The sequence below is a fragment of the Rhizobium sp. 007 genome (genome assembly GCF_015353075.1).
Taxonomy (GTDB): domain Bacteria; phylum Pseudomonadota; class Alphaproteobacteria; order Rhizobiales; family Rhizobiaceae; genus Rhizobium.
Window position 1 is genome coordinate 1 of the sequence record NZ_CP064187.1, and the last position, 55,913, is coordinate 55,913.

General features: G+C 60.2%; 55 protein-coding genes (1 of these 55 running past the window's edge). 17 read left to right on the forward strand and 38 right to left on the reverse strand.

Annotated elements, in window-relative coordinates; all coding sequences use genetic code 11:
* Window positions 1-436 precede the first annotated feature (436 nt).
* Entirely contained in the window at window positions 437-1,990 is a 1,554-nt protein-coding gene (gene dnaA / locus ISN39_RS00005; RefSeq protein ID WP_194730056.1) for a chromosomal replication initiator protein DnaA, read from the forward strand.
* A gap of 123 nt (window positions 1,991-2,113) precedes the next feature.
* Window positions 2,114-3,196 (forward strand): saccharopine dehydrogenase C-terminal domain-containing protein, encoded by a 1,083-nt coding sequence (locus ISN39_RS00010; RefSeq protein ID WP_194728750.1) that lies wholly within the window; start codon window positions 2,114-2,116, stop codon window positions 3,194-3,196.
* On the opposite strand, the gene ISN39_RS00015 is transcribed toward ISN39_RS00010, so the two are convergent.
* The 4 genes from ISN39_RS00015 to gcvA form a co-directional block, all read right to left on the reverse strand.
* Window positions 3,193-4,314: an ABC transporter substrate-binding protein gene (locus ISN39_RS00015; RefSeq protein WP_194728751.1), complete on the reverse strand. Its 1,122-nt coding sequence runs from the start codon at window positions 4,312-4,314 to the stop codon at window positions 3,193-3,195. The genes ISN39_RS00010 and ISN39_RS00015 overlap by 4 nt on opposite strands.
* On the reverse strand, window positions 4,311-5,042 hold the full coding sequence (gene fhuF, locus ISN39_RS00020; RefSeq protein ID WP_194730057.1) for a siderophore-iron reductase FhuF: 732 nt from the start codon (window positions 5,040-5,042) through the stop codon (window positions 4,311-4,313). The genes ISN39_RS00015 and fhuF overlap by 4 nt, the downstream gene beginning before the upstream one ends.
* 28 nt (window positions 5,043-5,070) lie before the next feature.
* Window positions 5,071-7,257 (reverse strand): TonB-dependent siderophore receptor, encoded by a 2,187-nt coding sequence (locus ISN39_RS00025; RefSeq protein ID WP_194728752.1) that lies wholly within the window; start codon window positions 7,255-7,257, stop codon window positions 5,071-5,073.
* Between the two features lie 130 nt (window positions 7,258-7,387).
* Window positions 7,388-8,272: a transcriptional regulator GcvA gene (gene gcvA, locus ISN39_RS00030; protein ID WP_074066412.1), complete on the reverse strand. Its 885-nt coding sequence runs from the start codon at window positions 8,270-8,272 to the stop codon at window positions 7,388-7,390.
* Window positions 8,273-8,483: 211 nt separating this feature from the next.
* Here gcvA and ISN39_RS00035 point away from each other — a divergent pair, with 211 nt between their 5' ends.
* Window positions 8,484-9,398 (forward strand): DMT family transporter, encoded by a 915-nt coding sequence (locus tag ISN39_RS00035; RefSeq protein ID WP_194728753.1) that lies wholly within the window; start codon window positions 8,484-8,486, stop codon window positions 9,396-9,398.
* Between the two features lie 3 nt (window positions 9,399-9,401).
* Here the strand turns inward: ISN39_RS00035 and hemW are convergent, their stop codons facing one another.
* The 4 genes from hemW to rph are packed head-to-tail and all read right to left on the reverse strand — an operon-like array spanning window position 9,402 to window position 12,399.
* The gene (gene hemW, locus ISN39_RS00040; protein WP_194728754.1) at window positions 9,402-10,604 is read right to left on the reverse strand and encodes a radical SAM family heme chaperone HemW; all 1,203 of its coding nucleotides are present in this window, start codon (window positions 10,602-10,604) and stop codon (window positions 9,402-9,404) included.
* Window positions 10,605-10,613: 9 nt separating this feature from the next.
* Window positions 10,614-11,258 carry an RdgB/HAM1 family non-canonical purine NTP pyrophosphatase gene (gene rdgB / locus ISN39_RS00045; RefSeq protein ID WP_194728755.1) on the reverse strand — a complete coding sequence of 215 codons (645 nt, stop codon included), beginning with the start codon at window positions 11,256-11,258 and terminating at the stop codon, window positions 10,614-10,616.
* An 8-nt stretch (window positions 11,259-11,266) separates the two neighbouring features.
* Window positions 11,267-11,683, reverse strand: a complete 417-nt coding sequence (locus ISN39_RS00050) for a VOC family protein (protein ID WP_039843705.1) — start codon at window positions 11,681-11,683, stop codon at window positions 11,267-11,269.
* A complete protein-coding gene (gene rph / locus ISN39_RS00055) occupies window positions 11,680-12,399 on the reverse strand; it encodes a ribonuclease PH (protein ID WP_028739408.1) in 720 nt (239 codons plus the stop codon). The genes ISN39_RS00050 and rph overlap by 4 nt, the downstream gene beginning before the upstream one ends.
* Window positions 12,400-12,583: 184 nt before the next feature.
* On the opposite strand from rph, the gene hrcA reads away from it, so the two are divergent.
* Window positions 12,584-13,672, forward strand: coding sequence for a heat-inducible transcriptional repressor HrcA (gene hrcA, locus ISN39_RS00060; RefSeq protein WP_028739409.1), 1,089 nt, complete (start codon window positions 12,584-12,586; stop codon window positions 13,670-13,672).
* Between the two features lie 100 nt (window positions 13,673-13,772).
* Window positions 13,773-14,405 carry a nucleotide exchange factor GrpE gene (grpE, locus tag ISN39_RS00065; protein ID WP_194728756.1) on the forward strand — a complete coding sequence of 211 codons (633 nt, stop codon included), beginning with the start codon at window positions 13,773-13,775 and terminating at the stop codon, window positions 14,403-14,405.
* Window positions 14,406-14,442: 37 nt separating this feature from the next.
* Here grpE and ISN39_RS00070 read toward each other — a convergent pair whose 3' ends face one another.
* On the reverse strand, window positions 14,443-15,387 hold the full coding sequence (locus ISN39_RS00070) for a nucleoside hydrolase (protein ID WP_194728757.1): 945 nt from the start codon (window positions 15,385-15,387) through the stop codon (window positions 14,443-14,445).
* Between the two features lie 269 nt (window positions 15,388-15,656).
* Between ISN39_RS00070 and ISN39_RS00075 the strand changes: the two genes are divergently transcribed.
* Both ISN39_RS00075 and ISN39_RS00080 read left to right on the forward strand, forming a co-directional pair.
* Complete coding sequence (locus tag ISN39_RS00075; protein ID WP_022713463.1) at window positions 15,657-16,082, forward strand: Hsp20 family protein; 426 nt, start codon at window positions 15,657-15,659, stop codon at window positions 16,080-16,082.
* Window positions 16,083-16,129: 47 nt separating this feature from the next.
* Window positions 16,130-16,387 carry a DUF1150 family protein gene (locus ISN39_RS00080; protein WP_074066418.1) on the forward strand — a complete coding sequence of 86 codons (258 nt, stop codon included), beginning with the start codon at window positions 16,130-16,132 and terminating at the stop codon, window positions 16,385-16,387.
* Window positions 16,388-16,397: 10 nt separating this feature from the next.
* Here the strand turns inward: ISN39_RS00080 and ISN39_RS00085 are convergent, their stop codons facing one another.
* The 16 genes from ISN39_RS00085 to ISN39_RS00160 form a co-directional block, all read right to left on the reverse strand.
* The gene (locus ISN39_RS00085; RefSeq protein WP_194728758.1) at window positions 16,398-17,099 is read right to left on the reverse strand and encodes a tRNA (guanosine(46)-N(7))-methyltransferase TrmB; all 702 of its coding nucleotides are present in this window, start codon (window positions 17,097-17,099) and stop codon (window positions 16,398-16,400) included.
* Complete coding sequence (gene metK, locus ISN39_RS00090) at window positions 17,096-18,349, reverse strand: methionine adenosyltransferase (protein WP_194728759.1); 1,254 nt, start codon at window positions 18,347-18,349, stop codon at window positions 17,096-17,098. Before metK ends, ISN39_RS00085 begins: the two co-directional genes overlap by 4 nt.
* Window positions 18,350-18,528: 179 nt before the next feature.
* Window positions 18,529-18,948, reverse strand: a complete 420-nt coding sequence (locus ISN39_RS00095; RefSeq protein WP_022713467.1) for a helix-turn-helix domain-containing protein — start codon at window positions 18,946-18,948, stop codon at window positions 18,529-18,531.
* Window positions 18,949-19,098: 150 nt separating this feature from the next.
* Window positions 19,099-20,703 (reverse strand): apolipoprotein N-acyltransferase, encoded by a 1,605-nt coding sequence (gene lnt / locus ISN39_RS00100; protein ID WP_194728760.1) that lies wholly within the window; start codon window positions 20,701-20,703, stop codon window positions 19,099-19,101.
* A 78-nt stretch (window positions 20,704-20,781) separates the two neighbouring features.
* A complete protein-coding gene (locus ISN39_RS00105) occupies window positions 20,782-21,915 on the reverse strand; it encodes a hemolysin family protein (protein WP_074066422.1) in 1,134 nt (377 codons plus the stop codon).
* Window positions 21,912-22,427 (reverse strand): rRNA maturation RNase YbeY, encoded by a 516-nt coding sequence (gene ybeY, locus ISN39_RS00110; protein WP_194728761.1) that lies wholly within the window; start codon window positions 22,425-22,427, stop codon window positions 21,912-21,914. Before ybeY ends, ISN39_RS00105 begins: the two co-directional genes overlap by 4 nt.
* The gene (locus ISN39_RS00115) at window positions 22,427-23,479 is read right to left on the reverse strand and encodes a PhoH family protein (RefSeq protein WP_194728762.1); all 1,053 of its coding nucleotides are present in this window, start codon (window positions 23,477-23,479) and stop codon (window positions 22,427-22,429) included. Before ISN39_RS00115 ends, ybeY begins: the two co-directional genes overlap by 1 nt.
* Before the next feature lie 18 nt (window positions 23,480-23,497).
* Window positions 23,498-24,919 (reverse strand): tRNA (N6-isopentenyl adenosine(37)-C2)-methylthiotransferase MiaB, encoded by a 1,422-nt coding sequence (gene miaB, locus ISN39_RS00120; protein ID WP_194728763.1) that lies wholly within the window; start codon window positions 24,917-24,919, stop codon window positions 23,498-23,500.
* A 48-nt stretch (window positions 24,920-24,967) separates the two neighbouring features.
* Complete coding sequence (locus ISN39_RS00125; protein ID WP_194728764.1) at window positions 24,968-25,765, reverse strand: lysophospholipid acyltransferase family protein; 798 nt, start codon at window positions 25,763-25,765, stop codon at window positions 24,968-24,970.
* 30 nt (window positions 25,766-25,795) lie between these two features.
* A complete protein-coding gene (locus ISN39_RS00130) occupies window positions 25,796-26,224 on the reverse strand; it encodes a Fur family transcriptional regulator (RefSeq protein ID WP_074066426.1) in 429 nt (142 codons plus the stop codon).
* A gap of 37 nt (window positions 26,225-26,261) precedes the next feature.
* The gene (locus ISN39_RS00135) at window positions 26,262-26,756 is read right to left on the reverse strand and encodes an N-acetyltransferase (RefSeq protein WP_194728765.1); all 495 of its coding nucleotides are present in this window, start codon (window positions 26,754-26,756) and stop codon (window positions 26,262-26,264) included.
* 2 nt (window positions 26,757-26,758) lie between these two features.
* Window positions 26,759-27,418, reverse strand: a complete 660-nt coding sequence (tsaB, locus tag ISN39_RS00140; protein WP_194728766.1) for a tRNA (adenosine(37)-N6)-threonylcarbamoyltransferase complex dimerization subunit type 1 TsaB — start codon at window positions 27,416-27,418, stop codon at window positions 26,759-26,761.
* Between the two features lie 77 nt (window positions 27,419-27,495).
* The gene (locus ISN39_RS00145) at window positions 27,496-28,062 is read right to left on the reverse strand and encodes a NifU family protein (RefSeq protein ID WP_194728767.1); all 567 of its coding nucleotides are present in this window, start codon (window positions 28,060-28,062) and stop codon (window positions 27,496-27,498) included.
* Between the two features lie 127 nt (window positions 28,063-28,189).
* A complete protein-coding gene (locus ISN39_RS00150) occupies window positions 28,190-28,681 on the reverse strand; it encodes a universal stress protein (RefSeq protein WP_092583852.1) in 492 nt (163 codons plus the stop codon).
* Between the two features lie 77 nt (window positions 28,682-28,758).
* The gene (trpS, locus tag ISN39_RS00155) at window positions 28,759-29,823 is read right to left on the reverse strand and encodes a tryptophan--tRNA ligase (RefSeq protein ID WP_074070138.1); all 1,065 of its coding nucleotides are present in this window, start codon (window positions 29,821-29,823) and stop codon (window positions 28,759-28,761) included.
* 89 nt (window positions 29,824-29,912) lie between these two features.
* Window positions 29,913-30,317, reverse strand: a complete 405-nt coding sequence (locus ISN39_RS00160) for a VOC family protein (protein ID WP_074066429.1) — start codon at window positions 30,315-30,317, stop codon at window positions 29,913-29,915.
* Between the two features lie 382 nt (window positions 30,318-30,699).
* Here ISN39_RS00160 and ISN39_RS00165 point away from each other — a divergent pair, with 382 nt between their 5' ends.
* Window positions 30,700-31,125 carry a D-Ala-D-Ala carboxypeptidase family metallohydrolase gene (locus ISN39_RS00165; RefSeq protein ID WP_074066430.1) on the forward strand — a complete coding sequence of 142 codons (426 nt, stop codon included), beginning with the start codon at window positions 30,700-30,702 and terminating at the stop codon, window positions 31,123-31,125.
* Between the two features lie 16 nt (window positions 31,126-31,141).
* Here the strand turns inward: ISN39_RS00165 and murJ are convergent, their stop codons facing one another.
* The 4 genes from murJ to mutS form a co-directional block, all read right to left on the reverse strand.
* Window positions 31,142-32,722, reverse strand: coding sequence for a murein biosynthesis integral membrane protein MurJ (gene murJ / locus ISN39_RS00170; RefSeq protein ID WP_194728768.1), 1,581 nt, complete (start codon window positions 32,720-32,722; stop codon window positions 31,142-31,144).
* Window positions 32,719-35,616 carry a [protein-PII] uridylyltransferase gene (locus ISN39_RS00175; protein ID WP_194728769.1) on the reverse strand — a complete coding sequence of 966 codons (2,898 nt, stop codon included), beginning with the start codon at window positions 35,614-35,616 and terminating at the stop codon, window positions 32,719-32,721. The genes murJ and ISN39_RS00175 overlap by 4 nt, the downstream gene beginning before the upstream one ends.
* Window positions 35,617-35,727: 111 nt before the next feature.
* Window positions 35,728-36,003 (reverse strand): hypothetical protein, encoded by a 276-nt coding sequence (locus tag ISN39_RS00180; RefSeq protein ID WP_194728770.1) that lies wholly within the window; start codon window positions 36,001-36,003, stop codon window positions 35,728-35,730.
* A gap of 9 nt (window positions 36,004-36,012) precedes the next feature.
* Entirely contained in the window at window positions 36,013-38,739 is a 2,727-nt protein-coding gene (gene mutS / locus ISN39_RS00185) for a DNA mismatch repair protein MutS (RefSeq protein WP_194728771.1), read from the reverse strand.
* A 111-nt stretch (window positions 38,740-38,850) separates the two neighbouring features.
* On the opposite strand from mutS, the gene ISN39_RS00190 reads away from it, so the two are divergent.
* Window positions 38,851-41,133 carry an NADP-dependent malic enzyme gene (locus ISN39_RS00190; RefSeq protein WP_194728772.1) on the forward strand — a complete coding sequence of 761 codons (2,283 nt, stop codon included), beginning with the start codon at window positions 38,851-38,853 and terminating at the stop codon, window positions 41,131-41,133.
* A 269-nt stretch (window positions 41,134-41,402) separates the two neighbouring features.
* On the opposite strand, the gene ISN39_RS00195 is transcribed toward ISN39_RS00190, so the two are convergent.
* The 5 genes from ISN39_RS00195 to ISN39_RS00215 form a co-directional block, all read right to left on the reverse strand.
* Entirely contained in the window at window positions 41,403-42,281 is an 879-nt protein-coding gene (locus ISN39_RS00195; protein ID WP_194730058.1) for a GNAT family N-acetyltransferase, read from the reverse strand.
* A gap of 99 nt (window positions 42,282-42,380) precedes the next feature.
* Window positions 42,381-44,618, reverse strand: a complete 2,238-nt coding sequence (locus ISN39_RS00200) for an ATP-binding protein (protein WP_194728773.1) — start codon at window positions 44,616-44,618, stop codon at window positions 42,381-42,383.
* A gap of 55 nt (window positions 44,619-44,673) precedes the next feature.
* The gene (gene lspA / locus ISN39_RS00205) at window positions 44,674-45,177 is read right to left on the reverse strand and encodes a signal peptidase II (protein WP_074066438.1); all 504 of its coding nucleotides are present in this window, start codon (window positions 45,175-45,177) and stop codon (window positions 44,674-44,676) included.
* On the reverse strand, window positions 45,174-46,034 hold the full coding sequence (locus tag ISN39_RS00210; protein WP_074066439.1) for an RNA methyltransferase: 861 nt from the start codon (window positions 46,032-46,034) through the stop codon (window positions 45,174-45,176). The genes lspA and ISN39_RS00210 overlap by 4 nt, the downstream gene beginning before the upstream one ends.
* Window positions 46,031-47,128, reverse strand: coding sequence for a class I SAM-dependent methyltransferase (locus tag ISN39_RS00215; RefSeq protein ID WP_194728774.1), 1,098 nt, complete (start codon window positions 47,126-47,128; stop codon window positions 46,031-46,033). The genes ISN39_RS00210 and ISN39_RS00215 overlap by 4 nt, the downstream gene beginning before the upstream one ends.
* Window positions 47,129-47,244: 116 nt before the next feature.
* Between ISN39_RS00215 and ISN39_RS00220 the strand changes: the two genes are divergently transcribed.
* Window positions 47,245-47,697 carry a carbon monoxide dehydrogenase subunit G gene (locus ISN39_RS00220; protein ID WP_194728775.1) on the forward strand — a complete coding sequence of 151 codons (453 nt, stop codon included), beginning with the start codon at window positions 47,245-47,247 and terminating at the stop codon, window positions 47,695-47,697.
* Window positions 47,698-47,743: 46 nt separating this feature from the next.
* Window positions 47,744-48,178, forward strand: a complete 435-nt coding sequence (locus tag ISN39_RS00225) for a GNAT family N-acetyltransferase (RefSeq protein WP_194728776.1) — start codon at window positions 47,744-47,746, stop codon at window positions 48,176-48,178.
* 7 nt (window positions 48,179-48,185) lie between these two features.
* Here the strand turns inward: ISN39_RS00225 and ISN39_RS00230 are convergent, their stop codons facing one another.
* The 3 genes from ISN39_RS00230 to sppA form a co-directional block, all read right to left on the reverse strand.
* Window positions 48,186-48,518, reverse strand: a complete 333-nt coding sequence (locus tag ISN39_RS00230; protein ID WP_194728777.1) for a LapA family protein — start codon at window positions 48,516-48,518, stop codon at window positions 48,186-48,188.
* A 111-nt stretch (window positions 48,519-48,629) separates the two neighbouring features.
* Window positions 48,630-48,929, reverse strand: a complete 300-nt coding sequence (locus tag ISN39_RS00235) for an integration host factor subunit beta (RefSeq protein ID WP_039843736.1) — start codon at window positions 48,927-48,929, stop codon at window positions 48,630-48,632.
* Between the two features lie 29 nt (window positions 48,930-48,958).
* On the reverse strand, window positions 48,959-49,909 hold the full coding sequence (gene sppA / locus ISN39_RS00240; protein ID WP_194728778.1) for a signal peptide peptidase SppA: 951 nt from the start codon (window positions 49,907-49,909) through the stop codon (window positions 48,959-48,961).
* Between the two features lie 219 nt (window positions 49,910-50,128).
* On the opposite strand from sppA, the gene lptC reads away from it, so the two are divergent.
* The 6 genes from lptC to ptsN all read left to right on the forward strand — a co-directional run bounded on the left by lptC (window position 50,129) and on the right by ptsN (window position 55,300).
* Entirely contained in the window at window positions 50,129-50,794 is a 666-nt protein-coding gene (gene lptC / locus ISN39_RS00245) for an LPS export ABC transporter periplasmic protein LptC (protein ID WP_194728779.1), read from the forward strand.
* Window positions 50,795-50,808: 14 nt separating this feature from the next.
* On the forward strand, window positions 50,809-51,414 hold the full coding sequence (locus ISN39_RS00250) for an LptA/OstA family protein (RefSeq protein ID WP_074066445.1): 606 nt from the start codon (window positions 50,809-50,811) through the stop codon (window positions 51,412-51,414).
* A gap of 39 nt (window positions 51,415-51,453) precedes the next feature.
* Window positions 51,454-52,242 carry an LPS export ABC transporter ATP-binding protein gene (lptB, locus tag ISN39_RS00255; RefSeq protein WP_028739414.1) on the forward strand — a complete coding sequence of 263 codons (789 nt, stop codon included), beginning with the start codon at window positions 51,454-51,456 and terminating at the stop codon, window positions 52,240-52,242.
* A gap of 156 nt (window positions 52,243-52,398) precedes the next feature.
* Complete coding sequence (rpoN, locus tag ISN39_RS00260; RefSeq protein WP_194728780.1) at window positions 52,399-53,937, forward strand: RNA polymerase factor sigma-54; 1,539 nt, start codon at window positions 52,399-52,401, stop codon at window positions 53,935-53,937.
* A gap of 255 nt (window positions 53,938-54,192) precedes the next feature.
* Window positions 54,193-54,765, forward strand: coding sequence for a ribosome-associated translation inhibitor RaiA (raiA, locus tag ISN39_RS00265; protein WP_022713501.1), 573 nt, complete (start codon window positions 54,193-54,195; stop codon window positions 54,763-54,765).
* Between the two features lie 70 nt (window positions 54,766-54,835).
* Window positions 54,836-55,300 carry a PTS IIA-like nitrogen regulatory protein PtsN gene (gene ptsN, locus ISN39_RS00270; RefSeq protein ID WP_022713502.1) on the forward strand — a complete coding sequence of 155 codons (465 nt, stop codon included), beginning with the start codon at window positions 54,836-54,838 and terminating at the stop codon, window positions 55,298-55,300.
* 75 nt (window positions 55,301-55,375) lie between these two features.
* On the opposite strand, the gene ISN39_RS00275 is transcribed toward ptsN, so the two are convergent.
* Window positions 55,376-55,913: the final stretch of a methyl-accepting chemotaxis protein gene (locus tag ISN39_RS00275; RefSeq protein ID WP_194728781.1), read on the reverse strand. 1,796 nt of this gene lie beyond the right edge of the window; 538 of the gene's 2,334 nt are visible here — the last part of the coding sequence; its start codon lies off the right edge, out of view; its stop codon occupies window positions 55,376-55,378.

Below are 55,913 nucleotides of genomic sequence, written 5' to 3' on the forward strand. Positions count from 1 at the left end.
GTCTAAACTGCCACACCGGCAGGGCGATGAGTTTGTGTCATTTGTCACGGAGTAGCTATCTCTCCGTTTTTTCAAGCACTTGAGCTATTTGCGCCGGGACCGTGGCTGGTCACGGAACGAAGATGCTTTGTGCGCTCGGCGGCTCCATGTTCAAGGGAGCTGAAGGGGATGGGGACAGTAATATTTGCGTTCGGGCAGGCTGGTCGGGAAACGAGGTCCGGTAGCCGGCTTGGCGCGGCGAGCATGACGGAGGCCGCATGAAGGCGGTATCCGCCACGGTTCTCTGCGTCGGTCTCGCTTTGCGGGACAGTGTTTGTGTGAACCGGCATGCATGATGGTCCATGAAAGGACCGCCGGCATGCCACAACGGGGAAAATTGATCGGGCGGCTGTTTGACTGATGTCCGCCCGGTGAAATGAATTTGGAAGGCGGCATGATGCAAATGAATTCATTGACGACGGGTGCTCTTGAAAATGGGGATAAGGCACCACAGGCGTTTGGCTCTATTTGCCCGGATGCGGCGGGGGAAAAAGGAGACATGAAGCATGGCATACTTTTCGAGCGTGTTGGTGCGCGTCTGAAGGCCCAGGTCGGTCCGGACGTTTATGCAAGCTGGTTCGCACGTCTGAAGCTGCATTCGGTTTCAAAGAGCGTCGTGCGTCTTTCGGTTCCCACTACATTTCTCAAGTCGTGGATCAACAATCGTTATCTTGATCTCATCACCAGCCTTTTCCGGCAGGAAGATGCTGAAATCCTGAAGGTGGAAATTCTCGTCCGTACAGCAACGCGCCAAGGCATGAAGCCGATGGATGAGGCAGCTTCCCAAGAGCCGGTCTCACCGGTCACGCCAATGCGTCGCCCTCTTGCTGCTCAGCCTGCTGGTCAGGCGGTTCAACAGGCCGTTTCGGCCGCCGCTGCCGCCCGTCCCTCGACGGTCGGCCAGCCGCTGTTCGGTTCGCCGCTCGACTCGCGCTTCACCTTCGACACCTTCGTTGAAGGCAGCTCGAACCGCGTTGCGCTTGCTGCGGCAAAAACAATTGCGGAAGCAGGGCAGGGCGCAGTGCGCTTCAACCCGCTCTTCATTCATTCGAATGTCGGCCTCGGCAAGTCCCACCTTCTGCAGGCGATCGCCAACGCAGCGGTTCAAAATCCGCGGGCGCTGCGTGTCGTTTATCTGACGGCCGAGTATTTCATGTGGCGTTTTGCAACCGCGATCCGGGACAACGATGCGCTGACGCTGAAGGACTCGCTCCGCAATATCGACCTTCTGATCATCGATGACATGCAGTTCCTGCAGGGCAAGATGATCCAGCACGAGTTCTGCCATCTGCTGAACATGCTGCTCGACAGCGCCAAGCAGGTGGTGGTTGCCGCCGACCGTGCGCCTTGGGAGTTGGAATCGCTCGATCCGCGGGTACGGTCCCGTCTGCAGGGCGGTGTGGCGATCGAGCTTGATGCGCCGGACTACGAGATGCGCCTCGAGATCCTGAAGCGCCGCCTGGCTGCGGCCCGTCTGGAAGATCCATCTTTGGAAATCCCGGCCGAACTGCTCTCGCACGTTGCCCGCAGCGTGACGGCAAGCGGCCGCGAACTCGAGGGCGCCTTCAATCAGCTGATCTTCCGGCGCTCCTTCGAGCCGAATCTGTCGATCGAGCGGGTCGACGAACTGCTTGCCCATCTGGTCGGCTCCGGCGAGCCGCGCCGCGTGCGCATCGAAGATATCCAGCGCATCGTCGCACGCCACTACAATGTGTCCCGCCAGGAGCTGGTTTCGAACCGCCGAACACGCGTCATCGTCAAGCCGCGGCAGATCGCCATGTATCTGTCGAAAACGCTGACGCCGCGCTCATTCCCGGAAATCGGCCGCCGCTTCGGTGGGCGCGACCATACGACCGTGCTGCACGCGGTGCGCAAGATCGAGGAGCTGATTGCGGGAGACACCAAGCTTTCGCACGAGATCGAGCTTCTGAAGCGCCTGATCAACGAATAATCGGCGACCCTCCACCTCAAATTTGCGGCCGGAAGCAATTCCGGCCGTTTTCTTTTATGAGTTTTTTTCTATACAGCCTCAAGAAGCGAGCGCCGCGGCTTCGACGGCGCTGGGAGGGTAAACATGAGTTTCAAGAGGATCGCCGTGCTCGGACTTGGTAAGGTCGGACGGCTTGCGGCAACGCTTTTGCATGAGGGCGGCTTCGAAGTGACGGGCGTCGATGCGCAATTGCCGCAGGCCGAAGTGCCGTTCGCGTGCCGCGTCGGCGATGTTTCCAACCCGGCCTTCGTGACTGAGCTGCTATCCGGTGTGGAAGCAGTGCTTTCCTGCCTGCCATACCATCTCAATATCGAGCTTGCGCGGGCTGCCCACGTGGCAGGCATCCATTATTTCGACCTGACGGAAGACGTTCCGACCACCAGTTTGATCATCCAACTCTCGAAGACGTCGCGTGGCCTGATGGCGCCGCAATGCGGCCTGGCGCCGGGTTTCGTCGGCATCGTTGGTGCAAGCCTTGCCGATGGGTTCGACCGCTGCCGCTCGATCCGCATGCGTGTCGGTGCTTTGCCGCAGAACCCGACGGGCTTGTTGGGCTATGCCTTCAACTGGTCGCCAGAAGGCGTCGTCAACGAATATCTGAACGATTGCGAGGTCATCGAAGGCGGTGTGCGCAAGTTCGTCTCACCGATGGAATGGCATGAAACGATCTATGTCGAGGGCGTCAAGCTTGAAGCCTTCACCACGTCGGGCGGGCTCGGCACGATGTGCGATACGCTGCACGGTAAGGTCGACAATCTCGACTACAAGACGATGCGCTATCCGGGCCATATGGACCTGATGAATTTCTTCTTCCATGAGCTGCTGATGCGGGAGCAGCGAAAACTCGCCGGCGAAATCCTGACCAATGCCAAGCCGCCCGTCGACGACGACGTGGTCTATGTCCATGTCGCGGCCGAAGGCACGCAAGCAGGAAGCCTCCGCCGCAAGGAGTTCGTGCGCGCTTATTATCCGATCGAGATTGCCGGCGCGCGCCGCACGGCGATCGCCTGGACGACCTCGGCATCCGTCGTCGCCGTCATCGAAATGGTCCGCGACGGCCTGCTGCCGGCAACGGGCTTCCTGCATCAGGAGCACATCCCGCTCGATGTGTTCCTGCAGACGCCAACCGGAAGCCTGTTCAAGGCGAGCGCCTCAAGTCGCCATTAGCTCTTGAGGCTCGTCCAATAGGCGCCTTCGAAAGGCACCGCGGCAAAACGCTCGTTGATCTCGGCAAGACTTTTTGCCGGATCGACGTCGTCGAGAAGTTCGGGCCTGACCCAGGTTGCCACCGCTTCGGCTGCCAGAATGTTCAGCGGCACGGCATTGAAGAAATTCCACATACCGTGCACTTTGCCTTCGCGAACCGCCTTCAGCGGCGCAAGATTTGGCATCTTCACCGTTTCGCCGAGCGAACGCTGGGCTTCTGATGGATCGACGCCGGGACCGATGGAAAAGGCCGTATAGGTGCCGCCGGGTGATCCGGTAGCAATGTAGACGTCTGGATCGGCTGCGAGGATATATTCCGCAGTCACCGGTCCGCCCTGGGGTGGAAGGTTCTTGTCGGCGGCGTTGCGGCCGCCTGAAAGCGTTATCAGTTCTCCGAGCCCGGTGCGGCCGATTGCCCAGCTTCCGCGGACATCGCTTGGAAAGGCATCCATCAGTACGAGAGGGCCGCTGTGCATCGCCGCCTTGGCTTTGATGCGCTCAAGCCGCGTCTCGAAGAACCTGGCGAAATCTTCGGCTTGCTCATTGCGCTCGAAAATCCGGCCCAGAAGGCGCATGTCGCGCGGCGTAGTCCTCAGCGGGTCGCGATTGAAATCGACAACAACGACCGGCACACCGACGGAGTCGAGATACTGTATCGCACGCTGGCCAAGTTCGCTGTCGGCCTGCCACATGGCCATGATCGCAAGGTCGGCATTGAGCGAGAGCGCCGCCTCGAAGGACAGCCCATCCGCCTGGCCGTTGCCGACGAAAGGCACGTTCTCGATTGCCGGAAATTTCTTTCGGAAGGCCTCATAGATAAAGGGATTGTCCCCCTTCATGTCGTTTGCCCAGCCGGCGAGCAGGCTGACGGGATCGGGAAGGATCAGCGACAGGGCGACAAGGTTGAATCCCGTCCCAAGGATTACGGCTTCCGGCTTTTTCCTGATCGTCACCTTGCGGCCGATCGCATCCGTGATGGTGAGCGGCCACGCAGATTGCGCTTTTGCAACGTGCGGAGCACAAAGAACGACGGAAGCCACAGCGAGCAGATTTCGCCGTGTCGTGAGAAGCTCGGTCATTGCGGGTTCCTCTGGCTTGGCAATGCGCACAGTTTGCCGCAGCTTGGAATTCCGGGAAGCATGTATCGAAGGCAGCAGACCTTGCGCCGTGCGACCTGCTCACCCTCTTCATCCAGATAGCTGACGCAGCCGCAAAACGGGTTTACGCCGCCATCCGGCAGGTAGCCGCGCACAAAGAGCGGAAGGTCGGGGCCGTCTGATGGCTCTCCTCCAGTCAGCCGCAATGCATAATCGATATAGACGGCAGCGTTGTTCCAGCAGAGCTTCGCCGAGATGCCGCAGGCCTTGAGCCGCATGACGGCCTCGCCAAGGTGGGTTTCAAGCAAGGGACCTACGGCCGTGAAACTTTCGGTCTCGACCTCGCTTTCGATCGTGCCGGCATGCGGGACGCCGAAGGCGCGCGGCAGGCCGTTATCCTCCAATGCGATCGTCATCTCTTCGAATCCGACCGGAAGGGCCTGGCCGCCCAGGCGCCGGGCAAGCAAGTAGGGGATCGAAAGCCCGGAAAAATAATAGAGCGACCACATGGAAACGACGGCGCGCCGGTCGCTGCCGCCGGATATTTCCGCATAGCGATCAATCGCGCGCTGAAAGCCTCCGTCCCGGAAAAAAGCAGGCAATGGCACGCCGCCGGCAAGCTCCTTGCTCATCATCATCTTGTCCCGGCACCAGGCATGCTCGCCGGAAAAGGCGGGCGATAGGCCAAGCAGCCCGTCCTCCATTGTCATCTCCCGATGCGAAGCGCTTGCCATCGGCCTACCAAGTGTAGCGCAGGGTGCCGATCACCGAGCGGCCCTGGTCGCGGTAGCAGAAGCCTGCCGAGCAGACGGGCTCGCGGCGGTCGAGTAAATTGGTGGCGTTCACCTGCAGGCTCAGACCGTCGTACTTCTTGTCGAGCGCAGCAAAGTCGTAGCTGACTGCTGCATCGAAAAGCACGCGAGCGCCGTTTTCCGTCGTGTTTTCGTCATTGCCGTAGCTCTTGCCGATGTAGCGGGCGCCGAAGCCGAAGCCCATTCCATAGACGGGGCTGCTTTCCTGGAATTTGTAGTTGGCCCAGAGCGATGCCATATGCTTCGGCACGGAGGAAACATAGTTGCCGACGGTGCCCGTCGGGCCTTCGAGGATCTTGGCGTCTGTAAAGGTATAGGACGCGACCAGCGACAGGCCGTTGTCGAGGCTCGTGTTGGCCTCGATCTCGAGGCCACGGGAACGAATCTTGCCACGCTGGACCTGAATGTTTTCTGGGCCGCTCGGCAGATTCACAACCTCGTAGTAAAGACTGTTTTTCTGATCGATATTGAATAGGGCGGCAGAAAGCATCGTATTGCTGTCCGGCAAAAGATATTTGACGCCAATCTCTTCCTGTTCACTCTCGGTCGGTTTGAAGGGGGCGTTGGTCTCCCTGTTGATACCGGCATTCGGCGCAAAGGCGGTCGAGTAGCTGATATAGGGCACGAGGCCGAAGTCGGTCTCGTAGCTCAGACCGATTCGGCCGGAAAATTCCTTGTCCTTCTGAGAGATGGTGTCCACGGTGTCGGCAACGAGATCGGTATTTTCAGTATCAGTCCAAACCCAGTCGTAGCGCCCGCCGAGCGTCAGCAGCCAGGCGTCATAGCGCATCTGGTCCTGCAGGTAGGTGCCGGCCTGCCACTGGTCCTGAACGGTGCGGGTCTGGAAGTCGATGTGCGGGACTGAAGCGCCTGCGTTCGGATTGTTGGTATCAAGCGGCGGCGAGACGCCGCGGCCGTCGAGCGAACGCCAACGAAGCCGGGTCAAGTCGAGGCCGGCAAGCAGCGTATGGTCGATGTCGCCCGTCTCGAATTTCGCCTCGAGCTGGTTGTCGATAACAAAGGCGGTCAGGCGTTCGTCAAACGTGCCGGCGCTGCGATCCAGCAGTGTTGGATCGACGGCATTTGGTGCGTAGGCAAAGGCCCAATCGGTGTCGATGTTCAATGTCGAGAAGCGTGCATTCTGGCGGAAGACGAAGGTGTCGTTGAGCCTGTGTTCGAACTCATAGCCGATGCGGCCCTGGTTCTGAACAGAATCGTTGAATGCAGGGTTACCCGCGAAGTAATCCGTTACTTCGCCGGTGACCGGGTCGTTGTAATAAGCGGCCGTGCCACCCGTCTTCGTGCGCGAATATTCGCCGAGGATGGTAAGCTTTGTGTCCTCGTCCGGCTTCCATGTGAAAGCCGGCGCGATATAGACGCGGTCGTCCGGAACGCTGATCTGCTCGGTATTGGCGTCACGATAGAGGCCGGTGAGGCGATAATAGAAGGGATCGCGGTCGTTGACAGGCCCGGAGAAATCAAATTGGCTCTGGTAGCGCTGCTGCGTGCCGTATTGCAACTGGAGTTCATGATAGGGGTCCTCCGTCGGGCGCTTGGTGATCAGGTTGTAGAGACCACCGGCGCCGGAGGCGCCATAGAGAGCCGACGAGGGGCCGCGCAGGATCGAAACACCCTCAAGGCCGTAGGGTTCGGTCTTGAAGAGCGAAGAGCCGGCGCCGGGCTGGCGCAGGTTGTCGCGACAAACACCCGTATAGGTGACGTCGAAGCCGCGCACCGTGAAGCTGTCGAAGCGTGGATCGAAACCATAAGCACCCACGCGCGTGCCTGGCGTGTAGGCGAGCGTATCGAGCAGCGTTTGGGGGTTGCGGTCCTTGAGTTGCTGTTCCGTCACGGACGAGATCGACTGCGGCGCCTCGATGAAAGGCGTGTCGGTCTTGGCGCCTGTCGCGCTGCTCTTGCCGACATAGCCGTCCGCCTGGATGACACCGCCGCTGCCGCCCTTGACGACGATCTCCTGGAGCACTGTCGCGCCATCGTCCGGCTGGTTTTCGGCGGCGGTGTCTTGCGCAGCGGCGGGAAGGAGGAGATGGGCGATGGCAGCGCCCGTCAATGCGGACGCCCGCAGCGATCTGGCTAAAACGTGTATTTTCATCAGCTTGCAACTCTCGGCGGTCTACCACGTAATACATGAGCCTAATAGTCAACAATAAGCCGGATGAAAACCTTTTTATGAGTAAATCTCTCCACTTTTTTTGGGGAAGAGCGAAGCGACCGCGAGGTCGTCAGCTCTTTACTTCCGAAAGCAGCCAACGCCGGAAGGCGGCGACGGCCGGGCGTTCGAGTGCGGCGCCGGGATAGACGAGATGAAAGGCGAGGCGGCTCGCAACGCCAAGCGGGAAGGGGGCGACCACGGCGCCTTCGGCGAGTTCCTTCTCCAGAAATGACCGCCGCATCAATGCAAAACCGAGACCAGCCTTCATAGCTTCGTAGGCGCCATTGCCATGCATGAAGATCGGGCCGCGCGAGGCGTCCACCTTCGTCGTCCCTGCTGCCTCCAGCCAGAGCTTCCAGTCGTGCCGGTAAACATCATGGATCAACTGGAAGCCGGCGAGCGTGTCTGGCGAGGGATGGTCTCCAAGCTGCGCTGCCAGCGGCGGGGTGCAGACCGGCACCAGCTCATCATCCACGAGCCGCTCGCTGACAAGGCCGTCATAGCCGCCGAGCCCGTGCCGTATGGCCAGATCGATGCCGTCGCGTTGAAAGTCGAGGACACGATGCGAGGCACTGATGCGCACGTCGATCTCCGGATGGATCTCCTCGAAACGCCCGAGCCGCGGAACCAGCCAATAGGTCGCGAAGCCTGCCGTGCAGGTGACGTTCAGCACAGAGCCGCGTGCCCGCGCTGCAATCGCAGCCGTCGCCTCTCTCATCAGCCGGAAGGCGGTCTGCAGCGTGGCGAAGTAATCGGCGCCCTCGACTGTGAGGGCGAGCGCCCGCGCTTTCCGCTCAAAAAGCCGTACGCCGAGTGCGGCTTCCAGATCGCGGATCTGCAGGCTGACGGCGCCGGGCGTCACATGCAGCTCCTTGGCGGCCAGCGTCATGCTCAGGTGCCGCGCCGCAGCTTCGAAAGCCCGCAGGGCCGAAAGGGATGGCAGAAATTCGCTCATGATTTAGTTCAGCTAAAGCATATGCCGAGAAAGACTCGTTTGCCGGAATGAAATTATAGAAATAATATCAGAATGAAAGCGATCACCAACCAAAATCGTGAAGCGACATTCATCGAGCATAAATCGTAGCTGGCAGGAACTGGTGCGCATGAAACGGGTGGCGAAATCACCCGCCGTATCGTAAGCCCGCGAACAATGAAGGGAGACAGACATGCAGAAACAAATGGGCTTGGCCGAATGGAGTATGCTTTTGGTCCTCTCCCTCCTTTGGGGCGGCTCCTTCCTCTTCAACGGCATTCTCGTCAAGGCACTGCCGCCGTTTACGATCGTCACGGGCCGCGTGCTGCTGGCGGCGCTCGCGCTCAATATCATCGTGCGGCTCATGGGTCATACGATGCCGCGCGACGGCAAGAGCTGGGTCGCCTTCTTCGGAATGGGTGTGCTGAACAATATGATCCCCTTCTGCCTCATCGTCTGGGGCCAGACTCACATTGCAAGCGGCCTTGCCTCGATCCTGAATGCCACGACGCCGCTCTTTACCGTCGTTGTTGCCCATATCCTGACCACCGACGAGAAGATGAGCGGTCATCGCCTGATCGGCGTGCTCATCGGCTTTGCCGGCGTGGCTTATATGATCGGCTTCGATGTGCTTCACGATCTCGGCTCGAATGTGCTGGCGCAGCTCGCGGTCCTCGGAGCTGCGATCTCCTATTCCTTCGCCGGCATCTGGGGCCGCCGTTTCCGGGCGATGAGCATGCCGCCGCTGCTGCCGGCCGCGGGCCAGGTCACGGCCTCCACCATCTTGATGCTGCCGATTGCGCTGATTGCCGACCGTCCATGGGCATTGCCCGCTCCTGGTATCGAAATCTGGCTGGCGCTGCTCGGCCTCGCACTGCTTTCGACCGCCATCGCCTATGTGCTTTTCTTCCGGGTTCTCGCAACGGCGGGCGCGACGAACCTGGCGCTGGTGACCTTCCTCATTCCTGTCAGCGCCATTCTGTTGGGTACGATCATCCTTGGCGAGCAGCTGCAGGCAAAACATCTGATCGGCATGGCGACGATCGCCGTCGGCCTTGCGGCGATCGACGGGCGGTTGATGTCGCTTGGGAAAAGCCGGGCAGCCTGAGGCTCAGCAGGCGAGATCGGCGACGACCGAATCGAGGATCAGCATGCCCGACGGCGTGCAGCGGAGGCGGGAATTGCCGATCCGCTCGATGAAGCCGTGCTCCAGCAGAAATTCTTCGCGCTTCGGATCCGGATCCCGGCCGGAAAGCTGCTGCCAGCGGGCAAGATCGACGCCTTCCGTCAGCCGCAGCCCCATGAGCAGCAATTCGTCCGCCTGCTCGTCATAGCCGAGCCGTTCCTGCTCCAGAATGCCATGCCCGTCGCGCTCGACAAGCTCGAGCCAGGTCTCCGGCTTGCGCTCGGTCGCCGTTGCGATCTTCTCAGGCCCGCGCGTCAGGCGGCCATGTGCGCCGGGGCCGATCCCGGCATAGTCGCCGTAGCGCCAGTAGGTGAGGTTATGGCGGCTCTCGGCGCCGGGCCGCGCATGGTTGGAAACCTCATAGGCCGGCATGCCCTCGCGCGCCATGATCTCCTGAGTCGCCTCGTAGAGGATCGCCGATTGGTCCCCATCCGGCACGATCAGTTTGCCGGCCTTGTGCAGGCCGTAGAAAGGTGTGCCCTCCTCGATCGTCAGCTGGTAGAGCGATAGGTGATCGACCGCGTATGAGATCGCTTCCTTCAGCTCCTCCTCCCATTCTTCGACGGTCTGGTCGGGGCGGGCATAGATCAGGTCGAAAGACATGCGCGGGAAGATGTCGCGCGCCAGCTTGATGGCTTTCAGTGCATCGGCGACGTCATGCAGGCGGCCGAGGAATTTCAGATCCCGGTCGTTCAGTGCCTGAACGCCGAGCGACACGCGATTGACGCCTGCGGCGCGATAGCCGCGGAAGCGCTCGGCCTCCACGCTCGAAGGATTGGCCTCCATCGTGATCTCGATGCCGTTCGGCACATGCCAGTGCTTGGAGATACCGTCGAGAATGGCCGAAACCGTTGCTGGATGCATGAGCGACGGCGTGCCGCCGCCAAGGAAGATGCTCGTCACCGTCTTCGGTCCGCTCATCCGGCGAACGGCAGCCATCTCCTTCACGAACGCAGCGGCGAACCGCTCCTGGTCGACCGGCTGATGACGGACATGGCTGTTGAAGTCGCAATAGGGGCACTTCGCCGCGCAGAAGGGCCAATGCACATAGACGCCGAAACCGGGCTCGCCGGTATCGGGCAGAAGCATCGCATCGCGCGTCAAGCTTGGTGTATCGAGAATCTCCACGAACCGACCTTACGCTTCCAGGCAGGTTTCGACAAAGCGTTTGAATGCGCGCGCCCGATGCGACAGGGCCTGCGGCTTGCCAATGTTCCAGCCGTGCTTTTCCTCGGCACTCATCTCGCCGAAGGTGATGTCGTAACCTTCCGGTTGGAAGACCGGATCGTAACCGAAACCCTGGGTGCCGCGCGGCGGCCAGACGACGGTACCTTCCACCTCGCCGCGGAAAAGCTCCGTATGCCCGTCTGGCCAGGCGAGGCAGAGCACGCTGACGAAGCGCGCGCGCCGTTGTTCCGGCTTGGTGGCTCCGGCTTTCTCCAGCGCCTGTTGCACCTTTTCCATCCCCATCGCAAAGTCGCGCGTGCCGTCTGCGGTCTCGGCCCAGTCGGCCGTATAGACGCCCGGATCGCCACCAAGCACATCGATCACCAGTCCAGAATCGTCGGAAAGCGCCGGCATCCCTGCTGCTTTGGCAGAGGCGAGAGCCTTGATCGTCGCGTTTTCCTCGAAGGTTGTGCCGGTTTCGTCAGGCTCGATGAAGTTGAGGTCGGCTGCCGATTTGGCGGTAAAGCCGAGCGGTCCGATCAGTTCCTGGATCTCGCGGATCTTGCCGGCGTTGTGGCTGGCGACGACGATCGTCTTCGTTTCAAGCGTGCGCATGGTCGGTCCTATTCAATGCCCCAGATTCTGGCTTCGGCGCATTCGAGGCTGTTTCCCGCGGGATCGCGGAAATAGATCGAGCGGCCGCCGTTCGGCCAGTGGACTTCGGATTCGATTTCGATGCCCGCGGCTTTGAGCTTCACCGCCATGGCATCGATGTTTTTACCAGACACGCGGAAACATGCGTGGCCCTGACCTTTCGTGCCGTGGGGCGGCACCTGCAGGGCATCGGCCGCTGGCGGTTTCACCGTTTCATCGGGGTTGAAGATCAACAGCACGCCTTGCCCGCAGCGGAAGAATACATGCCGGTTTGCGGCGCGCGTGATCTTGGCAAGGCCGAGCACGCCTTCGTAGAAAGCCTCGGCCTTGTCGAGATCCTTGGCATAAAGCGCCGTCTCCAGCATGCCTTCCAGCAGGGCAGTCATCCGGCGATGGCCTGTTTCTGCATGTCGACGAGCTCCACGATGCCGGTTTTCGCCAGTGTCATCAGCGCCGCAAATTCCCCGTCCGTGAACGGCGTGCCTTCGGCGGTCCCCTGAATTTCAACGATGCCGCCCGCGCCCGTCATGACGAAATTCGCATCGGTTTCGGCCGAGGAATCTTCGAGATAATCGAGGTCGATCACCGGCTGGCTGGCGAAGATGCCGCAGGAAATCGCCGCGACATGATCCTTGAGCACGCGCTCGACCTTGATCATGTTGCGGGTTTCCATCCACTTCAGGCAGTCGTAGAGCGCAATCCAGGCGCCCGTAATGGAGGCCGTGCGCGTACCGCCGTCTGCCTGAATGACGTCGCAGTCGAGCGTGATCTGGCGCTCGCCGAGTTCCTTGAGATCGACGACGGCACGAAGAGAGCGGCCGATCAGGCGCTGGATTTCCTGTGTGCGCCCGCCCTGCTTGCCGGCCGCGGCCTCGCGTTTCATGCGCTCGCCGGTTGCCCGCGGCAGCATGCCATATTCGGCCGTGACCCAGCCCTTTCCAGTGTTGCGCAGCCACGGTGGCGTCTTGTCTTCCAGGCTTGCGGTACAGAGCACATGCGTATCGCCGAATTTGACGAGGCAGGAACCTTCCGCATGCTTTGAAAAATTGCGCTCGAAAGTGACTTTGCGCATCTGGTCGGTTTTTCTGCCTGAAGGCCGCATTGTGATCTCCTGAAGCACGATGCCGAAAACCGTAAGGCGGTTCTCGCAAAACATCATGCATGCTTGAATGGTGTCGACCGCTTCTACGATTGGCCGCAGCCATTTGCAAATTCCCTTTTGCTACGAGGGCGAGAACGGCTATATTTTAAGGATCGTCATCAGCAGCGCAGGTCTAAGGAAGTTCATGGGGTTCAGGTCGACGTCGGTTTCGGATGCCGTTGCTGCGCTGGATGAACGCTCCAAGGAAATCTTCCGCCGGATCGTTGAAGGCTATCTTGAAAGTGGCGAGCCGCTCGGCTCGCGCAATCTCTCCCGCATTCTGCCCATGTCGCTATCGCCCGCGTCGGTGCGCAACGTGATGAGCGACCTGGAGGAGTTGGGCCTGATCTACTCGCCGCATGTCAGCGCCGGACGCCTGCCGACGCAGGGCGGCCTTCGCTTCTTCGTCGATGCCTTCATGCAGGTCGGCGACCTTTCCGCCGAGGACCGTGCGAATATCGACCGCCAGGTTCGCCCCGAAAGCCGCGACAATCCGGTTGAATCGATGATGAACGAGGCAAGCCGGATGTTGTCCGGCATTTCTCGCGGCGCAGGGCTCGTCATCACCTCAAAGAGCGATCCGGTTCTCAAACACGTCGAATTCATCCGCCTGGAGCCCACCAAGGCGTTGGCAGTGCTCGTCGGCGATCACGATCAGGTCGAAAACCGCATTATCGAATTGCCGGCAGGCGTTACGTCGTCGCAGCTGACGGAGGCCGCGAATTTCCTCAATGCCCATATGTCCGGCCAGACATTGCCGGAATTGCGCAAGCAGCTCAGCCGCTTAAAGGAGAACGTCCGCCACGAGCTCGACGCGTTGTCCCGGGATCTCGTCGAGCGCGGTATCGCGGTGTGGTCTGGCGATGCGGACGAAGGCAAACCGCCGCAGCTTATTATTCGAGGCCGATCCAATCTGCTCGAGGGCCTGGCAGGCGCGGAGGACCTCGATCGTCTCCGCATGCTCTTCGACGATCTCGAAAAGAAGGACAGCCTGATCGAGCTGCTGAACCTTGCCGAAACCGGTCCGGGCGTGCGCATCTTCATCGGTTCTGAGAACAAGCTCTTTTCGCTCTCCGGCTCCTCGCTGATTGTTGCGCCCTATCGCGACGATGACGACCGCATTGTCGGCGCCGTCGGCGTCATCGGGCCGACACGGCTCAATTATTCACGCATCGTGCCGATGGTGGATTACACCGCCCAGCTGATTTCCCGGCTTGCGCGCGGCACGCTGTAAAAAACCGGAATTTTTTCTTCTTTGTCACGCAGACTTGATTTTTTGCGGTCAAAGCTCGATATCGGGCGCATCCCAAGAGAACCCACGACCGGAGACCGTCATGACTGACGAAACGACGAAAAACGGATCTGACGCTGCCGCGGCTGAAGCCGCAGACGACGTTGCCGCAAACGTCGAGAACGAAACCACGGTGGAAGCGCCGCGCCAGCCGGATCCGCTTGAAGTGCTCAAGGCTGAAAATGCCGAGCTGCGCGACCGCTATCTGCGTCTTGCCGCCGAAATGGACAATCTGCGCCGCCGCACGGAGCGCGACGTGAAGGATGCAAAGTCCTACTCGGTCGCGGGCTTTGCGCGCGAGATGCTTGCCGTTTCGGACAATCTGCGCCGCGCGCTCGATGCCATCCCGGCAGAGGCGAAGGAAGCGGGCGAGACAGGCCTCAACACTTTGATCGAAGGTGTCGAGATGACGGAGCGCTCCATGCTCTCAGCGCTGGAGCGCCACGGCGTCCGCAAGTTGGATCCGATCGGCCAGAAGTTCGATCCGAACTTCCACCAGGCGATGTTCGAGGTTCCGAATGCCGAAGTGGCGAATAACACGGTCGTCCAGGTCGTTCAGGCAGGCTTCACGATCGGCGAGCGTGTTCTTCGTCCCGCAATGGTCGGCGTGGCCAAAGGCGGCCCGAAGGAAGCGGATGCAGACCTCAACACGGCCTTCACCGAAAAGGACGCCTGATCTTCTTCTCACGCGCCTTTCATAATCAGTCGGAATATCAGATGCGGGCGAAGCGCTCGATCAGCAGATCGAAGAAGCCGTCCGCATCCACATAGCGCATCACCTTGGCATTGCGCTTGCGCTCGGTCACATGCCACCAGTCGACCACCGTCATGCCCACGGTCAGCTCCGACTTCACCTCGATCTCGACATTGCAGTCACGGCCCTCGAAGAGCTCAGGCTTCAGTAGGTAGGCGACGACCGCCGGATCGTGCAGAGGCCCACCGTCCGAACCATACTTCTCGACATCGAAGCGCTCGAAGAATTCCAGCATTTCGACCATTGCTTTGGCCGGTGCCGTGCCGAGATCGGCCATGCGCTTGACGCGATCCTTCCGTGTCAGCAGCTGATGTGTCACGTCGAGCGGCATCATCACGATCGCTATGCCGGAACGAAAGACGATGTCGGCTGCTTCCGGATCGACATATATGTTGAATTCCGCGGCGGGCGTTATGTTGCCGCCCTCGAAGAAGCCGCCGCCCATCATCACCAGTTCACCGATGCGCGGAATGATGTCCGGCGCCTTTTGCAAGGCCATGCCGATATTGGTGAGCGGTCCCAGCGTGCAGAGCGTCACCGTGCCTTCCGGCTCGCGGCGAAGCGTCTCGATGATGAAGTCGACCGCGTGCTGTGCCTGCAGCGGCATCGTCGGCTCATCGAGCTCCGGTCCATCGAGGCCGGTCTTTCCGTGCACGTGCTCGGCCGTGACCAGCTTGCGCGCGATTGGCGCGTCGGCGCCTGCGAAAACCTTCGTGCCGGTCCGTGCGCAGAGCTCGCAGACGATGCGCGCGTTGCGGCTCGTGTAGGAGAGCGGCACATTGCCTGCGACGGTCGTGATGCCGAGCACCTCCAGCTCTTCGGGGCTGCCGAAGGCAAGCATGATGGCCGCTGCATCGTCCTGGCCGGGGTCGGTGTCGATGATGATCTTTCTGGGGTTCGCCATTGCGTTGCTCCGTCTCAAGGTGCACGTCGTCGTGGCAGGCACCATTCGTTTTTTTTCCGTCGCAGATCGGCGCAGCCGCTGCGGTCGACGATGTGATGCGAGCCGCCATGATCTTTGTCAAGCAACGGTCTCAGTCCAACCGTCTTAAATTCATGTGACCGCGATGCGCCGCATATGTCTTGCGCGAAAGGCACACACTTCCCATATTAACGGCGTCCGGATGCTACGCTTAGGTCCGGGAAGGTCGCTTGCATCAAGGACTTTGAAAGATGAGCCGCATGACACCTTTCGCCAGCCCGCTGCTTCTGGGCTTCGACGCCATGGAAAAGACGCTTGAACGCATTTCCAAGGCAAGCGACGGTTACCCACCCTACAATATCGAACGTATCGCCCCCGGCCAGGGAGCGCCTGAGCGCCTGCGCATCACGGTTGCCGTCGCCGGTTTCAGCGAAGACGAGCTGGACGTTACGACGGAAGAGAATCAATTGTTGATCCGCGGCCGCCAGGTCGAGCATGGCGAGCATGAATATCTCTATCGCGGCATTGCTGCGCGCCAGTTCCAGCGAACCTTCGTGTTGGCAGACGGCATGCAGGTTCTGGGCGCCAGCCTCAAGAACGGACTGCTTGCCGTCGATCTCGTTCGTCCGGAACCGGCGCGCATGGTGAAGAAAATTAACATTTCGGTCTCACAGTAGGACAACGGCCCATTCGGCTGTTGGTCCCTTCTCCCGGAGGTACAGGAATGTTGATGAAAGAAGCGAATTCTCACCTGACCAAGTCCGAACTTGCCGGTATCGGCAACGGCGAGGTCGCCTATATCCGCAAAATGCGCAACGACGAGGTATTGAAGTGCTTCCCCGAAGCACCGGATATCGATCCGAGCGTGGACCTTTGGGCCCTTTTCGGCGCAGACGGAACGCCGATCCTGCTCACGGACAATCGCTCCAGCACCTTCTTCAAGGCGGCTGAAGACGAATTGAAGACGGTCAGCCTGCACTAAAGATGCAGGCTTAGACCCTTTTGAATGTCAGATAGGCGGAGGACCTGCCCTCGCGCCGGGCCTTGGCCTCGTAGCGTGTGCTCGGCCAGCCTTCATAGGGCGTCAGCCAGTCGGCAGCGTTTTCCGCAAGCCAGTCGAAGCCGCCGTGATCGCGGCACTTCAGCAGCGTCCAATTCACGTAGGTATCGATGTCGGAGGCGAAGCAGAAGAGCCCGCCCGGCTTCAGCACGCGATGGAAACGGTCGAGATTGGTCTTGGAAACGAAACGCCGTTTCCAATGCTTCCGTTTCGGCCAGGGATCGGGATAGAGCAGATCGATGTGATCCAGGCAGCCGTTCGGTAACCAGTCGAGCAGCTGCGTTGCATCGTCATCATAGACGCGGATATTCTTTGCACCCTTCGTCTCGATGCTTGCCAGCAGTTTCTGCATGGAATTGATGAAGGGTTCGACACCGATGAAGCCGGTCGAGGGCATTTCCAGCGCACGGTGGATCAGATGTTCGCCGCCGCCGAAGCCGATTTCCAGGCGCAGCCGTTCAGCCGGAACCGGAAAGAGGCTTTTCAGCGGCTCTGGTGGAGCCGCCGAAAGGTCGATGAGGAATGCCGGGAGCAGCGTGTTCAGTCTTTCCGCCTGATGTTCGCGGAGAGCCTTCCCCTTGCGGCGACCGAAGAATGCCTCGGTCGCGCGCCCCCGACGCTCCATATCCGTCATGCTGCTTCCCGGAGCTTCACGGCTTCCTTCAGCGCCTTGACGAGGTCGGTGCGCTCCCATGAGAACGAACCGTCACGGCCCGCCTTCCGGCCGAAGTGGCCGTAGGCCGAGGTCTTGGCGTAGATCGGCTTGTTGAGGTCGAGGTGACGGCGGATGCCGGTCGGCGACAGATCCATGTTCTTGCGGATCGCCGCCTCGACTTGGTCTTCCGTCACGCCCTTGCCGGTGCCGTGCAGGTCGACATAGATCGACAGCGGCTGAGCAACGCCGATCGCATAGGAAAGCTGGATCGTGCAGCGGTCGGCGAGGCCTGCGGCAACGACGTTCTTCGCAAGATAGCGGGCAGCATAGGCCGCCGAGCGGTCGACCTTGGTCGTGTCCTTGCCGGAAAACGCACCGCCGCCGTGCGGAGCTGCACCGCCGTAGGTATCGACGATGATCTTGCGGCCCGTGAGACCAGCATCGCCGTCCGGACCGCCGATGACGAACTTGCCGGTCGGGTTGATGTACCAGTTGCAATCCTTGGCGATCGGCAGATCGCCTAGCGCTTCGCGGATGTAGGGCTCGACGACGGCGCGAACCTTCTTGGAATCCCAGCTCTCATCGAGATGCTGGGTCGACAAAACGATCGAGGTCACCTCGGCAGGCTTGCCGTCGATGTAGCGCACGGTCACCTGGCTCTTGGCGTCCGGACCGAGCTTGGCAACATCGCCGTCGCCCTTCTTGCGGGCTGCGGCAAGCAGCTGCAGGATCTTGTGGGAATAGTAGATCGGCGCCGGCATGAGGTCCGGCGTTTCCTTGCAGGCGTAGCCGAACATGATGCCCTGGTCACCGGCGCCTTCGTCACCTTGCTGGTCGGCGGCGTTGTCGACGCCCTGAGCGATATCGGCAGACTGCGAGTGCAGCAACACGTCGATCTTCGCCGTCTTCCAGTGGAAGCCGTCCTGCTCGTAGCCGATGTCCTTGATAGCGCGGCGGGCGGCAGCCTTGAATTTCGACGGGTTGATGACGTCCTTGCCGTCCTTGCCCTTTTTCATCAGGCTTGGCGGCAGGCGGACTTCACCGGCGATGACGACGCGGTTCGTCGTTGCCAGGGTTTCGCAGGCAATGCGCACGCCCCAGGGGTTGACGCCGGTCTTGGCCGCTTCACGATAGACCAGATCCACGATCTCGTCCGAGATGCGGTCACACACCTTGTCCGGGTGACCTTCGGCGACTGACTCACTGGTGAAAAGATAATTCGCGCGCATTTCGGGATTCCCCTCAAAGAACAAAAGCCGTTAGTTGGTACTCATTCCGCGTTCGAAAAACAAGCACAGAAGGACATAAATATATCTTTATATCTACCACGAAATGATAAATTTTGCCCTTAAAACGCAAAAAAGGTGGCCTTTCGACCACCTTTTAAAAACTGGAAGCATCAAGGGGTTCAGTCCGTGTCGGCCTCGGCGGCCAGTGCTTTGACAAGCTCCACGACCTTGCGGCGAACCTTTGGGTCGGAAATCTTCACGAACGCCCGGTTGAGCTGAAGCCCCTCCGAGGAAGAGAGGAAATCAACGACATAATTTGAGCTCGACGCTTCCGCCATGCCGGTCAATCCACCGGTGTGATCGCCGGGGGCGTCCTCGAAGAAAAAGGAAACCGGGACGTTGAGAATACTCGAGATGTTCTGCAGGCGGCTCGCACCGACGCGGTTCGTGCCCTTTTCATATTTCTGGATCTGCTGGAAGGTAATGCCGAGGCTCTCGCCCAGCTTCTCCTGGCTCATACCAAGCATTGTACGGCGAAGCCGAATGCGGCTGCCAACGTGTATGTCGATCGGGTTAGGCTTCTTCTTGTTTTCAATCATGGTCGTGCCCTAGCAAAGAATTTCAACCTGGTTAAACCGGCAGTGCCCAGACCCATCCGTAACGCCACGTTGTAAGCGGCGCAAACCCTATCATCAAGCATACGTTAACAACGCCGATCGCCACCACTATGCAATTTTAGGGGTTTTCGGTCAATTCGGCTTGAAAATAAAACCAAAGCGGGAAATCGACGCAATCAAAATCAATAACGTTTCAGTCAACCAGAAGTAAGCTTGCTGTGAAAACAAGTTCCCGGATGCGCTGCCGAATCCCTCAAGGGTTGCGTCGATGAACCCTCTCTCATTGAGGCTGAGCCCTGCAACAATCTGCCCGTGCGCATTCACGATCGCTGAGATGCCGTTGTTGGCGTCACGAATCAGCGGCAAACCGGTCTCCACGGCGCGCACCCGCGCTTGCTGGAAGTGCTGATAAGGACCGGGCGTATTGCCGAACCACGCGTCGTTGGTGATGTTCAAGATTGCACCGGCGTCGGCGATGTTGCCGGTCATCTCGTCGGCGAAGATGATCTCGTAACAGACCAGAGGATAGAGCTTCAGCCCCGTCGGCAGTTCCAGGAGATGGCGCGTTGCCGCGGCAGAGAATCCGCCCGGCATCTCAACGATATTCCGGATGCCGAAATCGTCGAGGATATTCTCGAACGGCACGTATTCGCCGAATGGAACGAGATGCACCTTGTCGGAAGCCGCGACGATCTGGCCGCGTCCATCGAACGCGTAGATCGAATTGTAGTAGCGCACCGGGTTTCCCGGCCCCATCTCTTCGGCTCGCACGGCGCCTGCAATCAGAATCTGATTGTCGTCCAGCGTATCGCCGATCCGGGTAAGAGCATCCTGGTTGTCGGTGAGGATGAAAGGGATCGAGGTCTCCGGCCAGACGATGATGTCCGGCTTCTTTCCGCCGTCCCGCGGCGCTTCGGCGGAGAGCTTCAAATGCATCTCGAAGATGGCCGAGCGGTCGGCGTTGCTGTCGAGCTTGGCCGCCTGATCGATCATCGGCTGCACGAGCCGGATCACTGGCCGTTTCTCCTGCGGCAGCGTGGGAGCTTCCGGCGCGAGATACAGCACATAACCGCCGTAGCCGACATGAGCTGCAAAAAGCAGCGCGGCCAGCCCCACACCCGCCGTCGCACCCTGCCGCGTCCCAAGAAGAGCGGGCGCAGCGAAGACGAAGACGGCAAGCGCGGTTACGCCCGTGGTGCCGACGACGTGTGCGGACTGCATCATCAGCGGCATCGGCATGATGCCATAGCCGACCGCATTCCATGGAAAACCCGTGAATGTGACGCTGCGCAACCACTCGAAGAGACCGAAGCTTGCGGCAAGTGCTGCAATGCGGCCTATCCCGTCCGACCAGAAGATGCGGGCGACAGCCGCCGCAAGGCCATAATAGATCGACAGCACCGCCGGCAGGCCGAGGATTGCCAGCGGCAGCGCCCAGGCAAACTCTTCGGAGTCAATCATCAGCGCATGGCCAAGCCACCAGAGGCCTGCGACGAAATAGCCGAAGCCGAAGAGCCACCCGATCGCGAAGGAGGGCCACAGTCGGCCGAGGACGCTTGCCTCGGGGGAGGCGGCTGCACCATCGATCAGCCAGACGAGGAGCGTGAATGAGAGGAACATCGCAGCAAAAAAACCGATCGGCGGAAGTGCCAGAACGGCAAATGCGCCGGCAAGGACAGCCAGCAATGCTCGTTTGAAACCCCAGACCAGGATGACCCTGTCCGCAAGCCGCTCCATGCGCACTCCAATCAAGCCGCGAATCAACCCGGTCCGCAGTCTTTCAAAAAAGCGGCGCCTTGTCGTGCCATGCGAAAATCAGTTCGACGTGGATTCGGCAGTCCGGTCGTCGGTTGCCTCAGCACCGGTCGCACTGTCGCCGTCCGCCTTGACACGGCGGCGGATCGCCTGACGCTTGCGGGTGATGCGCACGCGCTTGATGCGGCGCGGATCGGCCTCGAGAATGTGGAATTCGAAATCCGGCAGCGCCTGGACCACTTCGCCTCGAACCGGGATGCGGCCAAGCGCGGAGAAGATGAGACCGCCTAGCGTATCGACCTCGTCCACCTGCTCGCTGATGTCGAAATCCGGGCCGATCGCCTCTGCAATCTCTTCCAGTTCGACGCGGGCATCCGCCACAAAGACGTCTTCGGAAATGCGCTTGAACATGACTTCTTCGTCGTCATGCTCGTCGTCGATGTCGCCGACGACCATCTCGACGATGTCCTCGTGTGAAGCAAGGCCGTCGGTGCCGCCATATTCATCGATGACGAGCGCCATCTGCGTGCGGTTCACCTGCATGCGGCGAAGCAGATCGGATGCCAGCATCGATGGCGGCACGAAGAGGATCTTACGGATGATGCCGGCCTCGGCGAGCGTCTTTTGCAGGTCGACCCGGGCGAGATCGAAATTCGGCTTTGCCGAGCGCACCGGCTTTTGAATGTTCTCTGTAGCGATCTCGACAAGCGGCTTGGCAGTCTTGGAACCTGTCCGGCGCTTGTTGCGTGCCTGCTTTGCGACATAGGAAAGCAGGTCGCGGATGTGCACCATGCCGCGCGGATCGTCGAGCGTATCGGCATATACGGGCATGCGCGAGCGCCCGGATTCCTCGAAGAGGATCATCAATTCGCCGATGGTGATGTTCTGGTCGACCGCCTCGATATCGGCGCGCGGGACCATGACGTCGGCGACACGCACTTCGCGGAAACGCAGGATGTTGTGGAGCATCGCCCGCTCGTCGGGCGAAAAGGCATCGTCGCCAGTATCGTTCGTCATAAGCGCGTCGGCGAGATCTTCGCGGATGCGCGAACCTTGCTGGGGGCGGAGAATGCGGGCGGCACGCGCCCAGAATGATCGTCCTGAATGCCTGCTACTACTGCCCGCCTCATCTGAGGAGGAGGATTGATCGGCGTCCTTGGTTTCCGCCGCCGGTTTCGTTGTAAAGTCGCTCATGGTTCCATTTTAAGGTCTTGACCCTCGTATGGGTCAGATAGGCCGAGTACTGCCAAAATGCGAGTCTCCAACCCCTCCATAATTTCGGCTTCGTCGTTATTCATATGGTCGTAGCCGAAGAGATGCAAGAAACCATGCACCATCAGATGCGATAGATGGTCCTCGAACGATTTTTCGAGCTCCCGCGCTTCCCGTTCGACGGTCTCCCTGGCGATGATGATATCACCAAGCATCGGACCTGGCATCTCTCCCGGCGTAATCGGAAAGGCAGGGAAGGAAAGGACATTGGTAGCCTTGTCTTTCTTGCGCCATTCGGCGTTGATGGCGCGGATGGCCTCGTCATCCGTGAAGACAAGCGAAAGCTCCGTCGCCGTCTTGGGAAACCTCTGTCTCTCATCTTTTTCGAGAACCTTCGCTGCCGCTTCCAGCACGCGTTCGGCCAAAGCCTGAAGTTCATTCTCCGAGGGCCAGTCGCCCTCCTCGATGCTGACCTGGATATCGATTTCGGCCATCAGACCTGCGGTCCGGCGTCTTCCGGCCGCGTCGTATAGGTGGCGTCATAGGCCCTTACGATCCGTCCGACCAGCGGATGGCGCACGACATCGACATCCTTGAAGCGGATCGTCGAGATTCCTTCCACGCCGTCGAGCAGATGCAGTGCTTCGACAAGTCCGGACTTCACGCCGCGCGGCAAATCGATCTGGCTCGGATCGCCCGTGATGATCATGCGCGAATTCTCGCCGAGACGCGTAAGAAACATCTTCATCTGCATCGAGGTCGTGTTCTGTGCCTCGTCGAGGATGATGGCCGCGTTCGAGAGGGTGCGTCCGCGCATGAAGGCGAGCGGCGCGATCTCAATGACGCCGGCCGTGATCGCGCGCTCGACCTTGTCTCCGGGGATCATGTCGTAGAGCGCATCATAGAGCGGCCGGAGATAGGGATCGACTTTCTCCTTCATGTCGCCCGGCAGGAAGCCGAGGCGCTCGCCGGCTTCGACGGCTGGCCGCGAAAGGATGATCTTCTCGACGGCGCCGCGTTCCAGCATCTGGGCCGCATGCGCGACGGCGAGATAGGTCTTGCCCGTGCCGGCTGGGCCGACGCCGAAGACCAGTTCGGCGCGCTCCATGGCGCGTATATAGGCATCCTGCGTCGGCGTGCGCGCAACGATCGTCTTCTTGCGTGTCGAAATCTGCGCCATGGTCAGCTTGGCTTTTTTCTCCATGGTCGGCAGGCTCAACTGATCGTCGGCGGCAACCGCCATGCGGATAGCGCCTTCCACGTCGGATCGTTCCACGCTGCCGCCTTTCTGGAGCTTTTCATAGAGGTAGTCCAGCGTGCGCCGGGCTTGGTTGGTGGCGACGACGTCACCGGTGATAATGACGGAATTGCCGCGCGCACGCGCATCGATATGCAGCCGCTCTTCGAGAAGCTTCAGGTTCTGATCGAATTGACCAAATAGCTCGCTGGCGAACCGGTTGTTCTCGAACGTCAGGACGAAGTGATTGGCGTCGCTCGCAATGCGTGGGTGGCGCGGTGAAGAAGAAACCAATTCTTGTCCGTTCAAGCGGTCGAGCTCCCTAGGTTAAACCCCAGCCTCTGCAAACTCGGCAAACAGGCTGTTCGTTCCGGTTCCGGTGATTCGCACTTTGATAATGTCACCGATTTGCGATGCTTTTGCATCAACATTCACCGACTGAAGCCAGGGAGAACGGCCGATAAGCTGTCCTGGCATGCGGCCGGGCTTTTCAAGCAGCAAATCGATCTCCTTGCCGATGCAGGATACGTTGAATCCCTGCGTCTGCTTGAGGAGAAGCGCCTGCAGGCGCTCGAGCCGTTCTGCCTTGATCTCTTCCGGCACCTGGTCCTTCAGTTCCGCCCCGGGCGTACCCGGCCGCGTCGAATATTTGAAGGAGAAAGCCTGCGCATAGCCAACCTCCTCCACCAGACGCAGTGTAGCTTCAAAATCCTTGTCTGTCTCCCCAGGAAAACCAACGATGAAATCGCCCGAAAGCGCAATATCGGGGCGGGCTGCGCGGATGCGCTCGATCAGCGTCATATATTCGGCTGCCGTATGGCGCCGGTTCATGGCTTTCAGGATGCGGTCCGAGCCCGCCTGCACCGGCAGGTGCAAGTAGGGCATCAGCGCCCGCAGGTCGCGATGCGCCTCGATCAGGCGGTCGTCCATGTCGCGCGGATGGCTGGTGGTGTAGCGAAGCCGCGCAAGCCCTGGAATTTCAGCAAGGCGATAGAGTAGATCGCCAAGGCTCCATTCTTCGCCATTGGCCCCGGCGCCGTGCCAGGCGTTGACGTTCTGGCCGAGCAATGTGATCTCGCGCACTCCGCCTTCGACGAGTTTTTGCGCCTCTTCGACAATCTGGCTGACGGGCCGGGAGATCTCCGAACCACGCGTGTAAGGCACGACGCAGAAGGTACAGAACTTGTCGCAGCCTTCCTGCACCGTCAGGAACGAGGTCACGCCGCGCGAGCGGATCTTCTTGCTTTCGGCAATCGGCAGATGCTCGAATTTATCTTCCAGTGCATATTCCGTATCGACGACGCGATGGCCCTGCTTGGCGCGCCGCAGCGCGTCCGGCAGGCGGTGATAGGTCTGCGGGCCGATGACCACATCGACGGCAGGCGCGCGGCGGAGGATTTCTTCGCCTTCGGCCTGGGCAACGCAGCCGGTCACGCCGATCATCATCTCGCGCCCGTCGGCGGCTTTCTTCTTTTTCATCTCGCGCAAACGACCGAGCGCCGAATAAACCTTTTCGGCCGCCTTTTCGCGGATATGGCAGGTATTCAGCAGAACGAGATCAGCCTCATCCATGTTCTCCGTTTGCTCGTAACCGTCGCGGGCGAGTGCATCGCTCATGCGCGTCGAGTCGTAGACGTTCATCTGGCAGCCATAGGTCTTGATGAAAACCTTGCGGCTGTTGCTGCCATCGCGAAGGTCCTGGCTGGGGATGGTCTCCGGGGCCGGAAGAAGGGCGCTGTCTTGGGTCATGGCGGCTATTTAGTGGTTTTTTGCCATCTAGAAAATCGAAATCTTCCCTCAAGAGATGTCGCGGCCGCGCAGGCGGCTGTGGAGCATTGTACGGATACGCCGTGCGATGGTGGCGCTGACATCCTTCCGGTTCGAATCGGAACGGTATTCGACCGCCTCGCCGAAGGAGACTTCGGCATCGAGCGCCGCGCATTTCACGACGTCAATCAGGTGCGGTACGAGTTCCACGTCGCCTGGCCAGCCGGCCAGCGGGCGGTGATAGCGGCCCATCGCAACGCCGTGCGCCTTTGTATAGGCAATCGCTACCGGCTGCACGAGGACGGAACCGTTCGGCGAGTGCGGCACAGCCATGGCGGCCGCTCCGAAGAGCGAGGATTTGACTTCCAAAAGGCGATTGCCATCCGAGGTCGTGCCTTCGGGAAAGAGCACGATGATCTCGCCGTCCGCCATGCGGGCTGCGATCTCGCTTGCCTGATTGCCAGTCTTTCGCTTCTCTTCACGGACGATGAAGACGCTTTTCTGCAGCCGGGCAAGCATGCCGAAGATGGGCCAGTCGCGCACTTCCATCTTGGCGATGAAGGCGACATCGGCGAGCGAGGACATGACCATGATATCCATCCACGATGCATGATTAACGCATAGCATCAGCGGTCGGCGCCCCTCAAGCTTGCCGTGGACCTTTACGCGAATGCCGAGGGCGTGGCAGGCAGCGCGGTGCCATAGGCGCGGAAGAATGCGGCGAAGCTTCCAGTCGAAATGGAGGCCGAGAAGCTGGAGGGGCATCAGCAGCGTGCTGGCGGCAGCGACGACGACCGCGGCATAGGCGATGCGCAGCCAGACGATCAACGCGAACTCCTTGCGGCTGCGGTCATCGGCTCAGCGTTCGTCTTTCTTCAGCGGAATGCCGTAAAGCTCCAGCCGATGATCTACAAGCTGGAAGCCATGCTCACGGGCAATGCGCTCCTGCAGCGCTTCAATCTCCGGCGAGCGGAATTCGATGACCACGCCGTTCTTCAGGTCTATCAGGTGGTCGTGATGTTCTTCCGGCACCGTTTCATAGCGCGAACGGCCGTCGCGGAAATCATGGCGGGCGATGATGCCGGCATCCTCAAAAAGCTTGACGGTCCGATAGACGGTGGAAATCGAAATCTTCGCGTCGACCTTCGCGGAACGGCGATAAAGCTCCTCGACATCCGGGTGATCTGCCGACTCTTCCAGGATGCGGGCGATCACGCGGCGCTGTTCGGTCATTCGCATGCCGCGCTCGGTGCAAAGCTCCTCAAGGGTCTTGGCTGCGTCGCTCATTGGCGGCCTTCATTCCAGATTCCAATTCTCAACGGAACTAGCGAAGAACGCGCTTCATGACAAGCGCCGTGGAAACGGCGCCGTTTTCGTCCTTGTAGTATCCGCGGCGCTCGCCGATTTTCTCGAAGCCGAGCTTGTGGTAGAGGCCGAGGGCGGCGGCATTGCCGTCGTCGACTTCCAGGAACATGCTCTCACCCCCGCGCAGCTTGGCTTCACGCATTGCTGCCTGCATGAGCCGCCAGCCGAGGCCGGCACGGGCAACCTTCGCCTGTACGGCGATCGACAGGATTTCCGCTTCGCCTGCGACCTGGCGCGCAAGCACGAAGCCCGGCAGCGGTTTTTTCAGGAAAGCGTTGGTCTGGTGCGCCACGAAGCCGAAGACATTGTCCTGGCTGAGCAGGCTGTGGAATTCGCCGTCACCCCAGGGGCGGGCAAATCGTTCGCCATGCAGCGCAGCGACCGCGCGGCAATCGTCACTGCCCATTGCGATGATCTCGAATTCGGGCTTCAGAGTGAGATAGGATTCCAGCATGGTCACACTCGCGCGATCGCGAACCCGGCCTGCGGTTTGGCGTCGGGTCCGCGCAGATAAAGAGGCTTCGGCTTTCCTGAACCGGGATCGGCGGCTGCACCAAGGCGTGCCACGATGGAAATCGGAAACTTATTGGCGTGTTCGCCCGTCGCGTCCGGCTTCAGCAGCGGCGCGGCGGAGCCTGTGATCTCGCCGACAAAGGCCGCCGCAATAGTTTTCGCCTCCTCGATCGTCACTGCGCGAGGTTCATCGAGCGCCGGGCCGTCGGCGGAAAAACTCTGGAGATAGATTTCGCCGCGCTTGGCGTCCATGGCGGCAAGAACGGGGCGGCCGGGTGTCTTTTCGCGCTGGGCGGCGGCCATAGTCTCCAGCGTCGTGATGCCGACAGTGGGGATGTTGAGCGCAAGGCCGAAGCCACGAGCTGCGGCGACACCGACGCGGATGCCGGTAAAGGAGCCAGGACCGATCGTGACGGCAATGCGTTCGACCATCGCGAGTTTCATATCCGCCTGTTTGAGCACGCGGTCGACGATTCCCATCAAATGCTCTGCATGGCCCTTACCGATCAGGTCGGATGCCTCCCCCAGCACCGTATCCCTGCCGCTGTCGTAGAGAGCGGCAGCGCAATCTACACCAGCCGTGTCGAGCGCCAGAACAATCATGCCATCAATTTCCGAATAAAAGCCTACCACAAATTCAGCCGGTGCAATGCTGAGCCGGCCGAATTTTGGACAAATCGTCAGGCGGCGATGACTTCCTGCACTTCGGGAACGAAGTGACGAAGCAGGTTCTGGACGCCATGCGTCAGTGTTGCCGTGGACGAGGGGCAGCCGGAGCAGGAGCCCTTCATGTTGAGGTAGACCTTGCCATCCTTGAAGCCGCGGAACGTGATGTCGCCGCCATCTTGGGCAACCGCCGGGCGAACGCGGGTTTCAAGTAGCTCCTTGATGGTGAGCACGATGGTCTCGTCGGCCTCATCGAAGAATTCACCGCCGGCATCGAGCTCTTCCGAAAGCACGGAGGCATCACCCATGACCGGCTTTCCGGACATGAAGTGTTCCATGATGGAGCCAAGGATGGCGGGCTTCAGGTGCTGCCACTCCTGGTTCTCCTTGGAGACGGAAATGAAGTCATAGCCGAAATAGACACCGGTTACGCCCGGGATTTCAAAAAGGCGCGCAGCAAGCGGCGACGCCTGGGCTTCCTCGGCGCTGCGGAACTCGGCGGTGCCGGTCTCCATCACCACCTTGCCCGGCAGGAACTTCTGTGTGGCCGGATTCGGTGTGGCTTCGGTCTGAATGAACATTTCGCTCTCCATGCGGGCCAGGTCGTCGCTCAGGCCGTCTTTAGAATTCTTCAAAAGAAAATAAGCCGATTGGCGGCGCTAATCAAGAGACAAAGACTCCAGAAATAGCCGCATTCTGCATCACGCCTTAGGCCAGCGCATCCAGTTCTTCGTTCGTCAGCGTGTCAGGCAGCACGGTGACGGGGATCGGGAAAGCCGCGGCTTTTCCTACAACGGACGACACCAGCGGTCCCGGGCCCTCCTTGGCGGAGCTTGCGGCCAGCACCAGGATCGCGATGTCGCGGTCTTCTTCGATCACCGCATTGATTTCCTCGACCGCACTTCCCTCGCGGATGACGACTTCCGGCTCGATGCCGATCGTTTCGCGAACCACCTGTGCCGATTTGGCGACGATGGCCTCGGCCTCCTCACGGGCTTCGGCCCGCATGATCTCCTCGACGCCCAGCCATTGCTGAAAATCGCCTTCGGGAATCACGTAGACAAGCACCAGCCCGCCATTGGAATTCTTGGCGCGCCGGCCGGCATAATGCACAGCGCTCTGACATTCAGGTGTGCCATCGATCACCGCCATGAATTTGCGGCGATGCCCTTCGAGCCGTGAGAGTCGCTTTGATACCATGGCGCGGACTCTGACACCCTAACCGGGAAATTTGCAAGCCCCCGTCATCGCACGGGAGCTCGCCGTCAGAGGCATGCCTAGTAGAGGAATCCGATGATGTCACGGACATCCTTCATGGTCGCTTCGGCGCGCGCCCGGGCACGCTCGCCGCCGTTGCGGAGGATTGCGTCGATATGGCTCGTATCGTCCATCAGACGGCGCATTTCGCCGGTGATCGGCGAGAGTACCTGAACGGCGAGATCGACCAGCGCCGGCTTGAAGACGGAAAACTGCTGGCCGCCGAATTCGGCAAGCACCTCAGTCTTCGTCTTGTCGGCAAGGGCCGCATAGATGCCGACGAGATTGTCGGCTTCGGGGCGGCCCTTCAGGCCCTCGACCTCGCTCGGCAAGCCGTCCGGATCGGTCTTCGCCTTGCGGATCTTCTTCGAGATGGCTTCCTCGTCGTCCAGCAGATTGATGCGCGAGAGATCGGACGGATCGGATTTCGACATCTTCTTCGTGCCGTCGCGTAGCGACATCACGCGCGGAGCAGGGCCTTCGATCAACGGTTCGACCATCGGAAAATAGGCGTGCACCGGCTCGTCGCCGACGGCAATGTCGATGCCGCGGCCGGCACGGCGAATGTGGTCCTGATAATCAAGGTTGAACTTCATCGCGATATCGCGGGCGAGTTCAAGATGCTGTTTCTGGTCGTCACCGACCGGAACATGCGTGCCGCGATAGACGAGGATGTCGGCCGCCATCAGGCTCGGATAGGCAAGCAGGCCGAGGGAAGCATTTTCGCGGTCCTTGCCGGCCTTGTCCTTGAACTGCGTCATGCGGTTCATCCAGCCGATGCGGGCGACGCAATTGAAGATCCAGGCGAGCTCGGCATGCTGCGGCACGGCAGACTGGTTGAAGACGATATGCTTTTCCGGATCGATGCCCGAGGCGATGAAGGCTGCGGCGATTGAGCGGATCTGGCCCGGCAGGTCGTCGTGCACGAGCTGCGCTGTGAGGGAGTGCAGGTCGACGACGCAATAGATGCAGTCGTTGCCTTCCTGCAGCGCCACGAACTTGCGGATCGCGCCGAGATAGTTGCCGAGATGGAGATTGCCGGTTGGCTGAACGCCAGAAAATACGAGCTTTTTGAATTCGGTCACGTAGTCCTCGATTAGGCTGGTGGAGGGCCCCAGGGCACAGTCGCCCATGTTGCTAACGCGGCGGCTTATGCACGCGCTCCGTGCTGCAATCAAGGGGCGGTCGGTGCGGCATGCCGGATCAGGTCGAAAGTATTGCCGTAAGGATCCGAAAATACGGCCACGGTGCCGTAAATCTCATGCCGGGGCTGTTCCAAAAAGCGCACGCCCCTGGCCAGCATGGCGGCATGATCTCGCGCAAAATCATCGGTCTTCAAAAAGAACCCGACGCGACCGCCGGTTTGGTTTCCGATCGCCGCTTTCTGTGTCTCGTTGACTGCTTTGGCAAGGAGGAACGCCGCTCCATCCCCTCCCTTCGGTTTGACCACCAGCCAGCGCTTGCCTTCCGGCTGCACTTCGTCCTGCAGGCAGTCGAAGCCAAGCGCTCCGCAATAGAAGGCTTTTGCACGATCATAATCGTCGACGACGAGAGTGACCAGGAAGAGGGATTGGGACATCTGCAAGCCTCCAGTTGCCGGGGTTTCTTAATCTGTCGCGGCGTCGTGGGCAGGTGCAAGCGCCGTCCGAAAGGATTGGCATCTTTTTATTGCCCCATTCTCAAGCGTTTAAAGGCCGCTATTTCGCATTATGGATGCGTTCTTAAGTTTCACAGCCCTTCTAATACATGTTTTGTTGCAAGGCCTTGTTTTTCATCGAAAGGTAGAGAGTATTTTATACTCAATTTGAGTTATACCTTTTATATAGAATCCAGCAATATGAGGATACTTCACTTTTCACGTAAGTATAAAATTTCACAAATTGGCCATTTTTTGAATGAACGTTCTCGGCGCCAATCCGAGCCGGGCGGAGACCCGCCGCGCTCTACCTGGAGGGGACGTCATGCATACGATTTTATCACTCGTTCTTGCTGGCTTGTTCGCTTTGTCCTGTTACGCCGAAGCAGGCGCACAGAACGCTAAAAAACCCCCAGTAAGACTCCTTAAACACACCACGTCACAGCCCTATACGGTTCAGACCGTCAGCGTCAAAGTCGGCTGCTTCCCGCCGAAACTCAGAGCCATTCTCGCGCATATCGCCGCCAAGACCGGCCGAAGACCGATGGTCACGTCCGGTCTCCGGCATTCCGGACGTGCGCATTCTCAGCATCGCCATTGCAACGCAGCCGACATCCGCGTGCCGGGCTTATCGGAACGGACGATCGTCGCGGCAGCGCAGACGGCGCCGGGTATCGGCGGTATCGGGCGCTACTGCAACGGCATCGTCCACGTCGATATCGGGCCGAAGCGGCGCTGGCGCCATTGCTGATAACCAAGGCTGCGGTTCAGCCCTCGGTTTTGGGCGCAGGCTTCCGGTTGAGGTTTCGCCGGATCATGCCGAGGTCGGCGCCGCCGATCAAAAAGGCGGTCGCGAAATAGACGATCATCGAAATGGCGATCAAAAGGCCGAGCGTACCGACCTTGGTCGCCAGGTGGGCACTGGAAGCGAGCCAGGGTTCCCAGCGATGCTGCAGGAAGACGATGACGCCGCTCATCACGGATGCCGAAACAACGAGCAGAGCAGCCCGGCGGGCAAGCGTCCACTCCCAGGCGAGATGGCCGCGGCGAAGCAGCGTTGCGAAAAGCAAAACCGTGCTGATCCAGCCGGCGGTTGCTTCAGCCACTGCAATGCCCGGTGCGCCAAGATACGGAAAAAGCGTCAGAGCCGTGGCGCAGTTGACGCCGACAGCAACGGCTGAAAAGCGCATCGGCGTCTTGGTATCCTCGCGGGCGTAAAAGCCCGGCTGCAGCGCCTTGATGAGCACGAAGGCCGGTAGGCCGATGCCGTAGATCGCGAGGATCGAGCCGACAAGTGCTGTGTTCTCCTGATCGAAGGCGCCACGTTCGTAAAGCACGCGGATGATCTCGTCAGCGAGGACCCAAAGGGCGAAGGCGGCGGGGATCGTCAGGAACAGCACGAATTCGATCGAGCGGTTCTGCAGGTTCCCGGCTTCGCGCAAGTTGCCACCCTTCAGTGCACGGGCAAGCTCCGGCAACAATACGACACCGACGGCAACGCCAACGACGCCGAGCGGCAGCTGGTAGATGCGATCCGCATATTGCAGGGCGGCGATCGCACCATCGCGGGACGAGGCGATCGCCTGGCCGATCAGCTGATTGATCTGTGTGATGCCGCCTGTGACAGCGGCGGGGACGGCGAGGATCAGCAGCCGTTTGACGTTCGGCGTCATTCGCGGGAAGCGAAAGCCAATGCTCATGCCTGCGTGGAGGACGCCGACATAGACGACGGCGAGCTGCAGGATACCAGCGGCCAGCACGCCCCAGGAGAGATACCAGGCGGTCGCGAGCGGCTCGGCGCCAGAATAAAGCGCGTAGACGAGCGCACCAATCATCACGACATTGAGGAAAATGGGCGCGACCGCTGCGGCAAAGAAGTGGTGGAGTGAATTCAGCATGCCGCTCATCATCGCCGTCAGCGACATGCACATGAGATAGGGGAACATCACTGCCGCCATGCGGATGGTGATCGAGAACTTATCCGGATCGTCGGCAAAGCCCGGCGCGATGATGAAGCGTACGAGCAGCGGCATGCAAAGTTCCATCACGATGGTGATGAGCAGCAGCACCGAAAAAAGCACTCCGAAAACCTCTTCGGAAAACCGCTTGGCTCCTTCCGTGCCGTTCGCTTCGATCTCCTTGGCGAAGAGTGGCACGAAGGCTGCGTTGAAGGCGCCTTCGGCAAACAGCCGACGGAAGAGGTTGGGAAAGCGGAAGGCCGCGTAGAAGACGTCAGCCATGGGGCCGGTGCCGAGGGCCGCCGCCATCAGCGTCTCGCGGGCAAAGCCGAAGATGCGGCTGCCGAGGGTTGCGCCGCCGACGGTGGCGAATTTCTTGACGAGGCTCATGCCGGAGGCCCGGCTTTCTTTTCGCCCGGCTGCGATGTCCGCGCGGAGGCGGCGGGCGCGATGATGCCGGACGGCATGCGCTCGCGAAGCTCATCTTCTTCGCCGGCCATCACCGCCTTCAGCCGGGCGGTGATATTGGCCCGCTTGGTGTCGCTGGAGATTTTCTGGCCAACGAGGTCTGTGACATAGAAGGTGTCTATCACCTTTTCGCCAAAGGTGGTGATGCGGGCTGACTGGATGTCGAGCGAAAGATCAGAAAGCATTGCGGTGATTTCCGAAAGCAGGCCGGTGCGGTCAAGGCATTCGACTTCGATGACTGTGAACTTGTTCGATAGGTTGTTGGTGATGTTGACCGACGGCGGAATGACGAAGGCCTTGCTCCTCTTGCGGTTCTTCGTACGCGTAGCAATGACTTCTGGCAGCCGCTTGCGGCCCGACAGTACGTCTTCGATCATGCGCCCGATCGTGCCGGCGCGGCGAAGCTCGTCCGCATCATCCTGGAATTCGCGGCTGACATGGATCGTATCCAGCGCGCGCCCGTCCGACGTCGTGAAGATCTGCGCATCGACAATGTTGGCTCCTGCTGCAGCACATGCACCGGCAATAACGGCGAGCAGGCGCGGGTGGTCTGGCGAGAGCACGGTGATTTCGGTGATCGCGTGGAAACTGTCCGTTCGCACGGTTGTCGCGAGCGCCTGGCCGTTCTTGTCCGCCTGGCGGATGAAATCGGCGTGACGGACTTGGTCTTCCAGCGGCACGGAAAGCAGGTAAGGCTGGTAGTGCAGCTTGCTGTAGGTCTTGCGATCCTTCTGGCTCCAATCGGAAAGCGCGTTGAACAGCGCTTCGGCTGCGGAATTGGCGCGCTCCTTGCGTGACACCTCCGAAAAGCCGCCGGCAAGCAGCAGTTCGGTCTCGTAATAGAGCGTCCTCAGCAGCTGCCCCTTCCAGCCGTTCCAGACGCCGGGGCCGACGGCGCGGATGTCGCAGATCGTCAGGACCAGCAGCATCTTCAGGCGATCGAGCGATTGAACGCGATCGGCGAAGTCGGTGATCGTCTTGCGGTCGGTGAGATCGCGGGTCTGGGCAACCATGGACATCGTCAGATGCTCCTCTATCAGCCAGACGACGAGTTCCGTCTGCTTCTGCGACAGGCCGAAGCGGGAACAGAGCTTGCGGGCGACGCGGGCGCCGGCGATCGAATGGTCTTCCTGGCGGCCCTTGGCGATGTCGTGGAGAAGGACTGCGACATAAAGCGCCTCCCGATCTTCGATCCCCGGCATCAGCTTGTTGGCGAGCGGATGCAGGTCGTCGGCCTTGCCCTTGTCGATTTCCGAGAGCACGTCGACGGTACGGATCAGATGCTCATCCACTGTATAGTGGTGGTACATGTTGAACTGCATCATCGCGACGATCTTGCCGAATTCCGGAATGAAGCGGCCAAGTACGCCTGCTTCGTTCATGCGGCGCAAAATGAGCGCCGGATCGCCCTTGGAGGTGAGGATCGACATGAAGAGGCGGTTCGCCTCGTCGTTTTCGCGCAGGTTGTTGTCGATGAGGTTGAGCGATCGGGTGACCCGCTTCAGAGCATCGGGATGGAACTCGAGGCCATTGATATCGGCAACGTGGAAGAGACGAATGATGCTGACGGGATCGTGCTTGAACACGTCCGGGCTGGCGAGCGCGATGCGGCCACGATCCTCCATGAATTCCGTGCTGCCGGCGATCTTGCGGCTGCGATGGGCAAAACGGCTGATCACCCCGGTGAGCCCCGGCGTCGATTTTGCCTGCTGGTCTTCGAGAGCCGCGCAGAGGATGCGCGTCAGGTCGCCGACGTCCTTTGCCACCAGGAAATAGTGCTTCATGAAACGCTCGACGGCCGAAAGGCCGGGGCGCGAGTGATATCCGAGCGCTTCGGCAATCTCCCGCTGGATGTCGAAAGAAAGCCGTTCCTCCGCCTTGCCGGTCAGAAAGTGCATGTGGCAGCGCACCGCCCAGAGGAAATCGTCGGCCTTCTCGAATACGCGGTACTCATGCTTGGAGAGAACGCCGAGCGCTACGAGTTCCGCCGTGTCGCGGACGTGATAGTAGTATTTCGAGATCCAGAAGAGCGTGTGCAGATCGCGGAGCCCGCCCTTGCCCTCCTTGACGTTGGGTTCGACGAGGTAGCGTGTGTCGCCTGCCTTGCGGTGGCGTTCATCGCGTTCGGCAAGTTTGGCGGCAATAAATTCCGGTCCTGTGCCGGTCACGATCTCCTTGTCGAAGCGGGTCTCAAGCTCCGTTGCAAGCGCTTTCAGGCCGCAGATGTAGCGCATCTCGAGGATCGCCGTGCGGATCGTCATGTCTGACCTGGAGAGCGCCATGCACTCCTCGATGGTCCTTGTCGCGTGGCCGACCTTGAAGCCCATATCCCAAAGGACATAGAGCATGAACTCGACAGCCTTGTGCGTCTCCTCTGCCGGTCTTGGCTGAAAGAGGAAGAGCAGGTCGATATCGGAGCCCGGCGCAAGTGTATCGCGGCCGTAGCCGCCGACCGCCGTCACGGCGAACTTGTCCTTCTGCTGCGGGAACATATGTGCGCTGACGAACTCGTAGAGTACCGTGATGATCTGGTCCTGCAGCCAGGAGATGCGCCGGGCGCAGCCCAGTCCGCTGCCATCGGCAGATAGAAGCTCGCAGGCCCTTTGGCGCCCGTCGCTGCTTGCCTTTTTGAGCATGGCAAGCAGATCGGAGCGCATGACGTCCGGCCGGGTCTTGTTGGCTTCGGCAACGGCGTCGCAGGACCTTTGCAACAGGGCCGTGTCGAGAATTTCCGAGAAATCGATGTCACTCATCGTCGCCATGCGCGGAGCGGCTTCCTGTTCGCGCGGTGCAACCGCGTCTCGTTTCGTCTGCATGCGCTATAGCCTCTTTACCCCGCGTTTGACACGGGCCTTCATACTGCAAGAACCCTTAATTTTGGCGAAAAGGTGGTTGCCTTCCACTTGCGGAGGCGAAGACGAACAGCTTCAAGCCGCGCCTTGCATATTCACCGAATAAAGGACCTTGCGCGCCTCGCTGGTAATCTCCTCCAGCGTCGGCCTGTCGCATTCGCGATAGCCCGCTTTGGCAATGGCCGAAGCAAGGTCGCAGATGATGGCGCAGGATTGAGTGATTTCGAGCAGGCCGACTGGCGAGTTCCAGCTGCGCGCATTACCGTGCTCGTCGGCGTTACGCAGCGCTTCGAGCACGGTGAAGATATCGGCGAGGCGCTGTGTTTCACGGATAAGGCTGCGCATGAACATTACCGCTTCCTACTTCAGCTGCTTCTTGAGACCGTAAAGTGCCTCGAGCGCCTCGCGCGGCGTCATGTCGTCGAGGCTCATTTCCTTCAACGCTTCCTCGATCTTGGACGGCCCGCGATTGGCATCCTCGCGCCGCACCGCGACCTGGAACAGCGGCAGATCGTCGATCAGTTGGCTTGCCGGATTCTTGCGGTCGGCATCTTCCAAGCGCGTCAGCACGTCGCGGGCGCGCGCGACGACAGACGCTGGCAGGCCGGCGAGCCTGGCCACCTGGATGCCATACGAACGGTCCGCCGCACCCGGTCCCACTTCGTGCAGGAAGATGACGTCGCCGTCCCATTCCTTGACGCGCATGGTGGCGTTCGATAGCCGCGCAAGTTTTTCCGACAGCACCGTCAGTTCGTGGAAATGCGTGGCGAAGAGACCGCGGCATCGGTTTGCCTCATGCAGATGTTCCACGGCCGCCCAGGCAATCGATAGGCCGTCGAAGGTCGCAGTACCGCGGCCGATCTCATCGAGGATGACGAGAGAGCGGTCGGTCGCCTGGTTGAGGATCGCGGCTGTCTCGACCATCTCGACCATGAAGGTCGAGCGCCCCCGTGCCAGGTCGTCCGAGGCGCCGACGCGGGAAAAGAGGCGGTCGACGATGCCGATGTGAGCGGAGGTCGCGGATACGAAGGAGCCCATCTGCGCCAGGATAGCGATTAACGCGTTCTGGCGCAGGAATGTCGACTTACCGCCCATATTCGGACCGGTCAGCAGCCAGATCGCCCCATCTTTGCCGTCCGCCACAGGCGAGAGATCGCAATTATTGGCAACGAACGGACCGGAGGACTGACGCCGCAGCGCCTGTTCGACAACGGGATGGCGCCCGCCTTCGATTGTGAACATCTTCGAGGCATCGACGAGCGGGCGGCAATAGGCCTGTTCCTCCGCCAAAAGTGCCAGGCCGGCAGCAACGTCGATGATGGCCAGCGCGCGGGCGCCGGCCTTGATCGCCTCGGCTTCAGCGACGACGGCGGCCGTCATCCGGTCGAAGGCTTCGAGCTCGATCTGCAACGCGCGGTCCGCCGCGTTTGCGATCCGGCTTTCCAGGTCGGCAAGCTCGGTCGTCGTAAAGCGCATGGCATTCGCCATCGTCTGGCGATGGATGAAGCGGGCTTTGGCCTCCGGCGCATCCGTCATCGGCCCGGCATTGCCGGCCGTCACTTCGATGAAATAGCCGAGGATATTGTTGTGCTTGATCTTCAGAGACTTGATGCCGGTCTCGTCGGCATATTGGAGCTGCAATCCGGCGATCACCCGGCGCGACTGATCGCGAAGCGCGCGCACTTCATCAAGATCGGCATTGGCACCGTCCCGCAGGAAGCCCCCGTCGCGCTTCAACAGCGGCAGTTCGTCGGCGAGCATCTCCGCAAGCAGAGATTGGAGAGTTGTCGGTAAGGCCTGCAACCCGGAAAGGGCCGCATTGAGTTCTTCCGGCAAAAGCGCATTGCCGAGCAGCTTTGCAAGATCGGAAGCAGCGCCAAGTCCTTGCCGGATCGCCCAGAGATCGCGCGGGCCGCCGCGGTCGAGCGCAAGGCGGGAGAGTGCGCGTGGCATGTCCGGCACGTGCTTCAGCGCGTCGCGCAGGTCGCCGCAAAGCCTGGGCTCCTCGATCAGGAAGCCGATCGAATCCAGCCGCTCGTTGATGCGGGCAGGATCGGTCAGCGGTGACATCAGCCGTTCTGCGAGAAGGCGGGCTCCTCCACCGGTGACCGTCCGGTCGATTGCTTTCAGCAGTGAACCGTTGCGGTCGCCCGACAGCGTGCGGGCAAGCTCCAGATTGGCGCGGGTCGCGGGATCTATGAAGAGCGTCGAGGCGCCGCTCTCGCGCTCCGGTTTGCCAAGCGGCGGGCGTTCGGCGATCTGTGTCTTCTCGACATAGGCGACAGCCGCCGCCGCTGCCGCAAGCTCGGCGCGGGAGAAAGTGCCGAAGCCGTCGAGCGTCGAAACGCCGAAATAGCGCGCGATGCGGTTTTCTGCTGTCGCACTGTCGAAAAGCACGGAGGGCTGCGGCACGGCAGTGCGGCCGAGCACGTCGAAGACCAGCTTCAGCTCGGGATCGTGAAACATCGTATCCGGCAGGATCAGTTCGCGGGGATCGATGCGCAGGATGTCGGCAAGCAGCCGTGATGCCTCAGTTTCGGCCAGCCGGAAGACGCCGGTAGAGATATCGATCCAGGCCAGCGCCATCAGCGGTTCGGACGCGCCTCGAATCCGGGTAAGCGCCATCAGATAGTTCGATTCAGAGGGTGATAGCAGCTTTTCTTCGGTGATGGTTCCCGGCGTGACAAGACGGATGACGTCGCGTTTGACGACGGATTTCGAGCCCCGCTTCCTCGCCTCCGCCGGGTCTTCCACCTGTTCGCAGACGGCGACACGGAAGCCCAGTCCAATCAGCTTCTGCAGGTAATCGTCTGCGGCATGCACGGGAACGCCGCACATCGGGATATCTTGCCCCATGTGCTGACCGCGCTTCGTGAGAGTAATGCCGAGCGCACGCGAGGCTTCCAGGGCGTCTTCGAAGAACAATTCGTAGAAATCGCCCATACGATAGAAGAGCAGCGAGTCGGGGTTGTTCGCCTTGATCTCGATGAATTGCTCCATCATCGGCGTGGCCGAGGCACGGCTTTCCTCCGTGGATAGCTCGGCAGCCGAAAAGGCTTCGTTCCTGGCGTCTATTCGTTGGTTCACGGAGGTGCAATTTTCCAAAAAAACAGGTGCCAACCCTAGCCGCCCGCCGCTATAGATGACAACCGCCATTGAGGAAGAGCAAGGCGTCACCCACAGGACGTTGGAGGAAGAATGCCCGATATCGAAAAGAAGCCGCAGCCGGTGACGTCCGTTACCGACAATGAAGCGCTCGAGTTTCATGCCATGGGGCGGCCCGGGAAGCTGGAAATCAACCCGACGAAACCGATGGCGACGCAGCGTGATCTGTCGCTGGCCTATTCGCCGGGCGTCGCGGTGCCGGTAAAGGCGATCGCCGCCGATCCGGGCACTGCCTACGACTACACAACGCGCGGCAATATGGTGGCTGTCATCTCCAACGGCACAGCAATTTTGGGCCTAGGCAATCTCGGCGCCTTGGCATCCAAGCCGGTGATGGAAGGCAAATCCGTCCTTTTCAAGCGCTTTGCCGATGTCGATTCCATCGACCTCGAGGTCGACACGGAAAATGTCGACGAGTTCATTAACTGTGTGCGTTTCCTTGGCCCGTCTTTCGGCGGCATCAATCTGGAGGACATCAAAGCGCCAGACTGCTTCATCATCGAGCAGCGTCTGCGCGAGCTGATGGATATTCCGGTCTTTCACGACGACCAGCACGGCACGGCGATTATTGCAACGGCCGGCCTCATCAATGCCTTGGAGCTGACGGGACGTGACCTGAAGACGACGAAACTCGTCTGCAACGGCGCAGGAGCTGCCGCAATCGCCTGTGTCGAGCTCATCAAGTCGATGGGTTTTGCGCCTGATAACATCACCCTTGTCGACACCAAGGGCGTAATCTATCAGGGCCGCACCGAGGGCATGAACCAGTGGAAATCGGCACACGCGGTAAAGACAAAGACCCGCACGCTGGCAGATGCGATGAAGGGTGCCGACGTCGTGTTCGGTCTGTCGCAGAAGGGTGCCTTTTCGGAGGAGATGATTCGTTCGATGGCCGACCGGCCGATCATCTTTGCGATGGCAAACCCCGATCCGGAAATCACGCCGGAGGAAGTCGCGCGCATCCGCGATGATGCCATTATGGCGACAGGGCGATCGGACTACCCGAACCAGGTGAATAACGTTCTCGGCTTTCCCTATATCTTCCGCGGCGCGCTCGACGTGCGGGCAACCACGATCAACGATGCGATGAAGATCGCCGCCGTCAAGGCGCTTGCCAATCTGGCCCGCGAGGATGTACCCGATGACGTCGTTGCCGCTTATCAGGGCAACCGCCCGCGCTTTGGCGCGCAATATATCATTCCTGTGCCCTTCGATCCGCGCCTCATTTCGGCAATCCCGGCTGCCGTGGCGCAGGCTGCGATCGAAACTGGCGTTGCCCGCAAGGTAATCACCGACATGGACGGCTATCGCCGCGAGCTATCGGCAAGGCGTGATCCGATCGCTTCGACCCTTGCGAGCCTCTACGAGCGGGTTCGCCGCCGTCCGAAACGGATGGTTTTTGCCGAGGCGGAAGAAGAGCAGGTCATGCGCGCGGCGATGTCCTACGCCAACCAGCAGCTCGGCACGGCAATCCTTCTCGGCCGCGAAGATCTGATCAGGGCGACGGCGGAGCGGGCAGGGATCGACCTCAACCGGCCGGGACTCGAGATCGTCAATGCACGCATCTCGACCCGCATTGAGGCTTACACCGACTACCTCTATGCCCGGCTGCAGCGGAAAGGCTATCTGCACCGCGATGCACAGCGCCTGATCCACAACGATCGTAATCATTTCGCCGCGACGATGGTGGCGCTTGGCGATGCAGATGGCATGGTGACCGGCATCACGCGCAATTATTCGACGGCGCTGGAGGACGTGCGGCGCTGCATCGACGAGAAGCCGGGCCACCGTGTCATCGGCGTGTCGCTGGTGATTGTCCGCGGCCGCGCGGTCTTTGTCGCAGATACCGCGGTTCACGATATGCCTACCGCCGAGGAGCTGGCCGATATCGCCGAAGAAGCGGCAGGCCTTGCGCGCCGCATGGGCTATCAGCCGCGCGTTGCGCTGCTCGCCTATTCCACCTTCGGTCATCCTTCGGGCGAACGTTCCGAGCGTGTGCGCGAAGCCGTGAAGATCCTCGACAAGCGCCGCGTCGATTTCGAGTATGATGGCGAAATGGCAGCCGACGTGGCGCTGAACCGAAAGGTGATGGAGCAGTACCCGTTCTGCCGCTTGTCGGCTCCCGCCAACGTGCTGGTCATGCCGGCCTTCCACTCCGCTTCGATCTCGACGAAAATGCTGCAGGAACTCGGCGGCTCGACGGTCATCGGCCCGATCCTTGTCGGCCTGGACAAAGCCGTTCAGATTACCTCGATGGGCGCCAAGGACTCCGACATCGTCAACATGGCGGCGATCGCGGCTTATTCGGCGGGGTAGCAGTCAGGCGCAAGCCCCTTCATCTGCCTGCGTGCACCTTCTCCCCGCTGGAAAGAAGGGACTGGCGGCGCTGCTTGTGCGTCTCTTGAATTGATCTCGCCGAGCGGATGCGGCAATCTCCCCTTCACCCCCATGGGGGAGAAGGCCACGAAGGGGTCGGATGAGGCGGCGGCACTGCAGGACATCAGAGATAGCGCGTGGCTCGCTACCATCTGCTTCAGCCGGACGAGATTGTCTGTTTGCGCCGCCAGCTCGATCTTCTGGAAAAATCAGCTCGCGAAACGGCCTGCGTCAGCGCCGTAGTAATTCAAATAGCGATCCGAAATGCTTGCGATCGGCAGCACGATCAGCACGTCCGTCGTGTTGAACGCATGGTCCACCACCGCGGTGGAGCCGACCATGGCGCCGAGGCGAAGGTAGCCCTTGATCAGCGGCGGAAGGGCCATCAGCGCCTTCTTCGGGTTGACGGCCTCCGGCGGCATCAGATCCATGCTGCGCGCTTGGCCCGGCAGAGCGCCGACCGCCCATTCGCCCTTGGCAAGGACCGTGTGGTGCAGGAAGGAAAGTGCCAGCGCATGGCTCTCCGGATGCACACCCGGGAAGGAGGCGCAGCCGAACATGGCGCTCATCCCGTGCTTCAAGGCATAGGCCCAATTGCCTTGCCAGAGAAGTTCGACCGTGCGCTTCGTGCGGTATTCCGGCAGCACGCAGGAGCGACCGAGCTCCATGAAGCGCTTGTCTGGATGACGTGCGAGAAGCTCGCCGATCGCGAATTCGGAAGCCGAGTAAAAACCGCCATTTGCCATCGCCACGTCCTGGCGCAGCAGGCGGTAGGTTCCGACGATCTGGTCTTCGCTATCACCTTCGATCGAGCGGTCGAGGACGAGAAGGTGATCGCAGAATGCATCGTAAGCGTCGAAGTCGCGTTCGCGGCGCATGGCCTCTGGCGGAAGCTGCGCCTGCAATTCCTGAACGAAAACGCGGTAGCGCACATGCTGCGCAGCATCGATCTCGCGAGCAGTGCGGGCAAGGCGGGTCTCCAGGTTGCCGATGCGGCCCAAGACGTCGCCTTCCTTCGGCGCGACGGCCGCTGCAGGCCGAGAAACCTCCGCCGTTGTGTCGCGATTAAGGATGTCGATGGACATGATGATTCTCCCGTTGCCGGCTCATGGCGTGTCATAAAACACTTCTGTACGACAGGAAAGTGACATGGACTTTACGGAAAAACGACGCTTATGTCACTCTGCTCAGAGCGCTTCGGCTCGGCGGGCGGAAAGTGCTGCGACGGCATGGACTTCCGTCAGTAGCCGGATTGGGTCGACAGGTTTCAGCATCACGCGGTTTGCGCCGGCAAGCAGGACCTGGCGGCGCGACTCGTCGCGTTTGTCGGCAGTCAGCACGATGACCGGCACCGCAACGACCTGCAGCCGCCGTTCGTGACCGCGCAGCCGGCCAATCATTTCAACACCTTCGCCGCCCGGCATCGTGAGATCGCTGATGATGATGTCGGGGCGCATGCTGCCTTCGGCAAGTGCGCAATCCAGCAACGTCTCGAAGTCTTCGACATGGTGAACCTTATGTCCGCCCTTCTCCAGCACAGCGCGGACAAGCATCGCATTGATCGGGTCGTCTTCTCCGAGAAGGATATTCATCCCGCCTGGCATATTCGCTTCGGGAATGGCGGCGGTAAAGCCGGGCTGGTTGTCGTTCAGCGCATCGCGCTTTTCCATGCCGCGCATGCGTCCGCGAAGCACGTCGATCAGCGACTGTTCGCGAAGAGGCCGAATAAGCCAGGCATCGAAGAGATCAAGCGGATGGGCGTTACGCTCTTCCGGATTGACGAGAAGGGTCTTGCGCAGGCCAAGCGCGGCAATTTCGACGCGGTCGGCAAGATGCTCTGTAAACTCCGCGGACATGCGATGATCGACGATGATATCCGTCGGGCGATGGTCGCTGCCGGCAATGTAGAGAAGCGTCTCCCGGGCTTTTTCGCCGTCGGCCACCAGATGGCAATCGCCGCCGAGAGCGACGATGGTCTCGGCGATTGCGGCGCGGGCTGCACCGGCCGGGGCAAGAAGCACGACGATATTGCCGCAAAGCAGCGATTTGCGGCTGCCGCGAGCCTCTAGCGGAATGTTTGCAGGAAAGCGGATCGTGAATTCGCTGCCCCTGCCCTTTTCGCCGGCGACCGTCAGAGAACCGCCGAATTCGCGCATGATGCGGGCGGAGATGGTGAGCCCGAGCCCGGTGCCGCCGCTCTTTTCCGTCATGGTTCCTCCCTGCTCGAATTCGCCGAAGATTCGCGCATGCTCCTCCGCTGTCATCCCTGGGCCGGTGTCCGTGACCGTTATCATGAGATCGTCGTCGCGCAAGGATACGCGGATGAAGACGCCGCCCACCTGGGTGAACTTCACCGCATTGCCGATGACGTTGAAAAGCACCTGACGCAGCCGCGCCGGATCGAAACTCATGAATTCCGGCACGTCGGAAGAGACCGTCGCACCGATCTCGATGCCCTTTTCGTGGGCACGGTGTGCCAGCATTTCGGCGACGCTTTCCAGCAGCTGGCGCAGCGATTCGGTGCGCGGACGAAGCTGGAAGCGGCCGACTTCGATTGTGGAGAAATCGAGGAGGTCTTCGACGAGTTGGGCGAGCGCATGGCCTGACTGGCGGATGCCGTCGATATAGTTCTGCTGCTCCTGGGTCATCTGCGCCTGGCTCAGCAGATGAGTCATTCCGAGAATGCCGGATAGTGGCGTTCGGATTTCATGGCTGACGGTCGCAAGCAAGCGGGATTTCGCCGCACTGTTGTACTCGGCCTTTTGGCGTGCCTCCTCGCGCGCCTGCGCTGAAAGGCGTTCGGCGGTCACGTCACGGGCGACGCTCTGGAGCAGCAGACGGCCATTCGACGGATCGCGGGTGACGACGTCATGCCAGGCGAAGATGCGCTGGCCTTCCGGCGTCGAGATCTCGACATCGAAGCGATATGGCTCGGCGCCAGGGCGGAAGGCGATGCCGAGTTGTTCGCAAGTCTGTCCCTCCGGCTTCAGACGGCCCGTCAGGCGGCGAAAAGTGGCATTGGCGCCGATGATCCGCCGGTCAATGGTACGGGTAACGGTTATGTCGCCGAGGGCGTCATGAACATTGGCGAAAAGTTCGGCAGCATCGCATGCCTGCGGCTGGTTGCCGGTCCGCGGGCGCAGCTTCATCAGCAACACATGACCGAGAAGTGCTGCGGCAAGGATTGCAAGGCCGGCAGAAAGTAGCAAAGGTCCGCCCGCTTGCCCGAGTGCAAGGAGTGCGATCGCAGCAAAAAGGCCAAGGCCGCCGAGCCAGTAAAAGAGCAGGGTGCGCAGCGAATGCTTTTGCTTTGGAGCTGCCGGCGCCAGCGGCACGACCTCGTCCGCCGGCCGCAGATCATGCGGCTTGGCGGCCGCCCCGAATGCGGCGGCGAGACGTTCCTGCAATTGAGCCAGACTGTGCATAATTGCTGGCTAGCATATTCGCCGTTCCGAATGCCTTCAGGAAAAGCCTAAGATTTTAGCTTTCCGTCTTTTTCGGCTGCAAAAGCTCATCGAGAATGACGCAACCGGCGCCCACCGTGATGAAGCTGTCGGCAAGATTGAAGACGGCGAAGGACCAGCTTTCGGTGTGGAAGAGAATGTAGTCGATGACGTGACCGTAGAGGAAACGGTCGATCAGATTGCCGAGCGCACCGGCAATGATCAGCGCAAATCCGCTATGCGCAATCCAGCGGTCCTTCGAGGTGCGATGCCAGAGCCAGATGACGAAGGCCACGATGACGATCCGCATGCCGACGATGAACCAGCCGTCCATGCCCGACAGCATCGAAAAGGCGACGCCGAGATTGTAAGTGCGGTAGAGCGCCACCATCGGGATCATCGGCACGGCTTCCTGCAATGGCAGATAGCGATCAACTGCGATCTTGACGATCTGGTCGATAGCGACCGCGACGAGAATGAAGATCAGGATCGGCAGCGGGCGCGACAGGAGCGCCGGACGGTCAAGCGTCTTTTCGGTCATTTGCCCTCGGAAAGCGAAAGGAGATGGCGCCGCGCTTCGAAAAGCATCACGGCACTTGCAACGGCGAGATTGAGGGAGTCCGCACGACCCTGCTGCGGGATGCGTGCAAGTGCGTCGGCTTCCTTAGCCAACTGGTCCGGCAGGCCGGACTGCTCGTTGCCCATGAGGAGAACGACCGGCCTCTTCTTGTAATCGATCGTGCGGTAATCGACCGAACCTGCAAGGTGCGTGGCGACGACGGCCACGCCGGCAGATTTCTTCCAGCCGATGAATTCTTCCGGCGTTGCCTTCGCAACGGGCACGGCGAACACGGAGCCCATCGTGGCGCGCACTGTTTCAAGGGAGAAGGGGTCGGTCGTTTCCCCGACGAGGATGACGCCGGAGGCGCCTGCGGCATCCGCCGTGCGGATGATTGTGCCGAGATTGCCGGGATCGCGTACCCGATCAAGCGCGATCCAGGTCTCGCCGTCCTTCGGACGGATGTCCTTCAGCAGCTTCCAGCGGCTCTCGAAAATGCCGACCACCATCTGCGGATTGTCACGCCGCGTGATCGAGGAAATGATCTTTTCGCTGACTTCGAGGACGAGGCCGCCGGAGGCTACGGTTTTCGCCGCCATCTGCTCGACCAGCGGCTTGCCCTTGGCCGCCTTGGCATAGACCAGCGTGCGGATCGCCCAGCCGAGCTCGATCGCGTCGATGACCAGCTTTAGGCCCTCGGCCATGAAGGTGCCGCTCTCTTCGCGCGACTTCTTGTTGGTCAGCGCCTTGATGTCCTTGATGATCGGATTGGCGAGCGACGTCACCTCTTTCACATGTCCGACCTTGTGGGGGCCATGGCCCCGATGTTCATGGCTCATTTCGGCACCCAGCGGGAGAAGAGGGAGGTCGACAGCGCGCGGCCCCGCGTCTTGCCGTCAAGGCCCGCCTCGCGGATCACGAGCTCGCCGGATTCGACCACGCCGCCTGCGCCGCGCATCGTCTCGCGCATCAATTCGTGGATCGAATAGAAGCTTGCACGGATCGAATAGGCGGTCAGCACCAGGCCAAGCGCCTGAGGCGACAGGATCTCGCGGCAGACATCGAGCATTAATGGCAGGTGTTCGAAGAGATGCCAGACTTCGCCGTTCGGGCCACGGCCGAATTTCGGCGGATCGGTAAGGATGATGTCATAGGTACTGCCGCGGCGCTCCTCACGGAGGATGAACTTCATCGCGTCTTCGCAGATCCAGCGGATCGGCAGTTTCTCCAAGCGGCCGAGCGCCTGATTTTCACGCGCCCAGCCGATTGCCTTCTTGGAGGCGTCGACATGGGTAACTTCCGCACCCGCCGCCGCCGCGACCAACGACGCGACACCTGTATAGCCGAAAAGATTTAGGACCTTCAGCGGACGGCCGGCGGCCTCGACCTGCTCTTTCATCCAGCTCCAGTGGACGATCTGTTCCGGAAACACGCCGACATGGCGGAAGGACGTAAATCGCCCATAAAAATCGACGCCCAGAAGATGCAGCGGCCAGGTCTCGCCGAGCGCCTCCTTCGGAAAGCGCCAGCGGCCGGTGCCTTCCTCGTCCGTATCGCCGGTAAAGATCGCATCGACCTTTTCCCAGACATGAGATGCCAGCGACGGCTGCCAGAGCGCCTGACCCTCGGGGCGGACGATGCGATAGGGGCCATATTGCTCGAGCTTCAGGCCGGTGCCGCTGTCGATGAGGTGAAAGTCGCCTGCGCCGAGGGATTCCAGAATGACAGGAACGCGCTCATGAGGACGGTCGCCCATGCGCTCCTTTAGCGGCCGCTCGCTTGCAGCAGGCGCGGTCGCCTCTCGCACGGTCTCCCGCGCGGCCACAGGTTTGACCGCTTTTGGCGGGTGGCTCGAGCGTTCGTCATTGCGGCGATTGCCGGGGGAGCCGGCAGATTGCGCCTTATGGCCCGGCCGGCGCTCTTTCTGTCTCAACGTGATTTCCGCGTCTCAAGTTTGATAGAGCCCGTGCAAATAGCATCCCCAGTCACCTTGGCAAAGTGCTTTCCCGCTGTGATAAGTTTAGAGAATTGAAACGGGAGGATTTCGATATGGACATGACCGGCGAGGAACGCATCAACGCGTCGCGCGATGCGGTGTGGGTAGCCTTGAACGATCCAGAGGTCTTGAAGCGATGCATCCCCGGCTGTCAAAGCCTCGAGATGAGATCGCCAACCGAGCTTACGGCGGTCGTCAAGGTCAAGATCGGACCGGTCTCGGCGACCTTCAACGGTGAGGTGACCCTGACAAATGTCAACGCGCCGGAGAGCTATACGATTTCGGGTGAGGGCAAGGGCGGCGTTGCAGGCTTTGCCAAGGGCGGGGCCGACGTCACCTTGAGGACGGAAGGTGCAGAGACAGTGCTGCAATATGCGGCAAAAGCGCAGGTCGGCGGCAAGCTTGCCCAGCTTGGAGCGCGGCTGGTGAATTCGACGTCGCAAAAGCTTGCGCAGCAATTCTTTGCAGATTTCAATGCTGTCGTTAGCGAAAAGGCCGCGGAATAGTCGCTATTGGCGTGGCACAGTCTTTGGCCTCTTCTAATTCGCATCCATGAATTACACAGTCAGAAATTCCCGCCCTTCGGACAATGGGCAGCTCGGCGACATCTATCTCAACGAACGCAGGCAGACCTTCACCTGGGTCGATCCCGGCAAGTTCAGCCATGAGGATTTTCTCGCCCATTCGCAGGGTGAAATTGTCTGGGTTGCCGAAGCACCTGATGGCGAGATCGCCGGCTTCATGACGCTGTGGGCCGCGGATGATTTCATCCACATGCTCTACATCCGCAAGGAATGGCAGGGCAGGGGCGTCGGTACCGCGCTGCTGAAGGCTCTGCCGGAGTGGCCGCGCCGTAGATACCGGTTGAAGTGCCTGATCAACAACAGAAACGCCAAGACATTCTATGCCGGCCGCGGTTTCGTGGTCACCGGTAGCGGCACGTCGGCTGAAGGCGACTACGAGGAACTGAGCTTTATTCCAGCCTGACGTTCGATCAGCGGGAAGGCAATTGACCGGCGATCTCTTCGGCGCGGGCCTTGTGCCGGTCCGCCTCGCTGTGCCAGCGAACGGCCTCCTTCGCCTCGATTTTCGCGCGCTTGCGGTGTTTGCCCTGCGTGAGCCATGTGGCGGCCGATCCGATCAGCATGCCGATAATCAGCGCGATGAAGATGAAAACGAAGAACGGCGCAGAAACCGCGAGAACCTGATCTTCGGGCCGGAAGGGGTTGAATGCCAGCGACACGCTCTGCCGGTTGGCAACGCAGAAGATTATGAGAATGATGCCGAGCGGCAACAAAATCAAAAGGTTGATGATCTTCTTCGCCATCCGTGGCCTCCGCGCGTGGTTGCGCCGCTTCGATACGGCGCATGACTGCTCAGCAGAATAGAAAGGTGCGCGCGAGGTTCAAGCGCGATTTCGACGCAGTCCGGATGAAGTTCAATCGTCGTGGTCGGCCTGGCCGGGGTTCAGCCGTTCGCGCAACTCCTTGCCGGTCTTGAAGAAGGGCACCCACTTCTCCTCGACGAAGACGGTGTCGCCGGTGCGCGGATTGCGGCCGGAGCGCGAAGGGCGGTTCTTGACGGAAAATGCACCGAAGCCGCGAAGCTCGACGCGGTTGCCCGCTGCGAGCGCATCGGTGATCTCGTCGAGAACCGCGTTGACGATATTCTCGACATCCCGGTGATAAAGATGCGGGTTGCGCGCGGCAACGATCTGCACCAATTCCGACTTGATCACGGTCGCCCCCTTAAATTATTGATTTCTTATCAATCGCGGCCAACCTGCCAAACTGAAACGAGCCCGTCAAGGAGCAACTTTTGTGGCAGAATGCCCTCGATGTTCTGGCTCTTCAAGAGATCGCCATAGCCGAACAGAACTGCGAGCTTCGAAACAGCCCCTGCGAGCAGAAACGGCGTATAGCTCTTCTTGTCCCAATCCACGACCGGAAGATCCTTGCCGACGTCCCTCCCAGCGAGATAATCCCGGATTTCCGTGTCGCCGCCGACCCGGTCGATGAGCTTGACCTTCGCCGCTTGCCGGCCGGTGAAAATAGTGCCGTCGGCGAGCTTCAGCACCTCCTCGCGCGGCAGCTTGCGGCGGTCGACAACCAAGTCGACGAACCAGGCGTAGCTGTCCATGACCATATTGTTGATCATGGTTTTCGCTTCTTCACTGGCAGCATGGAAAGGCGATGGCTCTGCCTTCAGCGGCGACGACTTGATCTCTTGCAGCGAGACGCCGAGCTTGTCGAGCAGCGGTTGGATCTGCGGATACTGAAAGATCACGCCGATCGAACCGGTGAGCGAACTTTCTCCGGCAATGATCGTATCGCCAGCGGCAGCGATCATATAGCCCGCGGAAGCGGCAAGCGTTCGGATATCGGAGACGACCGGCTTCTTCGCCGCAATCGCCCGGATCGCTTTGAATATTTTTTCGCCGCCATAGGTCGTGCCGCCCGGCGAAGAAATGGAGACGATGACGCCTTTGACGCGGTCGTTTTCTTCGATCTTCTTCAGCCTCTCGAGCAACTCGTCGTCGTCGGTTATGAGGCCGGAAATCGTCACATGGGCGATGTGCGGCCGCTGCGTGGCGATGTCGCCTGCGACGAATTGGTAGAGAGCAAAGCCGAGCGCGACCAAGAGCACCACCGCCGCAATACGCCAGAAGCCGAGTTTGCGGCGAAGCCTGCGGCGATCCGCGATCGTCGAACTGTCCATAAGGTCCTCCAGAGCCGGCGCGCCGGCTTCATTCAACATGGCATCAGATAAGGCGGCATTCCTTCTTCGGAAATGTCGATTTACCTCGTTTTCATGCCTTACTTGCTAGTTGCAGAAAAAAATCCATATTGGCAAGCTAGTGTAATAATGCGAAACGATCTGTGATCGGTGGATGTAGTCCCTATATAGGGTTGCCGATCAACTGACACGGACATGTTAATGCTCAACACATTGAACAGCAGCGGGAAGCCTGCCTTTGCCAGGCCTGTAAGGAGCGCCTATGCGGCTGCCCTCTTCCATTCTGCACGTGTCCGCCGCCTGAAGATATTGCTGCCTGTCGCTGCCGTCATCATTTCGCTTGCCTTCATTGCAGTCTCGATGGTCCGGGCATACCTGCCCGAGAATCTCAAGATCGAGGGCGCTAAGATCGAAAACGGCAAGATCGTCATGGAAAAGCCGGCGATCGCCGGGCGCAATGCCGACGGCATCAACTATTCGATGCTTGCCGAGCGCGCGCTGCAAGACATCAAGAATCCGAACCTTATCACGCTCGAAACGATCAAGGCTGCGGTGCCGGTCAACGATGATCTGATCGCCCGCGTCGAGGCTGCCACGGCCGACTATGACCGATCCACGGACAACCTTGCGCTGAGGGACCCATTCACGATTTTGCTGAGCAACGGTCTGACGGCGAAATTTCAATCTGCCAAGCTCGATATCAAGGGCGGCAAGATGACGACAGATGATCCTATCGAGATTCAAAAAGACGGCGCTTCGATTGTTGCGCAGTCGCTCAAGATGACCGATAAGGGGCGCGTGATCACATTCGAGGGGAATGTTCGCATGAATGTCGATCCATCCGTCATCCGTAAACAGGGCACCTAACAGCCGGGTCACTCATGACAATAGATTGTCACTTTTCACTTCGTAAGTCTGGCGTAACACTTGGCGGCAGCGCCCTGGGGCTTCTACTGATGGCAGGGGCGGCCTTTGCGCAGGCGACGACCAGCCAGATGGATGGCCTGAAGCTCGACAGCAATCAACCGATCCAGATCGAAAGCGACAAGCTCGAGATTCACGATCAGGAGCACAAGGCCGACTTCACCGGCAATGTGAAGGTCGTTCAGGGGAAGACGACCCTGCAGGCCGGTCATATGACGGTCTTTTACAAGGCACAGGGCGGCGACGCCCAACCAAACGGCGCAAAGGCCGACGCGGGAGCGGCGTCCATCTCATCGGGCAATGCCGACATCGACCGTATCATCGTTACCGATAAGGTTTTCCTGAGTTCCGGCACGCAGACGGCGACCGCCGACAACGGCTCCTTCGACATGGCCCAACAGCTCTTCGTCCTGAAGGGTGAAAAGGTTGTGCTGTCGGATGGGCCGAACGTCTTCACGGGCTGCCAGCTCACGGTTCATATGCAGACCGGACAGGCGCAACTGGATAGCTGCGGGGGGCGCGTCCAGATTCAGCTTGATCCGAAATCCCAGAAAAAGAACTGAGACCGGCCGCCCGACGTGAAATTATTCTCGCTTTCAACCATGTTCGGCCGGGCCGGGCCGCAATCTGCCGCGGACTCAGCCGCGGGCGGAGACAAAAGCCGTTACCACGGCACGCTGATTGCACGCGGTCTGACGAAGACCTATAGCACGCGGCGTGTCGTCAACGGCGTGTCGCTGGTCGTCAGGCGCGGCGAAGCTGTCGGCCTTCTGGGGCCAAACGGTGCCGGCAAGACGACCTGTTTTTACATGATCACCGGCCTCGTGCCGGTGGACGAAGGCACAATCGAGATCGACGGCAATGACGTGACGACGATGCCGATGTATCGCCGGTCGCGCCTGGGCGTCGGCTACCTGCCGCAGGAGGCCTCGATCTTCCGCGGCCTGACGGTCGAAGAGAATATCCGGGCCGTGCTCGAAGTGCACGAGAAGGACAAGGCCGAGCGGGAAAAGAAGCTCGATGAGCTTCTGGAGGAATTCCATATCTCCAAGCTGCGAAAATCGGCGGCGGTCGCATTGTCGGGCGGTGAGCGCCGGCGTCTGGAAATCGCTCGCGCGCTCGCAACCGATCCGACCTTCATGCTGCTTGACGAGCCTTTTGCGGGCGTCGATCCCATTTCGGTGGCTGACATCCAGAACCTCGTCCACCATCTGACGGCGCGCGGCATCGGCGTTTTGATCACCGATCACAATGTGCGCGAGACGCTCGGCCTCATCGATCGGGCCTATATCATCCATGCCGGCGAAGTGCTGACGCATGGGCGCGCGAACGACATCGTCAACAATCCGGAAGTGCGCCGGCTCTATCTTGGCGATAAATTCAGCCTTTGATAGGATCGAAGGCGACGGAAATTCACCTTCCTGTCATACTTGCGCTTGACCAAATAGAATAAAAAAGCAATTTTTGGGCCAAGTTGGATTTCCGCGGCCCGAACTCTGCTCGATCGCGGTTTCCCGGAGGAATTGAACGGGAGTTTCGCGTCCGCTATGGCCCTGTCTGCCAATCTTTTCCTGCGACAGAACCAGTCCCTGGTGATGACGCCGCAACTGATGCAATCCATCCAGTTGCTGCAGATGACGCATTTCGAGCTTGTCCAGTTTATTGCGCAGGAAGTCGAGAAGAACCCATTGCTCGAATTTCCGTCAGATGACGCGGAAACGGGCAGTGATAACGATGCACGGGATGAGCCGCACGGCCGTCAGGCCGACGATGATGATGACCGCACCGAGGCGCTTTCCGCGGACTGCTATGACAACGGCAATGACGGCAGCGCCAGCCGGCTGAGCGAAGAGCTGGACGTCAATTATGCAAATGTCTTCCAGGATGACGGGGTCCCGCCGCGGGCCGATGCGCCGGAGCTGATCAGCCAGTGGAAGTCGATGCCGGGGGGCGGCGACGGAGAAAATTACGATCTCGACGATTTTGTTGCGGGCCAGGTCTCGCTCAGGGATCACCTTGCGCAGCAGATTCCATTCATCCTGCCGGATGCGGGAGACCGTCTGATCGCGCAGCAGTTGATCGACCAGCTCGACGAGGCGGGTTACCTGCAAAGCGACCCTGCCGACATCGGCGAAAGACTGGGTAGCGATCCTGCGGCCGCCGAACGTGTTCTCGCCGAGTTGCAGACCCTTGATCCGCCCGGTGTCTTTGCTCGCAGCCTGGCCGAATGCCTGTCGATCCAGCTGAAGCAGAAGGACCGCTTCGATCCCGCCATGCAGGCCCTCGTCTCCAACCTCGAATTGCTGGCACGGCGCGACTTCGCGACGCTCAAGCGGCTTTGCGGCGTGGACGAGGAAGACCTGCTTGATATGCTCGCAGAGATTCGCCAGCTGAACCCGAAACCCGGCAGCGGCTTTGAAACCAGCGTTTCCGAAGCGATCATGCCGGATGTCGTCGTACGTTCGTCATCAGATGGGAGCTGGCTGGTGGAGTTGAACCCTGACACGCTCCCGCGCGTGCTCGTCAATCAGTCCTATTTCGCCCATGTCTCAAAGAACGGCGGTGACTACACGTTTCTGTCCGAATGCCTTCAGAGCGCCAACTGGCTCACCCGCAGCCTCGATCAGCGTGCGAAGACGATCATGAAAGTCGCAAGCGAGATTGTCCGCCAGCAGGATGCCTTCCTGATGCATGGCGTCGATCACCTGCGCCCGCTGAATCTGAAGACAGTTGCCGATGCCATCAAGATGCATGAGTCGACCGTCAGCCGCGTCACCTCGAACAAGTACATTCTGACGCCGCGCGGCCTCTTCGAACTCAAATATTTCTTCACGGTGTCGATCAGTGCGGTGGAGGGCGGCGATAGTCATTCGGCTGAGGCCGTTCGCCACAGGATACGCTCCCTGATCATGCAGGAAAGCACGGATGCGGTCCTCTCCGACGATGATATTGTCGACATGCTAAAGAAGGATGGCATTGATCTGGCTCGCCGTACGGTTGCAAAATACCGCGAGGCGATGAATATCGCGTCCTCCGTTCAGCGGCGGCGGGAAAAGCGGGCATTGGCGAAGGTTGCGGGCTTTTGAAAGTCCAGCTAAATCAACCCTTGCCTGCATATCCCAATCAGCGCGGCGGCACACCCGTTGACATTTCGGCAGTCTGCCGCTAGAAGCCCGCCGCAGTTGGCGCTGCAAACAGCGTTTGGACTTATCCCCATCATCCTCAGGGCGATTGAAGCACACGACTTAAGCCGATATTGCTTGAGTTTGCGTGAAGTGCTTGGATGAGGTCTGGCCTTGGCGTAAACTGGTACCGCAAACCACTATAAGAAGGGAAACTCCATGAGTGTGCGTGTATCCGGTAAACATATGGAAATTGGGGACTCGTTCCGTCAAAGGATCGAGGACCAAATGGACATGGCCATCACGAAATACTTCGACGGGGGATATTCCGGCCAGGTGATTGTGGAGAAATCGAGTTCGCGGTTCTCTGCGGATTGCAAGCTCCATCTTGATAGCGGGGTGGTGCTGCATGCGGCAGGCGAAGCGATGGATCCGCAGCTTGCATTCGATGCCGCTTCGGAGCGCATCGAAAAGCGTCTCCGCCGCTACAAGCGCAAGCTCAAGGATCATCATGCCGGAAACCATCTGAACGGTACGGAAGTCGCCTATACGGTCATGGACGCTGTCCCGGATCATGAAGACGAGGTCCCCGACGATTTCGCCCCGGTAATTGTTGCCGAGAGCACGAAGCAGTTGAAGACCATGTCCGTTGCGACCGCCGTCATGGCGCTCGATATGACGGATGAGCCACTGCTTTTGTTCCGCAGCCCGGGCAAGGAACATTTGAACATCGTTTACCGCAGGCATGACGGTAATATTGGCTGGATCGACGCCGCCAATATCAAGAGCTGACATCCGGGCGATGAGCGGTAGCCACGCCGCTCTCCCAATCATCCGGTTTCGGCGACAGAAGGAAAAAGAAATGGCATTGGCAGATCTGCTGCACCAAGATGCGATCATTCCCGCCCTAAAGGTAAATTCGAAGAAACAGTTGCTTCAGGAGTTGGCGGCAAAGGCCTCCAAGATCACCGGCCTTTCCGAGCGGGAAATTTTCGACGTCGTTCTGCAGCGCGAGCGTCTCGGCTCGACGGGCGTCGGCAATGGCATCGCCATTCCGCACGGCAAGCTCGCAAGTGTCCGCTCGATTGTCGGCGTCTTCGCACGGCTGGAAAGTCCGGTCGATTTCGAAGCGCTGGACGACCAGCCGGTCGACCTGGTGTTTCTGCTTCTCGCTCCGGAAGGGGCGGGTGCCGACCATCTGAAGGCGTTGTCGCGCATTGCGCGCGTGCTTCGCGATCACGATCTCGTCGCGAAGCTGCGTGCCACAGATTCCGCATCGGCGATCTACGCTTTCCTCAATGAAGAGCAAGCATCGAACGCTGCCTGAGCGGTAGACGATCATCTAAAATGAAAGAGGCTCCCGGTTGTCGGACGCCTCTTTTCATGTGTGAAGACGTGTGCCTCAAAACTCTTCCCAGTTGTCCTGAACAACGGCGGCCGAACTGTGCGACTGTGGCGCAGGGCGGCGCGAGGCGGGAGCCGGGGGACGGTAGGCCGGCGTCGGGGTGCGCATCTGCTGCGCCGTCGAGCGCAGCGCCGTGGCGTTGCCCTGTGCGGACACACGGAAGCGAAGGACGAGGGCTTTCAGCGTCTGTGCCTCGTCGTTCAGCGCAACACTGGCTGCTGTCGCCTCTTCCACCATTGCCGCATTCTGTTGGGTCACCTGGTCCATCTGGTTCATGGCCTGGTTAATTTCCTTGAGGCCGATCGCCTGTTCGCTCGCGGAGGCCGAGATCTGGCGGATGAGACCGTTGATGCCCATCACCTGCTCGGCGATCTTATGCAGCGTACCGCCAGCGCGGCCGACGAGATCGACGCCTTCCTTGACCTGGATGGCCGAGGTGTTGATGAGCGTCTTGATCTCCTTGGCTGCAGTTGCAGAGCGTTGAGCCAGCTCACGGACTTCCTGAGCAACGACAGCGAAGCCCTTGCCCGCTTCA

What these genes read in the sequence shown, in the direction of transcription:
- ptsN (WP_022713502.1), top strand. Translation starts at nt 54,836, where the DNA reads ATGGCATTGGCAGATCTGCTGCACCAAGATGCGATCATTCCCGCCCTA.
- ISN39_RS00085 (WP_194728758.1), bottom strand. Translation starts at nt 17,099, where the DNA reads ATGACGGATATGGAGCGTCGGGGGCGCGCGACCGAGGCATTCTTCGGT.
- murJ (WP_194728768.1), bottom strand. Translation starts at nt 32,722, where the DNA reads ATGAGCCTCGTCAAGAAATTCGCCACCGTCGGCGGCGCAACCCTCGGC.
- rdgB (WP_194728755.1), bottom strand. Translation starts at nt 11,258, where the DNA reads ATGCGCACGCTTGAAACGAAGACGATCGTCGTCGCCAGCCACAACGCC.
- fhuF (WP_194730057.1), bottom strand. Translation starts at nt 5,042, where the DNA reads ATGACAATGGAGGACGGGCTGCTTGGCCTATCGCCCGCCTTTTCCGGC.
- ISN39_RS00230 (WP_194728777.1), bottom strand. Translation starts at nt 48,518, where the DNA reads ATGGCGAAGAAGATCATCAACCTTTTGATTTTGTTGCCGCTCGGCATC.
- ISN39_RS00165 (WP_074066430.1), top strand. Translation starts at nt 30,700, where the DNA reads ATGCATACGATTTTATCACTCGTTCTTGCTGGCTTGTTCGCTTTGTCC.
- ISN39_RS00010 (WP_194728750.1), top strand. Translation starts at nt 2,114, where the DNA reads ATGAGTTTCAAGAGGATCGCCGTGCTCGGACTTGGTAAGGTCGGACGG.
- ISN39_RS00070 (WP_194728757.1), bottom strand. Translation starts at nt 15,387, where the DNA reads ATGGCGAACCCCAGAAAGATCATCATCGACACCGACCCCGGCCAGGAC.
- tsaB (WP_194728766.1), bottom strand. Translation starts at nt 27,418, where the DNA reads ATGATTGTTCTGGCGCTCGACACGGCTGGTGTAGATTGCGCTGCCGCT.
- gcvA (WP_074066412.1), bottom strand. Translation starts at nt 8,272, where the DNA reads ATGAGCGAATTTCTGCCATCCCTTTCGGCCCTGCGGGCTTTCGAAGCT.
- ISN39_RS00075 (WP_022713463.1), top strand. Translation starts at nt 15,657, where the DNA reads ATGAGCCGCATGACACCTTTCGCCAGCCCGCTGCTTCTGGGCTTCGAC.
- ISN39_RS00180 (WP_194728770.1), bottom strand. Translation starts at nt 36,003, where the DNA reads ATGTTCATGCGCAGCCTTATCCGTGAAACACAGCGCCTCGCCGATATC.
- ISN39_RS00105 (WP_074066422.1), bottom strand. Translation starts at nt 21,915, where the DNA reads ATGAGCGACTTTACAACGAAACCGGCGGCGGAAACCAAGGACGCCGAT.
- lptB (WP_028739414.1), top strand. Translation starts at nt 51,454, where the DNA reads ATGTTCGGCCGGGCCGGGCCGCAATCTGCCGCGGACTCAGCCGCGGGC.
- metK (WP_194728759.1), bottom strand. Translation starts at nt 18,349, where the DNA reads ATGCGCGCGAATTATCTTTTCACCAGTGAGTCAGTCGCCGAAGGTCAC.
- rpoN (WP_194728780.1), top strand. Translation starts at nt 52,399, where the DNA reads ATGGCCCTGTCTGCCAATCTTTTCCTGCGACAGAACCAGTCCCTGGTG.
- ISN39_RS00210 (WP_074066439.1), bottom strand. Translation starts at nt 46,034, where the DNA reads ATGAGCCATGAACATCGGGGCCATGGCCCCCACAAGGTCGGACATGTG.
- ISN39_RS00135 (WP_194728765.1), bottom strand. Translation starts at nt 26,756, where the DNA reads ATGCTGGAATCCTATCTCACTCTGAAGCCCGAATTCGAGATCATCGCA.
- ISN39_RS00050 (WP_039843705.1), bottom strand. Translation starts at nt 11,683, where the DNA reads ATGACTGCCCTGCTGGAAGGCATGCTGGAGACGGCGCTTTATGCCAAG.
- ISN39_RS00015 (WP_194728751.1), bottom strand. Translation starts at nt 4,314, where the DNA reads ATGACCGAGCTTCTCACGACACGGCGAAATCTGCTCGCTGTGGCTTCC.
- ISN39_RS00175 (WP_194728769.1), bottom strand. Translation starts at nt 35,616, where the DNA reads ATGCAGACGAAACGAGACGCGGTTGCACCGCGCGAACAGGAAGCCGCT.
- ISN39_RS00095 (WP_022713467.1), bottom strand. Translation starts at nt 18,948, where the DNA reads ATGATTGAAAACAAGAAGAAGCCTAACCCGATCGACATACACGTTGGC.
- lptC (WP_194728779.1), top strand. Translation starts at nt 50,129, where the DNA reads ATGCTCAACACATTGAACAGCAGCGGGAAGCCTGCCTTTGCCAGGCCT.
- ybeY (WP_194728761.1), bottom strand. Translation starts at nt 22,427, where the DNA reads ATGGCCGAAATCGATATCCAGGTCAGCATCGAGGAGGGCGACTGGCCC.
- ISN39_RS00150 (WP_092583852.1), bottom strand. Translation starts at nt 28,681, where the DNA reads ATGGTATCAAAGCGACTCTCACGGCTCGAAGGGCATCGCCGCAAATTC.
- ISN39_RS00220 (WP_194728775.1), top strand. Translation starts at nt 47,245, where the DNA reads ATGGACATGACCGGCGAGGAACGCATCAACGCGTCGCGCGATGCGGTG.
- ISN39_RS00145 (WP_194728767.1), bottom strand. Translation starts at nt 28,062, where the DNA reads ATGTTCATTCAGACCGAAGCCACACCGAATCCGGCCACACAGAAGTTC.
- raiA (WP_022713501.1), top strand. Translation starts at nt 54,193, where the DNA reads ATGAGTGTGCGTGTATCCGGTAAACATATGGAAATTGGGGACTCGTTC.
- ISN39_RS00035 (WP_194728753.1), top strand. Translation starts at nt 8,484, where the DNA reads ATGCAGAAACAAATGGGCTTGGCCGAATGGAGTATGCTTTTGGTCCTC.
- ISN39_RS00130 (WP_074066426.1), bottom strand. Translation starts at nt 26,224, where the DNA reads ATGAGCGACGCAGCCAAGACCCTTGAGGAGCTTTGCACCGAGCGCGGC.
- ISN39_RS00080 (WP_074066418.1), top strand. Translation starts at nt 16,130, where the DNA reads ATGTTGATGAAAGAAGCGAATTCTCACCTGACCAAGTCCGAACTTGCC.
- hrcA (WP_028739409.1), top strand. Translation starts at nt 12,584, where the DNA reads ATGGGGTTCAGGTCGACGTCGGTTTCGGATGCCGTTGCTGCGCTGGAT.
- sppA (WP_194728778.1), bottom strand. Translation starts at nt 49,909, where the DNA reads ATGGACAGTTCGACGATCGCGGATCGCCGCAGGCTTCGCCGCAAACTC.
- miaB (WP_194728763.1), bottom strand. Translation starts at nt 24,919, where the DNA reads ATGACCCAAGACAGCGCCCTTCTTCCGGCCCCGGAGACCATCCCCAGC.
- rph (WP_028739408.1), bottom strand. Translation starts at nt 12,399, where the DNA reads ATGCGGCCTTCAGGCAGAAAAACCGACCAGATGCGCAAAGTCACTTTC.
- grpE (WP_194728756.1), top strand. Translation starts at nt 13,773, where the DNA reads ATGACTGACGAAACGACGAAAAACGGATCTGACGCTGCCGCGGCTGAA.
- ISN39_RS00160 (WP_074066429.1), bottom strand. Translation starts at nt 30,317, where the DNA reads ATGTCCCAATCCCTCTTCCTGGTCACTCTCGTCGTCGACGATTATGAT.
- dnaA (WP_194730056.1), top strand. Translation starts at nt 437, where the DNA reads ATGCAAATGAATTCATTGACGACGGGTGCTCTTGAAAATGGGGATAAG.
- ISN39_RS00250 (WP_074066445.1), top strand. Translation starts at nt 50,809, where the DNA reads ATGACAATAGATTGTCACTTTTCACTTCGTAAGTCTGGCGTAACACTT.
- ISN39_RS00225 (WP_194728776.1), top strand. Translation starts at nt 47,744, where the DNA reads ATGAATTACACAGTCAGAAATTCCCGCCCTTCGGACAATGGGCAGCTC.
- ISN39_RS00190 (WP_194728772.1), top strand. Translation starts at nt 38,851, where the DNA reads ATGCCCGATATCGAAAAGAAGCCGCAGCCGGTGACGTCCGTTACCGAC.
- lspA (WP_074066438.1), bottom strand. Translation starts at nt 45,177, where the DNA reads ATGACCGAAAAGACGCTTGACCGTCCGGCGCTCCTGTCGCGCCCGCTG.
- ISN39_RS00025 (WP_194728752.1), bottom strand. Translation starts at nt 7,257, where the DNA reads ATGAAAATACACGTTTTAGCCAGATCGCTGCGGGCGTCCGCATTGACG.
- ISN39_RS00200 (WP_194728773.1), bottom strand. Translation starts at nt 44,618, where the DNA reads ATGCACAGTCTGGCTCAATTGCAGGAACGTCTCGCCGCCGCATTCGGG.
- lnt (WP_194728760.1), bottom strand. Translation starts at nt 20,703, where the DNA reads ATGGAGCGGCTTGCGGACAGGGTCATCCTGGTCTGGGGTTTCAAACGA.